Here is a 54,952-nt window from a genome sequence, read left to right on the forward strand (position 1 = left end):
TCCAAGCGCAGCAGATCACCCGCGAGGTGTCGGCCGCGGGCGGCAGCAGCACCTGGATCGAGCGCGCGGACGCGCACGATCTCGTCGACACCCCGACCCGGCTGCTCGGGCTGGCCACCCGGACCGCGCTCGACGCGGCGGAGCTTCCCCTCGCGCTGCGCCAGCTGCTCGGCCGCTGCACCATCCATTCGCTGCCCGCGGAGTCCCTCGGTGGCAGGCCGACGGGTGAGCCGGCGCCCGAGGAGGGGGTGCTGGACGAGACGGTGATCCGGCTGCGCGATCCGAACGGCGGCACGATCACGGTCGAGCGCGCCTATCTGCCGTTCACGCCCACCGAGTTCGCCCGGGCTCGCGCGCTCGTCGAGCTCGACGCCCGGCTCGGGCCGCGGATGCCGCGCAGCCAGGATGTGCTGACGCTCCCGGAGGGCAACGAGATCACCGTGCGCCGCGCCGACCGGAGCGATGTCGCCGCTGCCCGGGCGATGCACGATCGCTGCTCCGCACGCACCCTCGGCCTGCGCTACCACGGACCGGTCGGCGACGCGGACCGCTATCTGAACCATCTCCTCAGCCCGCGGTTCGGCCGCACCCTCGCCGTCGAGACGGCCTCGGGCCGCATCGTGGCCCTGGGCCATCTGCTCTGGGACGGCGACGAGACCGAGGTCGCGCTTCTGATCGAGGACGAGTGGCAGCGCCGTGGCATCGGCTCCGAACTGCTGGGCCGGCTGGTCGCGATGGCCGTCGAGGCGGGATGCGAGAGCGTGTACGCCGTGACGCAGGCGTCCAACACCGGCATGGTCGCGGCCATGCGCGGGCTCGGCCTCCCGCTCGACTACCAGATAGAGGAGGGCACGCTCGTGATCACCGCACGGCTGGACGCGACTCCGGTGCGCTCCCGGCTTCCGTACGAGCTGCCGCGCGCACTGCCTCACGAGCGGGCGCTTCCGCACGAACGGACCTGAGGGAACCACGCCGAGCGCTGAGCGCCTCGCACAGATCGGCCCACAGGTCCTCGACGTCCTCCAGCCCGACCGACATCCGCAGCAGCCGGTCGCTGACGCCCGCGGCACGCCGGTCTCCTTCGGCCACGATCCGGTGGCTGATGGAGGCCGGGTGCTGGATCAGCGTGTCGACGCTGCCGAGGCTGACGGCGGGGGTGATGAGCCGGACACCGGCGATCACGTCGCGCGGATCGCCGTACACCTCGAAGGAGACCATCGCACCGCCCACCGAGGGGTAGTGGACCCGGGCGATGCGCGGATCGGCGGCGAGCCGCCGGGCCAGATCAGCGGCGGTCGTCGACGCGGCACGGACCCGTACGGGAAGCGTGGACAGCCCGCGCAGCAGCAGATAGCCGGCCATCGGGTGCAGCACCCCACCGGTCGCGAAGCGCACCTGCCGCAGCGCGGCCGCGAACTCCTCGTCGCAGGCGACGACGCCGCCCATCACATCGCCGTGCCCGCCCAGGTACTTCGTCGCGCTGTGCAGCACGATCCGGGCGCCGTGCTCCACGGGCCGCTGCAGAACGGGTGTGGCGAAGGTGTTGTCGACGAGCAGCGGGACCGAGCCGCAGGAGTGGGCGAGCGCCTTGATGTCGGCCTCGGCCAGCGTCGGGTTGGCGGGGGTCTCGACCATCACGAGCCCGGTGTCGGGCCGGATCGCGTCGGCGACCCCGGCCGGATCGGTCCAGGTCACCTCGGTGCCGAGCAGGCCGCCCTCCAGGAGATGGTCACTGCATCCGTACAGCGGCCGGACCGCCACCACATGGCGCAGGCCCATCGAGGCCCTGACCAGCAGCACCGCGGTCAGGGCGGCCATGCCGCTGGCGAAGGCCACGGCGCTCTCGGTTCCCTCGAGCCTGGCCAGCGCGGTCTCGAAGCGGGCCGTCGTGGGGTTGTCGAGCCGGGCGTAGACGGGCGGCCCCTCCAGGCGCGCGCCGGTGGCCGCGAAGGTGTCGATACGTGCCGCCTCCGCCTCCACGTCGTGCGACGGGTAGGTGGTCGACAGATCGATCGGTACGGCGTGCAGGCCGAGCTCCACGAGATCTTCGCGGCCGGCGTGCACGGCTTCGGTGGCGAGCGCCCTGGTGGGGGTGTGGGTGGGGGCGGTCGAGGCGGCGTAGTCCATGGCGCGCACTCTGAACAACTACCGGGCAGTAGCGTCATCGCTCCGTGTTACGTTCGGGCCATGGCCGATTCTGTCGTTCTGGACCCGGTGGATCTCCACATACTGCGCGTTCTCCAGAACGACGCCCGGACCACCTACCGGGAGGTGGCCGCCGAGGTGGGCGTCGCTCCTTCGACCTGTCTGGACCGGGTGAGCCGGTTGCGCCGCAGTGGGGTGATCCTCGGACATCAGCTACGACTCGATCCGGCCAAACTCGGCAGGGGCCTGGAAGCCCTCCTCATGGTCCAGGTGCGCCCGCACAGGAGGGAGCTGATCGGACCGTTCGTGGACCGGATCCGGGCGCTGCCCGAGTCACGTGCGCTGTTCCATCTGACCGGACCCGACGACTATCTGGTGCATGTCGCCGTTGCTGACACGGCGGACCTCCAGCGACTGGTGCTCGACGAGTTCACCTCGCGGCGCGAAGTCGCCCGTGTGGAGACCCGTCTGATCTTCCAGCAGTGGGACTGCGGACCGCTCATGCCACCGGTCCAGGAGCCCACCAAGCATGCTCCTTTGTCAGCCGACTGAGACCGCCGGAGATCGAACGGTGATGACGGCGGGCCCTCACTCGTACCAGGATGAGCGTATGCCAGAGACATCGAGCAGCGCCCTGCCCCGCCAGGTCGCCGACGCCTACGTCGACGCACTCATCGACCTCGACCCGATCACCGGTACCTACCTCGGAGTTCCGGCGAGCGCGGGCCGCCTCCCCGACTTCTCCCCGGCCGGCCAGGAGGCCGTGGCCGAACTCGCCCGCGTGACGCTCGTGCGGCTCGACGAGGCGGAGAAACTGCCCGGTGCCCGCTCGGACGCGGAGCGGCGCTGCGGGCGTCTGCTGCGCGAGCGGCTCACCGCCGAACTGGCCGTGCACGAAGCCGAGGAGGGACTGCGCACCGTCAGCAATCTGCGCTCCCCTGCGCATGCCGTGCGCAACGTCTTCACCGTGATGCCGGCCGCGTCGAAGTCGGACTGGGCGGCGATCGCCGAGCGGCTGCGCGCCGTCCCGGACGCGCTGGACGGCTACCGCGCCTCGCTGGCGCTCGGCCTGGACCGCAAGCTGCCCGCCGGCCCGCGCGCCACGGCATCGTTCATCACCCAGCTCGACGAGTGGTCGGGCGCGACGGCGGCCGACGGAAGCGGTTGGTTCGAGGAGTTCGTCACGGCCGGTCCTGACGAGCTGCGCGCCGAACTCGGCAGCGCCGCCGGGGTCGCCACCGCGGCCCTCGCCGCCCTGCGCGACTGGATGCGCGAGGTGTACGCCCCCGCGCTGGAGGGCGCCCCCGACACGGTGGGCCGCGAGCGGTACGCCCGCTGGTCGCGCTATTTCAACGGCACGGAGCTCGACCTCGACGAGGCGTACGCGTACGGCTGGTCCGAGTACCACCGGCTGCTCGGGGAGATGAAGGCGGAGGCCGACAGGATCCTGCCCGGCTCGGGCCCCTGGGAGGCGCTGGCCCATCTCGACGAGCACGGCACGCACATCGAGGGCGTCGAGGAAGTCCGGGTGTGGCTGCAGAAGCTGATGGACGAGGCCATCGAGGCGCTCGACGGCACGCACTTCGAACTCGCCGAGCGGGTCCGTGTGGTGGAGTCCCGGATCGCGCCCGCGGGAGGAGCCGCGGCTCCGTACTACACCGGGCCGTCCGAGGACTTCTCGCGGCCCGGCAGGACGTGGCTGCCGACCATGGGCGAGACCCGTTTCCCCGTGTACGACCTGGTCTCCACCTGGTACCACGAGGGCGTGCCCGGTCACCATCTGCAGATCGCGCAGTGGGTCCATGTCGCCGACCAGCTCTCGCGCTACCAGGCGACCGTCGGAGGCGTCAGCGCCAACGCGGAGGGCTGGGCCCTGTACGCGGAGCGCCTCATGGACGAACTCGGCTTCCTGCCCGACGCGGAGCGCCGGCTCGGCTATCTGGACGCCCAGATGATGCGGGCCTGCCGGGTCATCGTCGACATCGGCATGCACCTGGAGCTGGAGATCCCCGCGGACTCGCCGTTCCACCCCGGTGAGCGGTGGACCCCGGATCTGGCGGAGGAGTTCTTCGGCCGGCACAGCGGACGGCCGGCGGACTTCGTCGAGAGCGAGCTGACCCGCTATCTCTCGATGCCGGCCCAGGCCATCGGCTACAAGCTGGGCGAGCGTGCCTGGCTGCTCGGCCGCGAGCGGGCCCGTGCGGCGCACGGTGACGCCTTCGACGCGAAGGCCTGGCACATGGCGGCGCTCTCGCAGGGGCCGCTGGGTCTGGACGATCTCGTGGACGAACTGTCGAAGCTCTGACGGTCATTGCTCCGGTGTGACGGTCCTGGTTGTACGGGCTGCCGGGCGGTGAGCCCGTACGACCGGGGCCGCCCGTGTGACGAGGCGCGGGGTCAGCAGCCGCAGTCGGTCCCGGCTCCGGTCGGGGCCGTCAGCGGGTCGGGCGCCTGGCGTTGCGTGCTTTCCCAGGTCTCGTACGCGAAGCCCTCGCGCACCCAGTACTCGAAGCCGCCGAGCATCTCCTTGACCTGGTAGCCGAGTTCGGCGAGAGCGAGGGCGGCTCGTGCGCCGCCGTTGCAGCCGGGGCCCCAGCAGTACGTGACGACCGGAACGGACCGGTCCAGCAGCCGCTCCGCCTGCTCGGGGACCAGGGCGGTGGGCAGATGGATCGCGCCGGGCACGTGCCCCTGGTCCCAGGCCTCGGTGGAGCGGGAGTCCAGCACGACGAATCCGGGGTCGCCGCCGGACTCCCGGGCGGCGAGAGCTGCCGCGACATCGGAGACGTCGGCGTGGAAGGCGAGACTCGCGGAGAAGTAGGCGGCGGCCGCCGCGGGAGAGGCCGGGGGCACCCGGAGGACGGGATTCGAGACGGTCTGCGGCGTTGTCATGACCAGGAATCTACGGTCGTTGATCGCCCTCCTGAAGTGACGATCCCCGGCACAACTCTTGATCGGCCGGGGAATCCCCTGCTAACTCTCGGGGATGACCGAATATTCACCGGACGCCACGGACTGGCGCATTCTCGATGCCCTGCAGAGCGAGGGACGGGCCAGCTTCGCCGAGCTGGCCAGAACCGTTTCGATGTCGCCGAGCGCCGTGACGGAACGCGTCCGCAGGCTCGAGGAGTCGGGAGTGATCTCGGGTTACACGGCCGTCGTGGACCGGGAGCGCCTCGGGCTGCCGATCCTCGCCTTCGTACGGCTGCGCTATCCGAACGGCAACTACAAGCCGTTCCACGATCTGCTCGGGACGACGCCCGAGATCCTCGAGGCGCACCATGTGACCGGCGACGACTGCTTCGTACTGAAGGTCGCCGCGCGGTCCATGAGTCATCTGGAGGAGGTGTCGGGGAGGATCGGGGCACTCGGTTCCGTGACGACGAGCATCGTGTACTCCTCGCCCCTGCCCCGGCGTGCGGTCAGCCGCTGAGCGCTGCCGCCCGCAGCCGCACCGCCGACCCGTTCCGTTCCTTGACGACTTCGAGCTGGGCGGGGATGCGGCGGCGCAGATCGCCGACGTGGCTGACGATGCCGACGCTGCGGTCCCGCTCCCGCAGGGAGTCGAGGACGTCGAGCACCTCGTCCAGGGTCTGGTCGTCGAGGCTGCCGAAGCCCTCGTCGATGAAGAGGGTGTCCAGGCGTACGCCGCCGGCCTCGTCGGTGACGACGTCCGCGAGGCCGAGGGCGAGGGCGAGGGAGGCGAAGAACGTCTCGCCGCCGGAGAGCGTCGCCGTGTCCCGTTCGCTGCCGGTCCACGCGTCGACGACGTGCAGGCCGAGGCCCGAGCGTTTGCCGCCCGTGCGGGTGTCGGAGTGCACGAGCGTGTAGCGGCCGGAGGACATGCGCCGCAGCCGTACGGTGGCGGCCGCGGCGACCTGTTCCAGCCGCGCGGCGAGGACGTAGGACTCCAGGCGCATCTTGCGCTCGTTGTCGGCGGACGTACCGGCGGCGAGGCCGGCGAGCCGGGCGACGCGGTCGTACTCGTCGCGCAGCGGACCGAGCCGGCGCACTTCGCCTTCGGCCAGGCGGGAGAGCCGGGCGAGCTCGGCGCAGCGCTCGCGGGCGGCGTCCAGGGCGGATACGGCGTCGCGCAGCGCGGACTCGGCGACGTCGTGGGCGTGCTGGGCGGAGTGCGGGTCCGCTGCCGGCCGCGCGCCGGCGGCGACGGTCTCCGGTTCGGCGAGCCGGTCGGCCACCGCGGCGGCCTCGGCCTGCCAGGCGTCGATCCGGCGCTGGAGGTCGCGCTGCTCCGCCTCCCCGAGCAGCGCGGCGCCCGCGGCCGCGGGCGTGTCGTACCCGGCGCGGAACGCCGCGTCGGAGAGCCGGTCGTCGGCCTCCTTCAACCGCTGGGCCGTGACGTCCGCCGCGCGTACGGCGTCGGCCGCCTCGGCGAGCAGTCCGATCCGGCGCTCCAGCAGCGCGGCACGCTCGGCGACGCTCCCCGCGTCCCCGACGACGCGGGCCACCTCGGCGTCCAGCACGGCCTGTTCCCGCTCGAGCGCCTCCCGCCGCGAGGTCCGCGCGACCCCGCGCCGCTGGGCCTCCTGCCGGGCCGCGAGCCGCTCCTCGTGCTCCCGCTCCGCCCGGACCAGCGCCTCGCGGGCATCGTGCGTGCCGGCGGCCAGCGCGTGCGCGTCGCGGTACTCGCGCTCCAGCCGCGCGACGACGGCCTCCAGGTCCTCGACGGCGGGGTCCTGGCCGTCCGGCGCGCGGTCGGGCCCGCCGCTGCCGGTGGGGGCGGTGGCGTTCGCGGTGGCCGTCGGCGGCTCCGCCGGGCCGTCGCTCGCGACGCGCTGCCCCGGGACACCGTCGGCGCGTGAGCCGGCGCCGCCGGTCGGGCCGGCTGTCGCCGCAGGCGCTGCCGCGCCGGCATCCGTCGTCCGCGCCTGTGCGCCGAGCCCTGGGGCCTGGTCCGGCCGTCGCCCGGCCGGATCGGGCACTGCCTCGTGCCCGTCGGCAGCGCCGCCGGTCGCACGCGCTGCCGCCCGCCCGCCGATCGTGGCATGGGCCGCCGCGTCCACCGTCCCGGCGCCGGTCTCCCCGCTGCCCTCCGCCGGGTGCCCGGCCGGGTGCTGCGCGGGGTCGGACTCGCGGGCCGTGTTCCTTGCCGCCGTGAACGCCTCACGGACGACGGCGAGTTGGCGTTCCGCGTCGGCGCGGGCCGTGTCCGCGCGGGTGTAGGTCTCGTACGCGGCGTCCTCGCTCGCCCGGTCGACATGGGCGTCGCCGGCCTCGGCCGGTGCGGGATGGTCCGCGGAGCCGCAGACGGCGCAGGGCTCGCCGGGGGTCAGTCCGGTGGCGAGTTCTGCGGCGATGCCGCGAAGTCGCCGTTCCTTCAGGTCGAGCCAGGTCTCATGGGCGGCATGGGCACGGTCGCGCGCGCCACGGAGGTCGTCCTCGGCGGCGCCGGCGAGCGCGTCGAGCCGGTCGCGTTCGCGGGCGGCGGAGACCCGCCGGCGCGCGGGTCCGAGCCGGCCGCTGAGGTGCTCGGCTCGGGTGGCGGCGTCCTGGGCGGCCTCGATGCGGTCCTTCAGGCCGCGGCGTACCGTCTCCCAGTCGGTCAGCCAGCCCTCCGCGTCCTGGAGCAGATCGTCGTCGTGGCGGGCCTGGCGGTCCAGGTCGGAGCGCTCGCGGGCGAGTTCGGCACCGCGGCGCTCGGCGCGGTGCGCGGCGTCGAGGCCACCGAGTTCCTGGCGAAGGTCGCGCTCCAGCGCGGAGAGCTGGTCCGCTCCGGCGTCCGCCAGGGACGGCGGCAGCAGGCCCTTGGCCCGCTGCCAGGCCGCGCTCGCCACCCGGTGCTCGCGGTCGGCGTCCTCGCGCAACCGGAGCGAGGGGCCGACCAGTTCCGCCTTACGGGCCTTGTCCAGCAGGTCCCTGGCCCGGTCCCGCTCGGGCCTGCGTGCCTCCAGCTCCCCGGAGCGCCGCAGCGCGTCGGCGTGGCGCTGCTGCAGCCCGGCCAGCTCGCGCTCGGCGTCAAGGGCGTGCCGTGCCGCGGCCTGACGGCTCTTCGCCGCGGACAGGGCGCAGTCGGCGATGTCGAGGGATTCCCGGGCACCGGCCCGGGCCACGGCGCCCCATTGCAGGACCGCGTCGGCGAGGCCGGGCTCCCCCGGCCGGTGGCCGGGGGCGGGCCAGTCACCGGCCGTGGCTCCCGCCGCCTGGCCCGTCCGGTGGGCGATGGCGAGCAGCGCCTCGTCGCCCTCCCGGACCTGCTGCTCCGCGGCGCGCCGGAGCTCGGCGAGCCGCTCCTCGACGAGCGCGAACCGCCGGGTGTCGAAGAGTCTGCCGAGGAGTTTGCCGCGCGCTTCCGCGTCGGCCCGCAGAAAGCGGGCGAAGTCGCCCTGCGGCAGCAGCACGACCTGGCAGAACTGGTCGCGGCTCATGCCGAGGAGCTGGGTGATCTCCTCGCCGATCTCCTGGTGGGAGCGGCTCAGGGCCTTCCACTCGCCGGTCCGGGGGTCGTACTCACGGAGCCAGCTCTGCGCCTTCTCCGTGGTGAAGCCGGTGCCCTTCTTCTTCGGGCGCGGCTGCGCGGGACGCCTGGTGATCTCCAACCGGCGTCCGCCCACGGTCAGTTCGAGACACACCTCGGTGTACGTCCCGGCCGGGGCGTGGTCGCTGCGCAGTGAGGTGCCCGGGCTCTGCCGCTCGCCGGGAACCGCCCCGTACAGCGCGTAGCAGACCGCGTCGAGGACGGATGTCTTGCCCGCCCCGGTCGGCCCGTGCAACAGGTACAGCCCGGCGGCGGACAGCGCGTCGAAGTCGATGCGCTGGCGTCCGCCGAAGGGCCCGAAGGCGGCGATCTCCAGTCGGTGCAGCCTCACCCGGCGACCTCGCGGACGGCATTGCCCACGCGTACGTCGTCGAACACGCTGCGCAGCACGGCCCGTTCGCGCTCGTCGGGGCCGGTCCCCCCGCGTACGTGGGTCACGAAGTCCTCCGCGATCTGGTGGTCGTCGCGGTCGCGCAGCCGCTCCGCGTACGAGGAGAGGGGGTCCTCGTCGGTCCGCTCGGGCGCGAAGACCAGGTTCAGGATGTGCGGGAAGCGCTCGGCGAGCCGGGCCATGGGTTCGGCGGGCCGGGCCGGGTCGGTGAGGGTCGCCTCGACCCAGGACTGCTCGTGGCGCGCCAGCGAGGGGTCCGCGAGGAGGTCTTCGAGCCTGCCCTGGATACGGGCCAGCGGGCGCGGCACCGGGCAGTCCAGCCGTTCCGCCGCGATCTCGCCGGCCGGCCCGAGTTCGACGAGCCACATGGTCTTGCGGTGCCGGGTCTCGGAGAACGAGTACGCGAGGGGGGAACCCGAGTAGCGCACGCGGTCGTTGATGGTCTGACAGCCGTGCAGATGTCCCAGGGCCGTGTAGTCGACTCCGTCGAAGACCCCGGCGGGGACGGCGGCGACACCGCCGACGGTGATGTCCCGTTCGCTGTCGCTCGGCTGCCCTCCCGCCACGAAGGCGTGCGCGAGGACGACGGACCGGGTGCCCGGCGCGCGCTGTGCGAGGTCCGCCCGTACGCGCTCCATCGCCGCGCCCAGTACGGCCTCGTGGCCGGCCGTCCTGGTCCGGAACTCGTCCCGTACCAGGGCGGGTTCCAGATACGGCAGTCCGTAGAGGGCGATGTCGCCGTGCTCGTCGGTGAGCACCACCGGACCGGCGCACCCGGCCGGGTCGGTACGCAGATGGATTCCGGCGAGCTCGATGAGACCGGAGGCGACGCCGAGGCGACGGGCCGAGTCGTGGTTTCCGGAGATCATCACGGTCGGCACACCCGCGGCGGCGAGCCGGTGCAGCACTTGGTCGAACAGCTCCACGGCGGCCAGCGGCGGTACGGCCCTGTCGTAGACGTCTCCGGCCACCAGCACCGCGTCCACGTCGTGCTCGCGTGCGGTGGTCACCAGGTGGTCGAGGAAGGCCGCCTGGGCGTCGAGCAGGCTCACGCGGTGGAACGACCGCCCGAGATGCCAGTCCGACGTGTGCAGAAATCTCAAGAAACGGCTCCGACCTGCGCTCTTCCCCTCCCCGGCCCGGGAGCCGGCGCCGGCGGGCAGGAGATCCCCGCCGCCGGGCACCCACCACGTTAGCGCCGGTGGGTGCCCGCTCCGTCACGGACCTCGGTTTTTCACCGGTGTCCGGGACGAGCGGGGCTAAGGAGGGGTGGTCGCAGAGGAGCCCTCGCGTGCGTTACAGCTTGCCGCCGATGTCGCAGGCCTGGCACGGCGGCCTGCCGCAGGTGCACTGCATGATCGCGTCGAGGACGTTGCGATCGTGGTAGAGGCACTCGTCCTTGCAGGTGTGCCGGGGGATGAAGCCCGCCTGGATCTCGCCGGGCCACGGTTCGTGGCCGTCCCGGCAGCGGGCGAAGCGCTCCGGGTCGGTCGCGTGAAGGTCGTGCATGGCCGTGCGCGCCTCGTCCTCCAGCTCCCGCACGCGTGTCACGAGGGACCTGAGCTCGGTGGCGATGCTGGAGTACCGGTCGGTACCGGTGCGTACGTGCGCGGCCCGCAGGGCCATCGCTGCGTTGCCCAAGAACCTGCCGGCATCCTGGAGGTCGGTCACGTGATGCATCTGAATGCCGGTCACGCCCCGGACCCATACGGCGTCCATGCTCACTGATCCACCTCTCCGGCGTACATCCTGGTTCTTCGCGAAGTGCCATGCCCTTCGGTATGCGTGGCACCTTTGCCCCCGCATTCGCGAAATAAAGGTAAATATGCACGCTAGAGCGAGCGGTTCCCCCAGTCCAGCGAGATCCGAGTGAACCGCCTCACAGCAGGACGGTGACCTGCCAGGACGTCGTCACCCTCGCGCCGTACGGGATGGCGTCATCCGGCCACCGTGTAGGAGCGGGCTCCCGTCCCGGCCAGTCCGCCGCCGTCGACGATCAGGTACTCCGAGCGGATGGGGCGCCCGTCGAACCAGCACTCCAGGATCTCCCGGACGCCCGCCGAGTAGCGGGCCTGCGCGGAGAGGGTCGAGCCCGACACATGGGGGGTCATCGCCTCGTGCGGCATGGTGCGCCAGGGGTGGTCGGGCGGTGGCGGCTGCGGATACCACACGTCACCGGCGTACCCGGCCAACTGGCCGCTGTTCAGGGCCCGTACGACGGCGTCCCGGTCGACGATCAGCGCGCGCGCCGTGTTGACGATGTAGGCGCCGCGCTTCATCGCTCCGAGGAGTTCGTCGTCGAAGAGGTTCTGCGTCTGGGGGTGGAGAGGGGTGTGGATCGACAGCACGTCGACCACGGAGGCCAGCGAGCGGACGTCGGGATGCCAGGTCAGCCCCAGCTCCTCCTCGACATCGCTGGGCAGTCGGTGCACGTCGCAGTAGTGCAGGGTGACGGCGAACGGCTTGAGCCGGCGCAGCACCGCCTGGCCGATCCGGCCCGAGCCGAGGACTCCCACCTGCATGCCCTCGAGGTCGTAGGCGCGCGAGACGCTGTCGGCGATGTTCCAGCCCTGCTTCGTGGTCACCCAGTCGTGGGCGGGCACGAAGTCGTGCACCAGGGTGAGGATCTGCATGACGGCGTGCTCGGACACGCTGATGCTGTTGCTGAACGTCACTTCGGCCACGGTCATGCCGTGCGCGATGGCGCTGGGCAGGTCCACATGGTCGGACCCGATGCCCGCGGTGACCGCCATCTTGAGCCGGGGGGCCCGGCCGATCCGTTCGGCGGTCAGGTAGGCCGGCCAGAAGGGCTGCGAGATCACCACGTCGGTGTCGGGGAGTTCGCGCTCCAGGACGGAGTCCGGCCCTTCCTTGTCGGAGGTGACGACATAGGTGTGGCCGCGGTCCTCCAGGAAGCGGCGCAGCCCCAGCTCTCCCGAGACGCAGCCGAGCAGCTCGCCCGGGGTGAAATCGATGGCTTCCGGGGTGGGCGTGGTCTGTCCGCCCGGATAGCCGGTGATGGTGGGAATCTCGTCGCGGGCGTAGGCGGGAGGATATCCGCCCACCGGATCGGGATAGAGCACCGAAAGGATCTTCGCCATGGCTGCCCTCCATCGATCGGGCCGCGGCTCCGGTGGCATCGGCGTCGGCTCCGGTGGAACCGTATTGATTCGAGCATACGTCGGAAGCCCGACGGTCAAGGAGGGGCCGCATCCGGGCACTTTGGCCCCGGTGGACCTTGACAAGTACGCCGCCAGGACGTCTCCTGAAAAATGAGCGAAAAGATGTGGCGCGCGCTCAACGGGGCGTGCCGCAGTCGCTGGGGGTCGATCAGCGTGCGCCCGCAATCCGGAGGCGGCTGATGGCAACCTATGAATATCTTTGCAGTCGTTGTGGTCCTTTCGATGTGCGGTTGGCGATCGGAACGGCACCCAGCGTTTACAGCTGCTCTGTTTGCGCAGGCTCCGCGAGACGCGTGTATTCCTCGCCCGGCCTGACGCGGACCTCGCCCGAGGCCGCCTCCCTTCATGTCCGGGAGGATCAGTCCCGCGAGGATCCGGACGTAGTCTCCGCGATACCGCCACGCGCCACGAGGGCTCCCAGGCCCCCGCACCCGGCGCTCTCGCGTTTGCCGCGGCCCTGAAGGCGGTGGTCGCCGAATCTGAGGTCTCAAGCGGGTTCCGGCGCCGGACCGACCGGTGCCGCTACCCGGGCCAGTACGCGGAACGACGCGGGCCGAAAGGCGCCGACCGGCACACCGGACAGCACATCGGCGAACCGCTTCCCGCGGAATTCCGCTCCCCACGCGGACTTAGGAGGTGCGTCCCGTGGGCAACGTGGGACTGCTCTTCGTCGGTGCGGTGCTCTTCATCAACGGGTTGCTGCTTCTGGGGAAGGTCGACGCCCGGGCGGCAGCGGTGTTCAACCTCTTTGTCGGAGCGCTGCAGGTACTGACGCCCACCTATCTCATCTTCACCGCGGGCGGTGACCCCGACAAGATTCTGGCGGCTTCCGGCATCTATCTGTTCGGTTTCACCTACCTGTACGTAGGGATAAACCTGCTGGGCAACATAGACTCCACCGGCGTCGGCTATTACTCGCTGTTCGTGTCGATTACCGCCCTGGGATATTCGTTCGCGAATTTCCATCTGCTCAAGGATTACCCGTTCGGAGTCATCTGGCTCTACTGGGCATTCCTGTGGTTCCTGTTCTTCCTGCTACTCGGCCTCAAGATGCGGAGCCTCACCACATATGTCGGCTGGGTGACGGCGATCCAGGGCTGGGTCACCGGCGTGATTCCCGCGGCGCTGCTGCTGTCGGGCTACTGGAAGCACACCACGGAGATCGCCATCGCACTCGGGATCTTCGCCGTGGTGTTCGTGGTGCTGTGGCCGCTCACCCGGAAATCCAGGCAGCCGACGAGCGAACCCGCGGCGGCCGGAAGCGCCGGCACATCATCCTGATCCGAATCAGAACTGAGAGGCTGTCATGCCCGACATCGTCTTCCATGTGGACCACAGCAAGTCCATGCGGGACCAGGACGTTCCCGGACACAACCGGTGGCACCCGGACATCCCCACTGTCACCATGGTGAAGCCCGGAGCCGAGTTCCGTATGGAATGCCGCGACTGGACCGACTGCCAGGTCGGCAACAACGACTCCGCCAACGACGTACGCGACATCGACCTGACCATCCCGCACATGCTCAGCGGCCCCGTCGGCGTGGAGGGCGCCGAACCCGGCGACCTGCTCGTCGTCGACATACTCGACCTGGGTCCCGTTCCCCAGCAGAGCGGGGACGCGGCGGGCCAGGGCTGGGGCTACACCGGCATCTTCGCCAAGGCCAACGGCGGCGGCTTCCTGACGGACTACTTCCCGGACGCCTACAAGGCGATATGGGACTTCCACGGCCAGCAGGCGGTCTCCCGCCACCTCCCCGGGATCCGCTTCACGGGGATCACGCACCCCGGACTCTTCGGGACCGCACCGTCCGCCGAGCTGCTCGCCCGGTGGAACACCCGGGAGAAGGCACTGATCGACACCGACCCGAACCGGGTCCCCCCGCTGGCCGTACCACCGGACGGCACCAACGCGCTCGCCGGCACGGCAACCGGCGACCTCGCACGGCGCATAGGCGAGGAAGGCGCACGCACCGTGCCCGCCCGCGAGAACGGAGGCAACCACGACATCAAGAACTTCACACGGGGATCGCGGGTCTTCTACCCCGTGCACGTCAAGGACGCCAAGCTCTCGGGCGGCGACCTGCACTTCAGCCAGGGCGACGGAGAGATCACCTTCTGCGGTGCCATCGAGATGGGCGGCTTCATCGACTTCCACGTCGAACTGATCAAGGGCGGCATGGAGACGTACGGCATCTCCACCAACCCCGTGTTCATGCCGGGCAACGTCGAGCCGCGGTACACGGAGTTCCTCACCTTCATCGGAATCTCCGTCGACCACGACACGGACACGAACTACTACCTGGACGCGACCCTCGCCTACCGTCGCGCCTGCCTCAACGCCGTCGAGTACTTCAAGAAGTTCGGCTACAGCGGTGAACAGGCCTACCTGCTGCTCGGCTCCTCCCCCATCGAAGGACGTATCAGCGGCATCGTCGACATCCCCAACGCCTGCTGCTCGCTGTACGTGCCCACGGCCATGTTCGACTTCGACGTGCGTCCCTCCCCGGCCGGCCCGACGAGGGCGGACCGCGGCCAGGCGGCGCTCACCAGCATCTGAACGCACACCAACGGCCCCGGGCGGGCACCTGGCAGCCACGGTCCGAGGGTGCGGTACGGCTCCGCGGTCTCCCCGCCCGCGGGGCCGTACCGCGTCGCGCGGACCCCCACGGACGCCGCCCGAACGCCCCAACCGGACGCCGCTCAGACGTCGCCGTACGCCTCCCCGCCCAGCTCCAGCTCCGCCGTCCCCGCGGTGGTGTCCGCGAGCCATGCCCGGAAGGCGCCGACATCGGCGTCAGGCAGCCCGACCTCGATCGTGACCGCCTCGGCGTAGCGCACGTCCCGCACCGCCCGCCCGGTCGCGCGCAGATCGTTCTCCAGCCGGCCCGCCCGCTGGTGGTCCACGGTCACCGTGGCCAGCCGGAAGCGCTGCCGCGTGACGGTGCCCAGAGCGTCGAGTGCCTCGCCGACCGCGCCGCCGTAGGCGCGGATGAGCCCGCCCGCGCCCAGCTTGACCCCGCCGTAGTAGCGCGTCACGACGGCCACGGCGTAGCGGATCTCACGGCGCATCAGCATCTGCAGCATCGGCACCCCCGCGGTGCCGCCGGGCTCGCCGTCGTCGCTCGCCTTCTGGACAGCGGCATCGGCGCCGATGACGTACGCGAAGCAGTTGTGGGTGGCGGTCGGGTGCTGTCTGCGGATGCGCGCGACGAAGTCCTGGGCCTCCTGCTCGGTCGCGGCGGGCGCGAGCGCGCAGATGAAGCGCGATCGGTTGATCTCGGTCTCGTGCACGCCCTCACGGGCCACCGTCCGGTACTGCTCCTGCATCCGGCCAGCCTATGCCGCGGCCGGGAATGGTCCGCGCGGGCCATGGGTTGTGGCGGATATGTACGCAGACGAAGAGACGATCCGGCGAATCCTCACCCGCAGCGGTGACACATGGGCCGTGGTGGGGCTGTCGAACAACGAGTCCCGTGCCGCCCATGGGGTCGCCCGGGTTCTCCAGGCCTACGGCAAGCGCATCGTGCCGGTGCACCCGAAGGCCGAGACGGTCCACGGTGAGAAGGGGTACGCCTCGCTGGCCGACGTTCCCTTCCACGTCGACGTCGTCGATGTCTTCGTCAACAGCGAACTCGCGGGCGAGGTCGCCGACGAAGCCGTCGCCAAGGGCGCCAAGGCGGTCTGGTTCCAGCTCGGGGTGATCGACGAAGCGGCGTACGACCGCACGCGGGCGGCGGGGGTCGACATGGTGATGGACCGCTGTCCCGCGATCGAGTTCCCCACGCTGCGCTAGCGACCCGAGGCCTCCTGCTCAGTTCAGCCGGTGCCGAGCCCCTCCAGCACCACCGCACCCGGCAGCCCGGCGAAGACCTTGCCGGGCACGATCAGCTTTCCGCGGCGCCGTCCGCTGCCGATGAGCACCCACTCGGTGTCGACGACCGCGGAGTCGACCAGCAGGGGCCAGTCCGCGGGGAGCCCGATCGGGGTGATGCCTCCGTACTCCATGGCCGTCTCGCCCGTGGCGAGGTCCATGGGGGCGAACGAGGCCTTGCGGGCGCCGAGTTGCTTGCGTACGACGCCGTTGACGTCGACCCGGGTCCGGGAGAGGACCAGGCATGCGGCGAGGGTCGACTCGCCACCGCGCTTGCCCGCCACCACGACGCAGTTGGCGGAGGAGTCGAGGAGGTCGGCGCCGTGGTGCTCGACGAAGACCGCGGTGTCGGCGATCGCCGGGTCGGTGTCGACGTACAGCAGCTGCTCGGCCGGGACGTCGCCGTGCCAGGACCGCACGGCATCGGCGACCGGCGGGGTGAGGAGGTCCAGGCAGTCGGGAGCGGGCCGGGCCTCGTCGAAGTTTCCGATGGGTGCGCGCATACGAAGCACGCTAACAGCGGACGGTACCGGTGCGAGGAGGCGTCTCAGCGGACGGGCGGAATGGAGACGGCCATGGTCATCTCGACGCTCTCCGTGCCCGCGTTGCGGTAGGTGTGCGGCACATTGGCCTCGTAGGTCGCGGAGGTTCCGGCCGGCACGGCGTACGGCTTTCCGTCGACGACTAGGGTGAGTTCGCCCGCGGTGACATGGAGGAGTTCGACGGTCCCGTCCGGATGCGGATCGGAGGCGCTCTCCTCGCCCGGCATCAGCGTCCAGGACCACAGTTCGAGTGGACCGCGGGCTTCGGTGCCGACGAGCAGCGTGGTCGAACTGCCGCCCGGGGTGGACCACATGCGGACGGCCTGCTCCTGGGGCACGAGCTGGACCTGGGGGCTCGTCTCGTAGTCGAGGAGCGTGGTGATGCTGACGCCGAGGGCGTCGGCCAGCTTCACCGTCGTGCCGACGCTCGGGTTGGTACGCGCCTGCTCGATCTGGATGATCATGCCGCGACTGACGCCCGAGCGGGCGGCGAGGGCGTCGAGCGTGAAGCCCCGCTCACCACGCCAGCGCTTGAGATTGCGGGCGAGCGACTGCGTGAGCTGGTCGAGGTCCGACACGTTCCGTCCAATATACTCAATGGAATAGTTCAACACATTGCACTACGGTGTGGTGCACCCGATCGTTCACCGAACTGTACTGCGAGGCACCCATGACAGCGCTGTTCGCCCTGGCCACCAGCCTCCTGTGGGGGCTGGCCGACTTCGGCGGCGGGCTGCTCACACGACGCGTGCCGGCGCTGACGGTCGTCGTGGTCTCGCAGACGATCGCCGTGGTCGTGCTCGGCGCGATCGTGGTCGCGACCGGCGGCTGGAGCGAGACCGGCCCCCAGCTCTGGTACGCGGTGGCGGCCGGCGTCGTCGGCCCGGTCGCGATGCTGAGCTTCTACAAGGCTCTGGCGCTCGGACCGATGGGCGTCGTCTCCCCGCTCGGCTCCCTCGGCGTGATCGTGCCGGTCTCGGTGGGGCTGCTCCTCGGTGAGCGGCCGGGGGTGCTGCAGTTCGCGGGCATCGGCGTGGCCGTGGTCGGTGTACTGCTGGCGGGCGGCCCCGAGTTGCGCGGCGCCCCGGTGCAGCGGCAGGCGGTCCTGCTCACGCTGCTCGCGGCCTTCGGCTTCGGGTCCGTGATGGCGCTCATCGCCGAGGCGTCGACCACGCTCACCGGGCTCTTCCTGGCGCTGTTCGTGCAGCGCGTCACCAACGTGACGGTGGGCGGCGCTGCGCTGTACGTCTCGGTGAAGCGGGGTGGCCGGGCGCTGCCCGAGGACGGCGGCCTGCGGACGGTCCGCGCCTCGCTGCCGGCCCTCGCCTTCGTGGGACTGGCGGATGTCGCGGCGAACGGTACGTACGCGATCGCCGCGCAGCACGGCCCGGTCGCGGTCGCCGCGGTGCTCGCCTCGCTCTACCCCGTGGTGACGGCGCTCGCGGCCCGGGGCGTGCTCAAGGAGCGCCTGCGCGCCGTACAGGCCGCCGGTGCCGGACTCGCCCTCGTCGGCACGGTTCTGCTGGCGACGGGCTGATTCGGCCGAACGGCTGATCAGCGCTCTTCGAGCTCCGCGAGAGCGACGAGCTGCTCCGGGGTCACACCCTCCGGGATCGGCACCGGCGCGGGCGTCCGCAGCGGCGGCTGCCAGCCCGTCTCCGGGTCCCAGCTCCGTACGATCCTGGCGGGCGCGCCGGCGACCACCGCGTGGTCGGGCACCTCGCCGCGGACGACCGCACCCGCCGCCACGACCACATTGCGGCCGAGCCGGGCCCCGGGCAGGATCACCGCGCCCGTGCCCAGCCAGCACCCCGGCCCGATCTCCACGGGCTCGGCGCGCGGCCACTGCTTGCCGACGGGCGTGTGCGGGTCGTCGTAGCTGTGGTTGGTCGAGGTGATGTAGACGTAGGGGCCGCAGTAGGTGTCGGAGCCGATGGTCACCGTCGTGTCGGCGATGACATGGCTGCCGCGGCCCAGGACCACACCGTTGCCGAGGGTGAGGATGGGGTCGGGCCCGAGGTCGAGACCCGGCATCATGCCCGCGGTCAGCGTCACCTGTTCGCCGATGATGCAGTGGTCACCGAGCTCGATCCACGCCTCGCCGAACACGGTTCCCTGCGGGAACGCCAGCCGCGTCCCGGGGCCGATCCTGCGGAAGCGCAGCTCCCCGGGCCGCTCCGCGGTGACCGCTCCAGCTTCCTGTACCCAGCGCATCCCGCGGTGTACGGCACGCGCGAGCACCCGCCGCCGCCAGGCGCTCAGTGAGGAGAACGTGTTCCTTTTTTCCGGCACCCGGACACGCTAGTCGGCCGGGCGGCAGGTCTCCCGGCAGCCGTGCTGTGATCTTCGCCCCACGTCGGGCCCGCCACGCGTGGAATTGCGGTCGTCGAGGCACACGGCAGTCTGGGGTGGGAGACCGGCACACGCGCGACGAGGGGAAGGGCAGAGGGTGGCAGAAGCCCGCGAACCACTCCGCGATCTCGTACGACGCCACCGGGAACCGGCCGTCGTCCAGACGGTGCGTTCCACCGCGGCCGCGGTGATCTCCTACGTCGTCGCCCTCCAGCTGAGCAGCGAGCCCGCACCGCTCACCGCACCGCTGACCGCGCTCCTCGTCGTCCAGGTCACCCTCTACTCGACGCTGACCACCGGCATCCGGCGGGTGAACTCCGTCGTGGCGGGCGTGCTGATCGCGATCGGCTTCAGCGCCCTGGTGGGACTCAGCTGGTGGAGTCTCGGGCTGGTGATCCTCGCGTCGCTGGTGATCGGCCGGTTCGTGAAGGTCGGCGAGTTCGTGCCAGAGGTGGCCATCAGCGCCATGCTCGTCCTGGGCGTGACACAGGTGACGGCGACGGCCTGGGACCGCGTGCTGGAGACGCTGATCGGCGCCGTGGTGGGACTGCTGTTCAACATCCTCTTCGTTCCGCCCGTATGGGTGGGCGACGCGAGCGCGGCGATCACGGACCTCGCCTCCCGGATGCGGGGGCTGATGGCGCACATCGCGGACGAGCTGGGCGACCACACACCGGTGGCCCAGGCCGCGGCCCGGCTGCACGAGGCGCGGCGTCTCGACCACGACATCGTCGAGGTGGACGCGGCACTGCGCCAGGCGGAGGACAGCCTGCGGTTGAATCCCCGGGTCAAGGAGCCGTTGCTGTCGCGGCTCGTGCTGCGTACGGGGCTGGACGCGCTGGAGATCTGTGCGGTGATCCTGCGGGTGTCCTGCCGTACGCTCACCGACCTCGCCAAGACCCGGTCGGCGGGAACGCTGTTCCCGCCTCCGGTGACCGCAGGGCTGCAGGAACTGTTCGGGCATCTGTCCGACGCGATCGGGGCCTTCGCCGAGCTGATCACCGCCCAGGCCTCGGCGAACGGCGCGGAGGCCGAGGCCCGGCTGTCACAGGAGCTGGCCGCCGGCCGCGCCAGCCGCAACCGGGTCGCCGCGCTGCTGCTGGCCGGCGTGCGCGAGAACACGGAGCACTGGCAGCTCCATGGCGCACTCCTGGCGGAGGCCGACCGCATCCTGGACGAACTGGACGTCGAGAAGCGCTCCGAACGGCTGATCGAGGAACTCGACCGGCACGCCCGGGAGCGGCCCACGGGCGGCCAGTGGCTCGACGACCTGAAGCGCCGGATCCGCGGGAGCGTACGGCGGGGCGGCAGCGCGTGACGTGACGCCGGGCGGGCGCCAGCGGGGATACGACGCCGGGCCGGTGGCAGCGCGTGTGGTGGACACCGGGCGGGCGGCGGTGGGTGACGTGACGCCGACCGGGTGGCAGCGGGTGCGATCACACCGGCCGGGCGTGCCGGGGCGGCCGCACCGCGCGGTGTGCGGGTGCGGCCGCCCGGGTCACGAGCGGCGTCTGCGAGCAGACGCACAGGCGACTTACCGCTGGGGCCGCTTCATCCGCTCGGCGGCGTCCTGCGTGGCCTCCCGGGCCTTGCCCGCCATCTGCTCGCCACGGCCCTCCGCCTGCATCTCACGGTCGCCCATGGCCTTGCCGGCGGTTTCCTTCATCTTGCCCTTGGCCTGCTTCGCCTTGGCCTTTGCCTTGCCCATGACGGTGGTCCCTTCACTGTGGGGGGTGGACTGGCGTATCCACCTTGCGCCGATCACCCAGCGTCTGCAATCGGTGACGAAGCGCACACGGTCAGACGGGTGGCCGTCAGTCGGGCGGCTCGGGCAGCGGGCGGGTGCCCGGCTCCGGCTCGGGATCCGAGGGCTGCGCGGGCTCCGGCTCGGGCGGCTGCGGGTCACGCGGCACGGGATCGGGGCCGCTGGGTACCGGCGCGGGCCCGTCAGGGGCTGGTTCGTTCGGGGTGGTCATGGCTGAGCCTTCCGGGTCGGCCTGCGTTCCTCCACGCGCTGCGACTACCCGCGGCACCGGATGTCATCCCCGGAGCGGGCGGTCAGCCCTCGGCCGCCGCCCGGTGGCTCTTCGCCAGCTCCAGGTACATCGCGGCGTTGAGCTTGATGCCCTCGCGCTCCTCGTCGGTCAGCTCGCGCCTGACCTTGGCGGGGACACCGGCGACCAGGGAGCCCGGCGGCACCCGCATGCCCTGCGGGACGAGGGCCTGCGCCGCCACGAGCGAACCGGCGCCGATGTGGGCGCCGTTGAGGACGGTCGCCCCCATGCCGACGAGCACGTCGTCCTCGACGGTGCAGCCGTGGAGGACGGCGTTGTGGCCGACGGAGACGCGCTCGCCGACGGTCACGGGGAATCCGGGGTCGACGTGCACGGTGCAGTTGTCCTGGATGTTGCTGTCGGCGCCGAGGACGATCGGACCGCAGTCGGCGCGCAGCACGGTGTGGTACCAGACGCTCGCACCGGCCGCCATGGTGACCTCGCCGATCACGACGGACGTGGGCGCGGTGAACGCCTCCGGAGCGATGCGCGGCTCCTTCCCGCCCACTCCTGAGATCAGTGCCCGCTCGCGCTCCGCCATCGTCTTCTCCTCGTCCCTGCTCCTGGGCCGCGTCCCTACTTCTGGGCCGCGCCGACCTGCACCGTAGGCGATGCCTCGGCGGAGACGTCCGCGGGGGCGGGCGTCTCGGCGCCGGTCGCGCACTCCGAGCGCTCGGCGGCCTTCTTGGCCCGGTTCTTCAGGATGAGCATCGACGTGAGACCGACGAGCACGGCCAGGACGAGCCCCAGCCAGGAGAAGCGCTTGAGCCAGGCCTCGGCGACGACACCGACCGAGTAGATGACGGCGGTCGTACCGCCCGCCCACAGGATGCCGCCGAAGACGTTGGCGATGAGGAACTTCCAGTACGGCATGCGCAGTACGCCCGCCAGCGGACCGGCGAAGATGCGCAGCAGCGCCACGAAGCGGCCGAAGAAGACGGCCCACATGCCCCACTTCTGGAAGGACCGCTCGGCGAGCGCGATGTTGGCCGCGCTGAAGTGCTTGGGGAACTTCCCGCCGCACCAGGTCAGCAGCGGCCGGCCGCCCCTGCGCCCGATGGCGTATCCGATCGAGTCGCCGATGATCGCGCCGGCGGTGGCGCAGGCGCCGAGCACCCAGGGGTTGATGTCGCCGTGCTGGGAGGCGAGAAGCGCGGAGCTGACGAGGACGATCTCGCCCGGCAGCGGGATACCGAGGCTCTCCAGCCCGATGACCACCCCCACCAGGACGTAGACGGCCATGGCCGGCACGGTCTCGAGCCACTCCTGGACGTGCAACGCTGGATCCTCCCGTTTGTCGGCGGCCCTGGCCCGTGGTCATTGGGCGCGGACATGCCCGTGTGCGATCGGGCTGGGCTGCCCGGCGCGCTGCCTGCGGCGCACGCCGGGCAGCCTACCTCGGAGGCAACAGTGCCCCTCGCGTCCGAAGCCGGACGCGAGGGGCACTCTCACGGTGTCTCACATGGCGTGGATGTCAGCTGTTCGGACGCAGCGTCCAGACGACGGTCATCTCGCCCGTCACCGCGTCGTCCGCGTCACGGGTGATCGCGACGGTGACCGGGAACTCGGGGCGCCCGCCGGCGTCCAGTTCCGCGACGACCTCCTCGGCGGGGCGGCCGAGGGTCGCGGTCGCGGTGACCACGCCCATCGCGAGCTTCTTGTAGCCGATCTCGGCCCGGACCGCGAGCGGCACGGCGCGGGACAGCTGGTCGCCGAAGGCGGCGAGCACGATCGCGCCACTGGCGGACTCGGCGAGGGTGAACATCGCGCCGGCGTGCGGTCCGCCGACGTGGTTGTGGTAGTCGGGCTGGTCCGGCATACGGACCACGGCGCGCTCGGCCGTGGTCTCCAGGAACTCCAGGTTGAGGGTCCTGGCCATGGGGACCGTGGCGGCGAGCAGCTCGCCGACGGACTTCTGGTCTGCACTCATGACACGGGATGTTACCCACGAGTAGCGGAACTTCGCCATCCCCTCACGGGGGCGGGCGTGCCACCGAACACCCCGCACCTCTATGGTTACTGGCCATGTGGCCAGGACAGCAGCCGCCCGGGGGCGAGCAGAACCCGCAGGACCAGAACCCGTACACGCAGCCGGGATACCAGCAGCCGAATCCCTACCAGCAGCCGGGATACCAGCAGCCGGGACACCAGCAACAGCCCGGCTATCCGCAGCAGCCCGGGTATCCGCAGCAGGGTCACCAGCAGCCGAACCCGTACCAGCAGCCGACCGTGCCGCAGTACTCCACTCCCGGTCCGCCGCACCCGGGCGGGCCCGGCCCGTCCCAGGACAAGAAGAAGACGGTCCTCGTCGCGATCATCGCGGCTACCGCCGTCGTCGCCGCGGCCGTCATCACGGGCGTCGTCGTGCTGAAGGACGACGACAAGGGCAAGGACGTCGCGGACCACAAGAAGCCGTCGACGTCGCCGACGGAGCCGGCCGAGGCCCCGTCCCCCACCGACAACCCGCGCGACGGCTCCAACGGGGCCAAGCCGACGATCGCGGGCTGGAAGGTCGTCACCAACCCCAAGCACGGCACGCAGTTCGACGTGCCCGCGGACTGGGAGGTGGCGAGCGCCGGCGTCGCCACCGGGTTCGAGGACGAGAAGAAGGGCGACGGTTCGCCCGCGGTCATGATGACCGCCCCGGCCTACTTCAAGAGCAAGTGGTGCTCGGTCGACTCCGACCTGGACGGCAAGGCCGAGGACTCGGGTCTGGGCGCGACCGGGACCAAGGGCGGCCAGGGCGCCAAGGACACGGCCGAGGCCGCTTACAACGAGGCGGGCAACTGGTCCTGGGCCGCCTACGCGCAGACCGAGCCCAAGGGCACGGTCAAGGTCACCAAGGCGCAGCCCTACACGACGAAGTCGGGGCTGAGCGGCCATGTCGCGACGGCCACCGCCGTCGGAGTCCAGAAGAAGGACAAGTGCGACACCGACGGCAAGTCGATCGCCTTCTCCTTCAAGAACACCAAGGGCAACTTCGCCTCCTGGGTCCTCTACGCCAACAAGGGCATCGCGGGCGAGATCCCGGACGCGACGATTCAGAAGATCCTCGGCACCGTGCGGCTGGCCGACGCCCCGGCGTCCTGAATCCGGTTTGGCAAGGAGGGGCGGCGCCAGCGATAGTCCCCGGGTGACTTCTCGTACGCCGCTCCTCCACCGCCGCCCCGAATGGGCCGGCCGCAACTACTCACTGCTGACCGCCTCCGCGATCGTCACCAATCTGGGAACCCACGGTGCGCTGATCGCGGCGGCGTTCGCCGTGTTGGAGTCGGGCGGCGACGGCGGCGACGTGGGTCTGGTCGCCGCGGCCCGCACCCTGCCGCTCGTCCTCTTCCTGCTGATCGGCGGCGCGATCGCGGACCGGTTGCCGCGACACCGGGTGATGGTCGCCGCCAACGCGCTCAACTGCGTCTCGCAGGCGGCCTTCGCCGTACTGGTGCTGGCCGGGGAACCGCAGCTGTGGCAGATGATGCTGCTCACCGCGCTCTGCGGCACCGGGCAGGCGTTCTTCAACCCGGCCGCCGAGGGCATGCTGATGTCCAGCGTCACCGGCGAGCAGGCGAGCAAGGCGTTCGCGCTCTTCCGGATGGCGATGCACGGAGCGGGGATCGGCGGCGCGGCGCTCGGCGGCGCGATGATCGCCGCGGTCGGGCCGGGGTGGGTGCTGGCCATCGACGCCGCCGCCTTCGCGGTCGCGGGCGCGCTCCGCGCGTTCCTCGACGTCGGCCACATACCGGCGAGGAAGCCCGGCGGCGGACTCCTGGCCGATCTGCGCGACGGCTGGCAGGAGGTCATCGGCCGCCCCTGGCTGTGGTCGATCGTGGCGCAGTTCTCGGTCGTGGTCGCGGTCGTCGGCGCGGCCGATGCGGTGTACGGGCCGCTGGTCGCCGAGGAGTCGCTGGGCGGGGCACGGCCGTGGGGACTCGCGCTGGCGGCGTTCGGAGCGGGCACTCTGGGCGGTGCGCTGCTGATGATGCGGTGGAAGCCGCGGCGCATGCTGCTCGCGGGCACGCTGTGCGTGTTCCCGCTGGCACTGCCCTCGGCGGCGCTCGCCGTGCCGGTGTCGATCGGCGCGCTGATGGTGGTCATGTTCGTGAGCGGCGTCGCCATCGAGGTGTTCGGCGTCGCCTGGATGACCACGCTGCACCAGGAGATCCCCGAGGAGAAGCTGTCCCGGGTCTCCGCGTACGACTGGTTCGGGTCGACGGCGATGCTGCCGCTCTCGACCGCCCTGGCCGGCCCCGCGGAGAGCGTGTTCGGCCGCCAGACGGCACTGTGGGGTTGTGCTGCGCTCATCGTGGTCGTCACGGCGCTGGTGCTGCTGGTCCCGGACGTACGGAACCTGACGCGACGTACGAAGCGGATAGCCGGTCACCGCACCACACCCACCGCGGCCGCAGCGACCGTGGCCGGAACCGGCTCCGCGACAGCGACCGGGACCGACCTCCACACCCGGGAATCGCTCTAGGGATGCCCTGGGGCACTGCACCGGGAACCCGACCGACGAACGGAGTGACCGTGACGCACGACGAACGCACCGAGGCCGAGCTGCGGCATCTGCGCCGCTGTGTCGAGCTCGCCGCCGAGGCGGTGGAAGCGGGTGATCATCCCTTCGGTTCCGTGCTGGTCGCGGCGGACGGCGGCGTGCTCGCCGAGGACCGCAACCGTGAGGTGACGACGGGCGACCCGACGCGCCATCCGGAGTTCGCGCTGGCCCGCTGGGCGGCCGAGAACATGACCGCAAAGGCCCGGGCGGCGGCGACGGTGTTCACCTCGGGCGAGCACTGCGCGATGTGCGCGGCGGCGCACGGCTGGGTCGGGCTGGGGCGCATCGTGTACGTGAGCTCCTCCGAGCAGACGACGGCCTGGCTCGGCGAGCTGGGTGTTCCGCCGTCCGCCGTGCGAACGCTGCCGGTCGGTGAGATCGTCCCGGGCCTGCCCGTGGAGGGGCCGGTCCCCGCTCTCGCCGAGCAGGTACGCGAGTTGCACCGGCGCTTCCGCGGCCGGACGCGCGAGGCGTGACCGGTGGCCCGACCGGTGTCGCGGCAGGCGCCTCAGCCGATGCTGAAGGCCCCGTCCGGCGGTTCCGGTGAGGCGACCGCGTTCTCGTCCCGTACGGCCGTGGCGTCACCGATGAATCGGCGCAGGGCCTCGCCGTGCTCGACGCGGGCCGGGAACGCGTCGGACGCGGTACGGCGGGCGAGGGCGTGGGTGTCGATCCCGGTGTGCGAAGCAATCAGTACGGCGTTGCCGAAGCGGCGGCCGCGCAGCACCCCGGGTTCGGCGATGAGCGCCAGCTCAGGGAACACGGTGGCGAACGTGGCCAGTTGGGATCGGAGGAAGGCGAAGGGAGCACCGTCGGCGAGGTTCGCCGCGTAGATCCCGCCGGAGCGCAGGACGCGGTTCACGGCCCTGGCGTACTCGCGGGAGGTGAGATGCGCGGGCACCCGCGAGCCGCCGAACACATCGGCGATCACCACATCCGCGCAGTCCGCCGGCGCCTCCTCCAGCCACCGCCGCGCGTCGGCCCCGTGCACGGAGATTCCCGGTCCTGGCGGCAGCGGTAGCCGCTCGGTGACCAGCGCCAGCAGCCCGCGGTCGGCCTCGACCACGTCCTGCCGTGAGCCCGGACGGGTGACCGCGACGTATCTGGGCAGGGTCAGCGCCCCGCCGCCGAGGTGCAGTACGTCCAGTGGCGCGCCCTCGTCGCCCACGCAGTCCAGGACGTGCGCGAGGCGTCGCGCGTACTCGAATTCGAGGTGCGTCGGATCGTCGAGGTCGACGTACGACTGCGGCGCCCCGTCCACGGTCAGCAGCCAGGCGCGCGCCCGGTCGATGTCGGGCATGAGCTTGGCGGTGCCGTGGTCGACGGCGCGGATGACGGGAAGGGGCTCGTCCACCCGGCCATTGTGCGCCCAGGATGCGACCGCTTTCGAACGCCGGGGCCCGCTGTCGAACACCGGGGTTCCGCTCCTGCGCCGGCACGGTCCGGACGCCGGGTGGTCGAGGTCAGCCCGGCAGGATCGCCCGTACGGCCTGGGCGTGCGCCACCGCCTGGGCACGGCCCGCCCGGGCGGAGGGCGCCCGGCGCGAAGGATCCAGCACATTGCGCCCGAACGCCCGGCGGGCCGCCCGGTCCGGGGTGATCAGGACCACGTGCGCCCCCGCCGCGGTGAGCCTGGCCGCCTGCACGCGCGCCGAGGGTACGGGCCCGCCGCCGACCGAGATCGGCGCGACGATGACGACCGTGTCGTAGCCGACCGCGAGGTCCGCGTTCGTGGACGAGCGCACTCCGCCGTCGATGAAACGCCGTCCGCCGATGGTGACGGGCGGCCAGACGCCGGGCACGGCGCAACTCGCGCCGACCGCGTCGAGCAGCGGGACACCGCTCTCCTCGTCGAAGGCCCGGAACTCGCCGGTGAGGGCGTCCACCGCGGTGACGACGAGCCGCCGCGCACGCGGCCAGTCGTGCGTGAGCAGCCGGGCGGCGAAGACGGCCCGCCGTACCTCCTCCGGCTCGGTACGGGTGGACAGCGCGAGCCGCCCCATGCGCGCGCCGTACGCCTCGGCGTCGCGCGAGCGCAGCACCCCCCAGAGGTAGCGGGCGAGGACGGTGGGCCCCATGCCGGCGGGCACCTCGCCCTCCGGATCGGCGAGCTGACGCTCATACAGCTCCGGAAGGGTGAGCAGGCCGGAGGTGAGCTGGGCTCCGACGACCGAGCCCGCCGAGGTCCCGACGATCAGATCGGCGCCGGTCGGGTCGGCGCCGGCCTCGGCGAGGCCGTGCAGGATGCCGACCTCCCAGCCGATCCCGGCCAGCCCGCCCCCGCCGAGTACCAGTGCCGTCCGACGGCTCTTCGTCGGCTCGTCCCTCACCACGTCCTTGTGCGCGTCAGTGTCCGCCATGGCAGCAGTGTGACGTGTACGGGGCGGGCCCGCTCCCCCGCGGACGGCGGGAAGCGGGCCCTCGGCTCAGACCAGCGCGGTGACGGTGCCCGCGCCCACCGTGCGGCCGCCCTCGCGGATCGCGAAGCCCAGGCCGGGCTCCAGCGGAGTGTCGCGGCCGAGCTCGACGGTCATGGTGACCGTGTCGCCGGGACGCGCGACCGCCGCCTCGCCGAGGTCGACGTCCCCGACGACATCCGCGGTGCGGATGTAGAACTGCGGCCGGTAGCCGGTGCCGATCGGCGTCGTACGGCCGCCCTCACGGCCGGACAGGACGTACACCTGGGCGGTGAAACGGCGGCTGGGCGTGACGCTGCCGGGCGCCGTGACCACATGGCCGCGCCGCACCGCGTCACGCGGCACCCCGCGCAGCAGCAGCGCCACGTTGTCGCCGGCCTCGGCGGACTCCATCGGCTTGCCGAAGGTCTCCAGGCCGGTGACGACGGTGGTGACGTCGGCCCCGAGCACCTCCACCTGGTCGCCGACGCGCACGGTGCCGCGCTCGACAGCGCCCGTGACGACCGTGCCGCGCCCGGTGATGGTGAGCACGTTCTCCACCGGGAGCAGGAACGGCGCGTCCGTGTAGCGGACCGGCATCGGCACATAGGTGTCGACGGCGTCGAGCAGCGCCTCCACGGCGGCCGTCCAGCGCGGGTCACCCTCCAGGGCCTTGAGCCCGGAGACCCTGACGACCGGCACCGCGTCACCGCCGTAGCCGTGCGCCGTGAGCAGCTCGCGCACCTCGAGCTCGACGAGGTCGGTCAGCTCGGGGTCGTCCGCGTCGGCCTTGTTGAGGGCGACGACGATGTGGTCGACGCCGACCTGACGGGCCAGCAGGACGTGCTCGGCGGTCTGCGGCATGATCCCGTCGAGCGCGGAGACGACGAGGATCGCGCCGTCGAGCTGGGCGGCACCGGTGACCATGTTCTTCACGTAGTCGGCGTGGCCGGGCATGTCGACGTGCGCGTAGTGCCGGGTGTCGGTCTCGTACTCGACGTGCGCGATGTTGATGGTGATGCCCCGGGCGGCCTCCTCCGGCGCCCGGTCGATCCGGTCGAACGGCACGAAGGTGCCGGTCCCGCGCTCGCTGAGGACCTTGGTGATGGCGGCCGTCAGCGTGGTCTTGCCGTGGTCGACGTGGCCCATGGTGCCGATGTTGAGGTGCGGCTTGGTGCGCACGTATGCCGTCTTGGGCATGGCTGTCGCAGTTCCTTCCCGGAACTCGAAGAGTGAACTCCCTGCGGAGGGGGACCCCTTGGCCGGACCGACCCTCCCCCTGCGGGGTCCGCCGGACAATCCGGGAAGGGTCAGCTTCGGGCGCCGTCGAGGGGCGCCGCTGTGGCCGCTGCGGCTGCGAAGGCAGCCGCGGCGACTGCCGTGACGGCTGCCGCGACGGCTGCTGCGAGGAGGACGGCAGCCTTCGGCGCGTCCGCGACTGCGGACGGCGCTGCGGGGAAGGCGTACCGGAACATGCGTCGATGATCGCCGACCGTGCGGGCGGCCGTCGAATGGTTTTCCCGTGGGCGGGAGTTACCGGTCACCCGCGCGGATCACCGGTGCGATCACCGGCTCCCGGCCGGCGTCACAGGTTCTTGAGGGCTTCGCGCACCGAGAGCGGCGCCAGCCGGTCACGGGAGGTGGCGACGAAGGCCCGTACGGCGTCCGGGTCGGTCTTGGCGTACTCGCGCAGGCTCCAGCCGATCGCCTTGCGGATGAAGAAGTCGGAGTGCCCGGACTGACGCAGGCAGTACCGGAAGAGCCGTTCCGCGTCCGTCGCCTGCTTGTAGCCGAGCTGGTGGAGCAGGGCCGTGCGGGCGATCCAGAGGTTGTCGTCCTCGATCCACTCGTCCATCGCGGCGACGAGTTCCGCGTCGGCGGCGACGAGCGGGCCGACGACATGGGCGGCGAGCAGGTCCACCGTGTCCCACCACGAGACCGTGGCGATCAGGTGGCGGGCGACCAGCAGGAAGTCCGAGGAGCAGCGCCCGGCGTGGCGCCGCAGATAGTCGACGGCGAAGTAGTGGTACTCGCGCTCGGGCAGCTCCCAGCAGCGCAGGGCTATCGCCGCGCAGTCGGCCTCGGCGGGCCTCGGGGTGCCGTCGAGGACCGTACGGGACAGGCGACGCCGTTCGGGGGTGCGGATGCCGAGGAAGGGTGCGACGTCCTTCATGTAGGCGGCGGCCTCGCGCGCCCGGACCGGGTCGGCTCCCGTGGCGTACACGACGGTGAGCCGTTCGAGCACCGTGTCGGCGAGCGCGCTGCGCGGTACGGGGAGGGTCATGCGCCACACATTACGGCGATCATACGACCGCGTCGGTTAGTCTCCCCGGATGCTCGACCCCGTCCCCGGGCCGCGCGACGGCCTCGCCCTCCGCTGCGGCCGCGTCCTCCTCTCACCCTGGTCACGGCTTGCGCTGCTGGTGCTGCTGCTGGCGTGCGCGGCCTCCGCGGTCGTGGCGTACGAACCGCAGCAGCTGCTGGTGACGGGCTGGCCGCCGCAGGTGAGCGGCGGGGCGGCGGTGGCCCTCTTCGCCGCCGCGTACGGGCTGTGCACGGCGGCGTTCGTGCCACGCCCCCTGCTGAATCTGGCGGCCGGTGCGCTGTTCGGCTCGCAGGCCGGTCTGGCGGCGGCGATCGCGGGCACCGTGCTGGGCGCGGGCATCTCGTTCACTCTCGGGCGGCTCCTCGGTCAGGACGCCCTGAGGCCCCTGCTGCGGGGACGCTGGCTCACGGCGGCGGACGGCCAGCTGAGCCGGCACGGTTTCCGCTCGGTGCTGGTCCTGAGGCTGCTCCCCGGTATCCCGTTCGCCGCCAGCAACTACTGCGCCGCCGTGTCGCGGATGGGCTACCTGCCCTTCCTCCTGGCGACCGGCATCGGGTCCGTCCCGAACACCGCGGCCTACGTGGTGGCGGGCAGCAGCGCGGCTTCGCCCACGTCACCCGTCTTCCTGATCGCCGCGGGCTTCATCGTCGCGTCGACCCTGGTCGGAGCGCTCGTCGCCTGGCGCAAACGGCACCGGCTGCGCTCGGTGTGAACCCGCTGCCCGTCCACCGGCGGGCCAGTAGGTTGGGAATCCCAACCCTCACCTCCTAAGCTGGAGCCATGAAGACCCCCCGGCCGTGCTCCATCGCCGGCACCCTCGCTCTCGTCGGAGAGAAGTACGCCCTGCTCGTTCTTCGCGAGGTCTTCCTCGGCGTCCGCCGCTTCGACCGGATCGCCCGCAACACCGGCGCACCGCGCGACATCCTCACCGCCCGGCTGCGCCGCCTCGTCGAGGCAGGAGTGCTGGAGAAGGTCCCCTACAGCGAGCGTCCGATGCGCTACGAGTACGTCCCGACGGAGGCCGGCCGGGAGCTGTACCCGGTCCTGGTGACGCTGATGGCCTGGGGCGACCGGCATCTGCCCGGGCACCCGCCGACGGTGCTGGAGCACGCGTGCGGCGAGGAACTGCGGCCGGTCGTCGTCTGCACGGCCTGCGGCGCGGAGGCCACCCCGGACACCCTGACGCCGCACGTGCACGCGCCGGGCTGGACGGTGTCCGGCCCGGCGGCGGAGTCCGTGGGCTGACTCCAGGGGTCTGGACCACTGACCGCCGTCCGCCTAACGTCAGGCCGGTGTCCCGACGAAGCGCGCGGGAAGGGCGGACCATGGGTGGCGGGCAGCAGACCGGGGCGGGGAATCCGCCGGGCGGCGGCACGGAGCACCGGCTGGCCGCGCTCGGCGTGCCCGCCGCCGACGAACGCCTCTACCGGTTCCTGCTCGCCCGGCCCGGCGCGACCGTCGCCGAACTCTCCGCGGCCACCGGCTGGGACGCAGCCCGGGTCCGGCGCAGGGCGCGCTCGCTCGAGAAGCGGGGCATGCTCACCCGCGTCCCCAGCCGTCCGGTGCGCTTCGCCCCGGCGCCCCCGGACGTCGTGACCGAGGTGCTGGCCCTGCAGCGACAGGAGGAGATAGAGCGCGCTCGGCTTGCGGCGGCCCCGCTCGCCGAGGAGTTCCGCAACGGACAGCGCGTCGGCACGGGTCCGCCGGTGCAGGTGCTGAGCGGACGGGACGCGATCGCTCAACGCTTCTTCCAGACGCAGCAGTCCACCAAGGACGAGGTGCTCATCCTCGACCGGCCCCCGTATGTCGCCCAGCCGGCCGAGCAGCAGATCTCCGTACAGGGCGAGCTCATGCGCCGCGGGGTGCGCTACCGCACCATCTACGACCACAGCTCGCTGGATTCGCCAGGACAGCTCGGCCTGTGCCGGGAGCTGGCGCTGCTGGGCGAGGACAGCAGGGTCGTCGACGAGGTGCCGCTCAAGCTGGTGATCGCCGACCGGCGGACCGCACTCGTGCCGTTCGTGCTGCCGACCGAGCGCGAGGTGATGGTGCTGCAGCGCTCCGCGCTGCTCGACGCGCTCGTGGTGCTGTTCGAGATGCTGTGGCAGCGGGCGGTACCGCTGTGGCCGGCCGACAGACGGACGCCCCCGGAGCATCCCTTGTCCGCCGAGGACGAGCGGCTCCTCGCCCTGTCCGCCTCGGGCCTGACCGATCAGGCCATCGCCCGCCGTCTCGGAGTCGCGCAGCGCACGGTGGAGCGCCGTATGCGCAGGATCATGGATCTTCTCGGCGCCCGGACGCGGTTCCAGGCCGGACTGCAGGCGGCTCACCAGGGCCTGGTCGGCGGCCCGCCGCCGTCCCCGCTTCGTTAGTGCGCGTTCCGGCCCTGAGTGCGCGTTCGCGGCCCCGAGGCCGGGAACGCGCCCCCGGCCTTTTGCCCGCCGGGAGCGCGGAGTTCCCGTACGAGCAGCCCGCCGGACGGCCGGACACCGGCGGGCGCTACGCTGCCACGCGGTGGGCGCATGATCGCGGCCCGTCCCGTACCTTCCGACGTTCCGACCTGACCAGCACTTGGATGGCTTAGCTTTCATGTCGTGGTTCGAATCATTCATCCTCGGGCTCGTCCAGGGGCTGACGGAGTTCCTGCCCATCTCCTCCAGCGCGCATCTGCGTCTCACGGCGGCGTTCGCGGGGTGGCACGACCCCGGTGCCGCCTTCACCGCGATCACCCAGATCGGCACCGAGGCGGCCGTGCTGATCTACTTCCGCAAGGACATCGCGCGCATCGTCTCCGCCTGGTTCCGCTCGCTGACGAACAAGGCGATGCGCGGCGACCACGACGCGCAGATGGGCTGGCTGGTCATCGTCGGCTCCATTCCGATCGGCGTGCTCGGGGTGACGCTCAAGGACCAGATCGAGGGCCCGTTCCGTGACCTGCGGCTGACCGCCACCATGCTCATCGTCATGGGCATCGTCCTCGGCGTCGCCGACCGTCTCGCCGCACGCGACGAGATCGGCGGGAAGCACCGCGTGGTCCGGGAGCGCAAGTCCCTGAAGGACCTGAGCATCAAGGACGGTCTGATCTACGGCGTCTGCCAGGCGATGGCACTGATCCCGGGCGTCTCGCGCTCGGGAGCCACCATCAGCGGCGGTCTGCTGATGGGCTACACCCGTGAGGCGGCGGCCCGTTACTCGTTCCTGCTGGCGATCCCGGCCGTGCTCGCCTCGGGGCTCTTCGAGCTCAAGGACGCGAGTGAGGGCGGCCATGTGTCGTGGGGCCCGACCGCCTTCGCGACAGTCATCGCGTTCGGCGTCGGCTACGCGGTGATCGCCTGGTTCATGAAGTTCATCTCGACCAAGAGCTTCATGCCGTTCGTCATCTACCGGATCCTGCTCGGCATCCTGATCTTCGTACTCGTCGGCACGGACGTGCTGAGCCCGCATGCGGGAGAGTCCGGCAGCTGACCTCCGGTCGGCGTTCCCCCGGCCGGCCCATGACGGACCCGGGCCCCGGCGCGCAACGGCGCGGCGGGGCCGGACCGGGCCGGGTCCCCCACATACGCTCACGCCGTGTTCAACGTGACGGCGGTCCTGAAACGGCTGGTCATCGGCCCCGCGCTGCGCAGCGAGGAGCTGGGCGGGACCCTGCTTCCGAAACGGCTGGCGCTGCCGATCTTCGCCTCCGACCCGCTCTCCTCGGTGGCGTACGCCACCCAGGAGATCCTCCTGGTCCTCACCCTCGGCGGCCTGGCCTATCTGCACTTCACCCCGTGGATCGCGGCCGCGGTCGTGTTCCTGATGACCGTCGTCGTGCTCTCGTACCGCCAGGTGGTGCACGCCTATCCGAGCGGCGGCGGCTCGTACGAGGTCGCCTCCACCAATCTGGGCCCCTCCGCCGGTCTCGTGGTCGCCGCCGCGCTGCTGGTCGACTACGTCATGACCGTCGCGGTGTCGGTGGCCTCCGGGGTGGACAACATCATCTCGGCGATCCCGGAACTCGCCGAGTACCGCGTGCTGATGGCGCTGGTCTTCGTCGGCCTGCTGACCGCGATGAACCTCCGCGGCGTGCGCGAGTCCGGCCGGGCCTTCGCCGCACCGACGTATCTGTTCATCGCCGGCGTACTGATCATGTGCGGCACGGGACTGCTCCGCTATCTGCTCGGGGACGCCCCGGTGGCCGAGACCGCCCAGTACGGCATCGAGCCGGATCCCACGGACGCCGACCTCGTCGGTCTCGCGCTGGTGATGCTGGTCCTGCGGGCCTTCTCCAGCGGCTGTACGGCACTGACCGGCGTGGAGGCGATCTCCAACGGGGTACCGGCCTTCCGCAAGCCGAAGTCGCGGAACGCCGCCGCCACCATGGCCGCCATGGGCCTCATCGCCGTGACCATGTTCGTCGGGGTCACGGCGCTCGCGATCATCGCGAAGGTGCACATCGCCGAGGACCCCTGCCGGCTGTCGGGCCTTGCCGACTGCGCGAACTACACGCAGCGCACCGTCATCGCACAGCTGGCCGCCTCCGTCTTCGGCGGCAGCTCCAGCTTCGGCTTCTACTACGTCCAGGCCGCCACGGCGCTCGTCCTGATCCTCGCCGCCAACACCGCCTACAACGGCTTCCCGTTGCTCGCCTCGATCCTCGCCCAGCACCGCTATCTGCCCCGCCAGCTGCACAACCGCGGTGACCGGCTGGCGTTCTCCAACGGCATCCTGGCTCTCGCGGTCGTCGCCGGGCTGCTGCTGTGGGCGTACAAGGCGAACGTCACGAGCCTCATCCACCTGTACATCCTGGGTGTGTTCACCTCCTTCACGCTCTCCCAGACCGGAATGGTCCGGCACTGGAACCGGGAGCTGCGCACGGAGACCGATCCCGTCCTGCGCCGCCGCCACACCGTCGCCCGGGTCATCAACGCGACCGGCGCGCTCATCACGGCCCTGGTCCTGGTGATCGTGCTGCTCACCAAGTTCACCCAGGGCGCCTGGCTGGCGGTGCTCGCCGCCGCCGTGCTGTGGGTGAACATGCGGGCCATCCGCCGGCACTACGACACCACGGCGGCCGAACTGGCGACCACCGACCCGCGCCGCGACCTGGCGCCTCCCTCCCGGGTCCTGGGCATCGTGCTGGTCTCCACCCTGCACAAGCCCACGCTGCGGGCCCTGGCGTACGCGCGTGCCCTGCGGCCGGACCGGCTGGAGGCGCTGACCGTCGCCGTCGACAGGGACGCCTCGGCGGAACTGCAGCGGAAGTGGGAGGAGTACGGGATCGAGGTGCCGCTGAAGATCCTCGACTCCCCCTATCGGGAGATCACCGCCTCGGTCCTCGTGTACGTGCGTTCCGTCCGGCGCGAGAGCCCTCGCGACGTGGTCGCCGTCTTCATCCCCGAGTACGTCGTGGGCCACTGGTGGGAGAACTTCCTGCACAACCAGTCGGCGCTGTGGCTGAAGAGCCGGCTACGGTTCACCCCCGGGGTCATGGTGACGAGCGTCCCCTGGCAGCTCAGCTCCTCCGCCCATGCGGACCATCCGGCGGCCCGCGCCCCCGGCGCGGTCCGCCGCGGCGAACCGGCCTCGTACTCGCGGCGCTGACCCTGCGTGGACCCTTGGCGTGGCGCGCCCGCTGACCCACACTTGGCCGATGACGCAGCGCGTGGATCTCGCGACCGTGATGGACCGGCTGGCCATCGATGAAGTGATCACCGGTTACGCGGTGGCCGTGGACGACGCCGACTGGACGGGGTACCGGGCCCTCTTCACCCCTGACGGACGCGCCGACTACCGCGGCGCCGGCGGCATCGCGGGGCCGGCCGAGGAGGTGGCCGGCTGGCTGGCGGAGACGATGCGGCTGTTCCCCGTACGCCAGCATCTGATCGTGAACCGGCGGGTGCATCTGCAGGACCTCGGCGGGTACCCGGGCGACCGGGCCGAGGCGCAGGCCGACTACGTGAACCCGATGCGGCTGGAGTCGGGCGAGGACTTCGTGTCCGGCGGGCGGTACGCGTTCGCGCTGGCGCGTGCGGAGGGTGGCTGGCGACTGCGCTCGGTGACGGTGCTGGAGAAGTGGCGGCAGGCCGCGTTCCTGTCGACTGCCGCTGAATGATCGACGTCGCCTGTCCCGGGCCGCGCGGCTCCTTCACACTGGAGACAGACACTGCTCTCGGGGAGGCGCCGCATGCGGATTCCGGTGGGCCGGCGGGAGCGGCCGACCAGGCTGTCGTCGTCCCCGTGGTGGCGTGGCGCGGCCGCGGTGACGGCGGGCGCGCTGCCCGCGCTCGCCTTCCCCGATCCCGGGCTGTGGTGGTTCGCGTACCTCGCGCTCGTGCCGTGGCTGCTGCTGATCCGTACGGCTCCCACGGGCCGGCGGGCCGCCCTCGACGGCTGGCTCGGCGGAACCGGATTCATGATCGCCGTGCATCACTGGCTGCTGCCGAACCTCCATGTCTTCCTCGTCGTCGTGGCGGCGCTGCTCGCGCTGCTCTGGGCGCCCTGGGGGTGGCTGGTCCGTTCGCTGCTGGGCGGAACGCCGTCGGCGGCGCGCGCGACCGCCGCGCTCGCCGCTGTGCCGTCGGGCTGGCTGATGGTCGAACTCGTCAGGTCCTGGGAGGGGTTGGGCGGCCCGTGGGGGCTGCTCGGCGCGAGCCAGTGGCAGGTCTCCCCGGCGCTGCGGCTCGCCTCGGTGGGTGGGGTGTGGCTGGTCAGCCTGCTGGTCGTCGCGGTGAACACGGCGGTGACCGTCCTGCTGGCCGTGCCCTCGGCGCGTGTCCCCGCGGTCGCGGGCGGCTGCGCGTGTGCGGTGGCCGCAGGTGCGGTGTGGCTGTGGTCGCCGCGGCCGGAGCGGGCGGGCCAGGTGGTCCGGGTCGCCGTCGTCCAGCCCGGAGTCATCAACGGCGTCGGCGGTGCCGAGCGGCGCTTCGCGCGCGGTGAGGAGCTGACCCGGCAGCTGGCGGGGCAGCGGCCAGACCTCGTGGTGTGGGGCGAGAGCAGCGTCGGCGCGGATCTGGTGACGCGGCCGGATCTCGCGGCACGGCTCGCCGCCCTGTCGCGTGAGGTGGGCGCCGACGTCCTGGTCAACGTGGACGCCCGGCGCTCGGACCGGCCCGGGATCTTCAAGAGCAGCGTCCTCGTGGGGCCGGACGGTCCGACCGGGGACCGCTACGACAAGATGCGGCTGGTGCCGTTCGGCGAGTACGTACCGGCGCGTGCCGTGCTCGGCTGGGCCACGTCGGTCGGCAAGGCCGCGGGCGAGGACCGGATGCGCGGCAGCCGCCAGGTGGTCATGGTGCTGCCCGGCGGGAAGGACCGTGCCGGGCTGCGGATGGGTCCGCTGGTGTGCTTCGAGTCCGCGTTCCCCGACATGAGCAGGCGGCTCGCCCGGGACGGCGCCCAGCTTCTCGTGGCGCAGTCCGCGACCTCGACGTTCCAGCACAGCTGGGCGCCCGCGCAGCACGCCTCGCTGGCGGCGCTGCGGGCGGCGGAGACGGGCCGGCCGATGGTGCACGCCACGCTGACGGGTGTGAGCGCGGTGTACGGGCCGGAGGGTGAGCGGGTCGGCGGCCGGCTCGGTACGGACGCGAGTACCGCGGCCGTCTACGACATCCCGCTCGCCCAGGGCACGACGCCGTACGTACGGTTCGGCGACTGGGCGGTGTACGGCGCGCTGGCGGTGCTGGCCGTGCTGTGCGCGGCCGAGGGGCTGCGCGCCCTCAGGAGGCCTGCTCCAGGGCCTCCCGCACCACCCGCTCACACAGTTCATGGGTCGCCAGTGCGTCCTGGGCGCTGAGGAACTTGTCGGCACGTACGGCGTCGAGGAAGGCGAGCACGGCCTGTTCGACGCCGCGCTGGCGTGCCACCGGTACCCAGTCGCCGCGCCGCCGTACGCTCGGCTGGCCCTTGTGGTCGATGACCTCCGCGAGGTTGACGACCTCCCGCTTGGTGTCCTGTCCGGACACTTCGAGGATCTCCTCGGTGGAGCCGTTCAGCCGGTTCATCATGCCGATGGCGGTGAATCCGTCGCCGGACAGCTGGAGCACGACGTGGTGCATGAGACCGTCGCGGACCCGGGCCCGTACATCGGTGTGCTCGACCGGACCGGGGAGCAGGAAGCGCAGGGTGTCCACGACGTGGATGAAGTCGTCGAGGACGAGGGTGCGGGGGTCCTCGGGGAGTCCGACCCGGTTCTTGCGCATGAGGATCAGCTCGCGCGGGTGCTCCAGGCACTGCGCGTAACCGGGGGCGAAGCGGCGGTTGAAGCCGACGGCGAGGCTGGTGCCCGTCCGCTCGGACAGCTCCACCAGGCGCTGGGAGTCGGCGAGTTCGTAGGCGATCGGCTTGTCGACGTACGTCGGGACGCCGGCCTCCAGCAGCCGGGCGACCAGCTCGGGGTGGACGGTGGTGGGGGCGTGCACGAAGGCGGCGTCCAGGCCCTGGGCGAGCAGCGAGTCCAGCGTGGTGTGGCAGCGGTCGCCCGGGATGTGGTGAGCCGCGGCGACCCGGTCCAGCGTGGCTGTCGTCCGGGTGTGCAGATGCAGCTCGACGCCCGGCCGGGTGGTGAGCACCGGCAGATAGGCCTTCTGCGCGATGTCTCCCAGCCCGATGCAGCCGACCTTCACGTGGGCCTCCCTTTCGTGTCGTCGCGGCGTCGTCGTCTGCGCCGTTCCGGCAGCATACGTGTGCCGGCGCGGGCGCCGGTCGGCGATGCCGTCGAAGCCGCGCAGCACGAGGCCGGGTCCGAGCCGGGAGAGGCTTGCGACGAGGGCGGTGCGGACGGCGACGGCCGCCGACCGAACTGAGGAAGGACTTCGGCGAACTGCTCCGCGGCCTGCCCGGTCCGTGAATCGCCTGGCGGCAAGGAGCACGCGTCGCCGAGGATGTGAGGCATGACCACAACCGAACGGACCCACCCGCCCACCACCGCCGGCGAGCGGGAGACGCTGGAGAGCTGGCTCGACTTCCACCGCGAGACCCTCGCCCAGAAGTGCGCCGGGCTCGACGACGAACAGCTGAGGCAGGCATCGGCCCCGCCGTCGGAGCTCAGTCTGCTCGGGCTGGTACGGCACATGGCCGACGTCGAGCGGATCTGGTTCCGCCTGGTCCTCGCGGCGGAACACGCCCCACCGCTCTACTTCAGCGAGGACGACCCCGACGGGGAGTTCCATCTGTCCGCCGACGACACCTGGGAGGCCGCGAACAGCGCGTGGCAGGCCGAGATCGCACACGCCCGCGAGCTGTCCGCGCCGAGGTCCCTGGACGACCTGTCCGCCGCGAAGCGTCACGACCGGCAGTTCAATCTGCGCTGGATCTACGTCCACATGATCGAGGAGTACGCCCGGCACAACGGGCACGCCGATCTGCTCAGGGAGCGCATCGACGGCGCGACGGGCGTCTGACCCACCCTCCGGGCCCGCGTCACTGCTCGGACAGCCGCCGGTCCAGCCGGTCGATCGCCGCGCGCACCCCGTCCCCGTAACCGTCGTCCCCGAGAGCGCCCGAGGCCGCCCGCGCACGATCCAGATGGACGCGCGCGGCCTCGGGCCGCTGGAGCTTCACATAGTCCGCGGCGAGATTCAGATGCAGCGACGGATACAGACCGCGCACGGCCACAGCGGCGTCGTGCTGCGCCAGCCGCTCGTCCGTCAGCGCCTCCGCCGCCGCCAGCGCCCGCAGGTCCCAGGCGAGCTCGTCGCCGGGGTCGTCCTGGGTGTCCGCCAGATAGTGGGCGAGGGTGCAGCGGTGCAGGGGATCACCGTCCTCCCCGATCTGCGCCCACAGCTCGGCGAAACGGTTGCGTGCCTCCTCACGGTCGCCGCCGTGGAGCAGCATGATCGCCTGCCCGATCCTGGTCATGAGCGCGTCCTCGGACGCCTCCTGCTGCTCCACCACTACGGCCCTCCCGGCTGTGACCTGCGTCGGCCCGACGCTAACCGTCGTGGGCGGCATTCCGGCACAGGCTCGGGCACGGGCCCGAACCTGTCAGCCAGGTGCGCCACATCGTCAGCCCAGGTCGGGGATGCGCCAGTCGACGGCGTCATGCCCCTGAGCCGCCACCGCCTCGTTGATCCGGGTGAACGGACGGGAGCCGAAGAACTTCTTCGCGGACAGCGGAGAGGGGTGGGCGCCCTTCACCACGACATGCCGCGTCTCGTCGATCAGCGGCAGCTTCTTCTGGGCGTAATTGCCCCACAGGACGAAGACCGCCGGGTCGGGCCGCGACGCCACGGCGCTGATCACCGCGTCGGTGAACTTCTCCCAGCCCTTGTTCTTGTGGGAATTGGCCTCGCCCGACCGAACCGTCAGCACCGCGTTGAGCAGGAGGACACCCTGCTGGGCCCACGGCATCAGATAGCCGTTGTCCGGCACCGGAAGGCCCAGCTCCTCCTGCATCTCCTTGTAGATGTTCCGCAGGGAGGGCGGGGTCTTGACGCCGGGACGCACCGAGAAGCAGAGCCCGTGGCCCTGCCCCTCACCGTGGTACGGATCCTGGCCGAGGACCAGCACCTTCACCCGGTCGTAGGGCGTGGCGTCCAGCGCCGCGAAGACCTCCTCGCGGGGCGGGTACACCGGCCCCCTGGCGCGCTCGTCCTCGACGAAGTCGACGAGCTCCTTGAAGTACGGCTTCTGGAGCTCTTCGCCGAGGACGCCACGCCAGGACTCGGGCAGCATGTCGGTGTCGGTCACGTCAACAACCTCCGGTGTGCGATCAGTTCTCGACCACAGAACCTACCTGCGGCCACTGACAATCACTCCGGCCGGCCGCCGCACGCGGAGGCGGCCGCCGCTACCAGCTGGTCTGCCGGTGCAGCTCCCACATCTGCATGACCGTCTGGGGGTCCAGGGCCCGCTCGCCGCCCGCGATCTCCTCGCTCGACGCGACGTAGAGCTTGCCCTGCCACAGCGGCAGCAGCCGCACGTCGTCCACGAGGATCGACTGCGCCCGCTGGAACTCCTTCGACACCGCCCCGCGGTCGCTCTTCTGCCGCGTCTGCGGCAGCAGCTGCTGGGTGATCTCCGGGCTTTCGTACGGGGTGCCCAGCACGTTGTTCTTGCCGACGAAGGGCGCGATGAAGTTGTCCGGGTCGGGGAAGTCCGGGAACCAGCCTCGACCGAAGACGGGGTACTGGCCGTTCTTGTACCCCTCCTGGAACTCCTTCCAGGGCTTGCCATGGAGCGTGACCTTGAACAGGCCCGACTCCTCCAGCTGACGCTTCAGCTCCGCGAACTCCGGAGCCGTCGACGAGCCGTAGCGGTCGGTCGTGTACCAGAACGTCAGCTGGACGGGGGTGTCGATCCCCGCGTCCTTGAGAATGTCGCTCGCCTTGGGGACGTCCGGCTCGCCGTACTTGTCGAAGAAGCCGGTCGTGTGGCCGGCGATGCCCTTGGGGACCATCGAGTACAGCGGCTCGGCGGTTCCCTGGTACACCTTGGCGACCAGCGCGCCGCGGTCGACGACCTGGGCGATCGCCTGCCGGACCGGGAGCTTGCGGACGGACGGGTCCTTCGGGTTGAACACCAGGTAGCGGATGTCGGCGCCGGTGGTCTCGACGAGCTGGAGGCCCTCGTTCGACTTCTTCTTCGCCTGGAGGTCGACGACCTCCTCGGCGGTGAGACCGCGGTAGGTGGCGTCGATCTCCTTCCGCTTGAGCGCCGACACCATCGCTTCGGAATCCTTGAAGTAGCGGATGGTGACGCCGTCGTTCTTGCGGTCGGCGAAGCCGTTGTACCGGGTGTTCTTCTTCAGCTCCGCCTGCTGGCCCTCCTGGTACGACTGGAGGGTGTACGGGCCGGAGCCGGTGATCTTGCCGTCCTCACGGAGCTTGGCCGCCGGGTACTCGGCCGGGTCGACGAGGGACATGGCCGGCGTGGCGAGTATGAACGGGAAGGTGGCGTCCGGCTTGGTCAGATGGAAGGTGACGGTCCGGTCGTCCTCCTTCTCGACATCGCGGAGCGACCCGAGCAGCCCGTTGGGACCGCCGACGACATTGATCTTCTGGATACGGTCGATCGAGTGCTTGACAGCGGCCGCGTCCAGGGGATGACCGTTGGAGAATGTCAGACCTTCACGAAGTTTGCACTGGAAAGCCGTATTGGTAGGGTCGGTGAACTTGCACCCCTCCGCCGCATCCGGCTGCGGGCTGGTGCTTCCGGTGGGGAAGCTCAGAAGGGTCTGGAAGACATTCCGGTACAGCTCCCAGGAGCCGTCCCACGCGGCGGCCGGATCGAGTGTGCTGGGTGCACTCGTCGTACCGACCACTATCTGCTGCGCCCCATCGACGTCGTCGTCCGAAAACAGACTGCATCCCGCCACCAGGGATATGGACGCAAGGGCTGCAGCCGCCTGCAGCATCGTCCGGTTGAACACGTGCACGCTCCTCGTTCAGCCATGGGTCGGCGAACCATACCGCAGTGCCCCACCGGATCAACGCGGAGGTCCGGTGGGGCACTTGAGTAAATCCTGAGCCATTCAGGCACAAACCGGCTCAGTGGACTCCGGCATTCAGGAAGATACCGCCGTCGACGACAAGTGTCTGCCCCGTGATCCAGTCGGACTGGTCGGAGGTGAGAAACGCGGCCGTTCCTCCGATGTCCGACGGAACGCCGAGCCGGCCCAGCGGATAGGCGGCCGCCGCCTCGGCCTCGCGGCCCTCGTAGAGCGCCTCGGCGAATTTGGTCTTGATCACGGCGGGCGCGATCGCGTTGACCCGGACGACCGGCGCGAATTCGTGCGCCAGCTGCAGGGTCAGGTTGACCATCGCGGCCTTGCTCATGCCGTACGCCCCGATGAAGGGCGACGCGGAGACGCCGGCGACGGACGCGATGTTCACGATCGCACCGCCGTTGTCCTTCTGCCAGGCCTTCCAGGTCTGCTGGGCGAAGCCGAGCGCCGAGATCACGTTCGTCTCGTAGACCTTGCGGGCCACATTGAGGTCCAGCTCGGCCATGGGGCCGAAGACCGGGTTGGTGCCGGCGTTGTTGACGAGGAAGTCGACGCGGCCGAACGCCTCCATGGCGCGCTCGACGGCGATCGCCTGATGCGCCTCGTCGTGGGCCTTGCCCGCGACGGCGATCACCCGGTCGGCGCCGAGGGTCTCGACGGCCTCCTTGAGCGCCTCCTCGCCGCGTCCGGTGATGCAGACCCGGTCGCCGCGCGCCACGAACGCCTGCGCGACGCCGTAGCCGATGCCGCGGCTGCCACCCGTCACCAGGGCCACCTTGCCCGACAGCGGGGGAAGCTCCTGCTCCTGTGCGGTCATGTCAGTCCCCTCCTGATCAGTTGAGCGGGCCGCCGGCCACGTACATGACCTGGCCGGAGATGAAGCCCGCGTCGTCCCCCGTGAAGAAGGCGATGGCGCCCGCGACGTCCTCGGGCCTGCCGACCCGCTGCACCGGGATCTGGGTGGCGGCGGCGGCCTGGAACTCCTCGAAGCCCATGCCGACACGGGCGGCGGTCTGCGCGGTCATCTCGGTGACGATGAAGCCGGGCGCGACGGCGTTGGCGGTGACGCCGAACTTGCCGAGTTCCTTGGCGAGGGTCTTGGTGAAGCCCTGCAGGCCCGCCTTGACGGCGGAGTAGTTGGCCTGGCCGCGATTGCCGAGGGCGGAGCTGGAGGAGAGCGAGACGATCCGGCCGAAGCCCGCGTCCACCATGTGCTTCTGACAGGCCTTGGCCATCAGGAACGCGCCCTTGAGGTGCACGTTCATCACGATGTCCCAGTCGGACTCGCTCATCTTGAAGAGCAGGTTGTCGCGGAGCACGCCCGCGTTGTTGACGAGGATCGTCGGCGCGCCGAGCTCGGCGGCGACACGCGCCACGGCGGCCTCGACCTGGGCGGAGTCCGAGACGTCGCAGCCGACGGCGATGGCCTGTCCGCCGGCCGAGGTGATCTTCTCGACGGTGTCCTTGCAGGCCGCCTCGTCGAGGTCGAGTACGGCGACGGCACGGCCCTCGGCCGCCAGACGCAGGGCGGTGGCGGCACCGATGCCGCGCGCCGCTCCCGTCACGATCGCGACGCGCTGCTCTGTGGTGGACATGGTTGGTTCTCCTCGTCCTCGGATCCCTTGGATACGGCTCGCCCGGCACCGCCCGTCGGCTCCACCCCGCAAGGGGTGAGCGACCGCTTAGTACCTTCAGCAGACGAGACGCTAGAAGCCCTGGCACCCGGTGTCAACGTGCACCCGTCCTTCTGAGGCCCGGTTCACCTCCGGGGCGCTCGCCCCGGAGGTGAGCGCCCCGTCGGTGCGCCCCTGTCAGCGCACCAACAGGTCGAGCAGCCGCTCGACCTCGGCCTCCGGATCGGCGGTCAGTCCAGTGTGCACGGGACCGGGCTGGACGACCGTGGAGCGCGGGGCGATCAGCCAGCGGAAACGCCGGCCCGCGTCGTCCCTGGCCGCCTGGCCGGCATCGTCGCCACCCCGGCACACACCCTCCACCGCGTGGAGCGCCGCCCGTACGCCGGTGATGTCGGCCCCCGGATCCAGCACCCTCAGCTTCGCCTCGTCCAGATGGGTACGGGCGGCCACGAAGGACCTGGCGCGGCAGTAGACCACCACGCCCGCGTTGAAGCACTCACCGCGCTCGACGCGCGGGACGACCCGCAGCAGGGCGTACTCGAAGACGTCGCGGTCGCTCACTGGGCCCCGCCCTTCTTGGTCGGGTGCGGCCAGGGGGCGAGGTGGTCGGTCAGCCAGCCGGGCGCCTGCGAGGGCCGGGGCCGGGAGGGCGCGCTCAGCGTGATCCGTTCGTGGATGTTCGCCGCACGCGGCAGCAGGGCCTCCACATAGGCCCGGCGCAGCGCGTCCGTGGAGTCGAAGCCGGGCTCGTCGACGAGCCACTCGTCCGGGACGTCCGCGGCGACCTCGGTCAGCAGGTCTTCGGTGACGAGCGGCGCCAGCTCGGCGGCGGCCGCGGCGATGTCGGGCCGGAACGGCGCCAGGGCGTGGTCGGAGGCGTCGTACGGCTTCGCGGCCGACGCCTGCGCACCGGGCCAGTTGTGGTGCCAGATCATGGTGGCGCCGTGGTCGATCAGCCACAGGTCGCCGTGCCAGACGAGCATGTTGGGGTTGCGCCAGGACCGGTCGACGTTGTTGATGAGCGCGTCGAACCAGACCACCCGGCCCGCCTCCGCGGAGTCCACCTCGTACGCGAGCGGGTCGAAGCCGAGCGAGCCGGGCAGGAAGTCCATGCCGAGGTTGAGGCCGCCGCTGGCCTTGAGCAGCTCCTGCACCTCCTGGTCGGGCTCCGAGAGCCCGATGACGGGGTCGAGCTGGATCTGTACGAGATCGGGGACCCGAAGTCCCAGCCGCCGCCCGAGCTGCCCGCAGATGACCTCGGCGACCAGCGTCTTCCGGCCCTGCCCCGCCCCGGTGAACTTCATGACGTACGTACCGAGATCGTCGGCCTCGACGATGCCCGGGAGCGAGCCGCCTTCACGCAGGGGCGTGACGTAGCGGGTCGCTGTGACCTCTGTCAGCATTTCCCCAGGTTATACGGGTGGCCTCCCTGCCAATCCACGGACAAGCCAAGCACCGTCTGCTTTCGGGAATGGATTCCCCTGCCACCACCCGAGCTGCCCCGAGCATGGGCCGGGAGAGATGAGTCCCGGGAGCAGCGGGCCGGAGCAGTAAGCCCGGACACCCGCACCGGCACGGCGCACAGGCCCCTCCCCGGGCGAGTGAGGCATGCGGCAGCCGACCACAGAAGTCTGTCGCTGTGAACGGGGCACGCGAGCGGGGACTACTGGGGCACAGGGCCCGACCCGATCAACTCCATCGTCCAGCCCTGGCCGTTGAAGTGGATGTTGACGACGAGTGCCTCACCTGTACGGCCGTCGGGCAATCCGATGACCGTGGGCGAGTCGACAGCCATTCGGGGCGTGAACCCTACGGGCGCCTCCTCCTGTCTGAACGTCGTGGCTCCTGCCCAGGCGGGACCGCCTTCGCCGGGCGGGCTCTCCGCTAGTTGCACGCGATCAAAAGGCACCCCGCCGATGACAGCGGGCCCGGTGTACGCGAACCGTGGAACTATCACGCTGACGACCCCTCGGGACAGGACTGCGGCGCCACTTCACGGCAGACCGCCGTTTGCAGTCCCTGCCGTGTACCCCGCGCCAGGGAGGTCACTCGGCGTGCCTGCTACGGGTGTGAGTAGTTGCGGTACAGATCTGCACAGTCCGCTACTTCGGTCGGTTCCTGGGTGACGCACGCCGTTCGGGCAGTCCCGGGCGTGTGACGCAGGGACCGCAGCACTCAGTGCAGCCTAGTCGTCGAGCATGTCGGTGGTGTTGTACTGGTCGTGCCTGATCCGGAAGGCTTTCAACTCTTCGCGGCTGTGCTGTGAGTACTCGGCCACCTTCTCGAAGTACTCCTCCCTGGGAGCTCCCGGTGTGAAGAGCAACAGAAACGAGACCGGGTCGTCGCTGTCGTTCTGGAAGGCGTGGAGCCCGCCGGGCGGGACGTAGAGAAAGTCTCCCTCGCCTCCTGTGACCCAGCGTTCGCCGTTGTAGAGCCGGACCTCGCCGGACAGGACGTAGAAGGACTCGGAGATCGTACGGTGGAAGTGTTCCGTGGCGCCGTTGGTCTTCGGCTCCATGTCGATCTTGTACAGACCGAACTCGCCGTCGGTGTTCTCCTGCTTGGCCACGTAGCTGATGTCGGTGGCACCCGAGCCGGTGTCGGGCTGTGGGGGTGCAGGTCGGAACAGGGCGCTGACCTGGCCCCTTTCGCCGAGGTAGCGGGGCTTCGGATAGGACATGGCGACTTCCTGATTCCGTGAGCAGGTGAGCCGGGCCGACTCCGACCTATGGCTCCACGTCGAGACGCACGAGCGCACCGATCTCCACCAACTGGTCCGGTAGTGCCAGGTCAGAGACACCCATGACCGTGCTGGTGGGCCGGTGCTCCCCGAAGTACTCGGCGTGAAGGCGTGCCGTCGTGTCGAAGTTCTCCCGCAGGTTCATCACCAGCACCGTGCTCTCCACGATGTGGCTGCGCTCGGCCCCGAAGTGCTTGAGCACCAGGTCCAGATTGGCCAGCGTGGTTCTGACCTGCAACTCGAAGTCGCCTGCACCTACGAAGTTGCCGTCACGGTCATGGGACACCTGCCCAGCCACGTACACCACGTCACCGACCTGGATTGCCTGGCTGTATCCGTAGAGCGACTCCCACGGCATACCAAAACCGAATCTCTTCGCCTGAACAGCCATGACTCACTCCCTCGTGAGACGACGCATGGCGCTGCCGGTTACGGACAGTCCTCTTTCGAGGAAGACGTTATGCCGTGGTTATCTTCTGCGCACCGAGGAAGCCTGGGACATGCCGCAGCCGGGGCCGGATCACCATCCTTCCGGAGCATCACAGGGGACTCCACGACGCCGTCGTCAGCTGAGAACGGCGCTCTCCAGGCAGTCACTTCGAGTGACTGCCTGGAGAGCGACAGACGGACATGACCATCGCGCCTCGCGCGCCCGTGACATCTCGTCGGCGCCTACCGGGCCGCGCTGGGCGGAGCCGCTCTACGCCGACGGGCTACGGGCAGCCGTCCTCCGCATCACCACCCGTTGTCGTCGTCGTCGTAGTCGTCGTCGTCATCGTCATCGTCGTCGTAACCACCGCCGTGGTCGTAGCCGTTGGACGAGTAGCTGGACCCGTGGTCCCATGAGGCCCAGCTCTGCGCACTGGCGACGCCGGCGCTCGCGAAGGCGAGGGCGATCGTGGCAAACAGAACGGCGAGCAGACGGCCGACCCTGGACACACTCGTATGCATGATGCTCCCCTTTCCGGGGACGAAGATCTTCTCGCAGGCCCGGAAGCCGCAGAACTCAACGCGCTGCACGAGAGCTTGCGCGAGAGATTGATTCGCGGCCCATGTCTGGTGCTCTGTACCCCAAACCCGAGACTGCCGCTTGGCCGTTCGGGCCGCGATCTCGATCGGTCGCGATTCCCGACTGGCTCCGAGACGGCCGCGCATCCATCCGAATGGCGGCGCATGCGCAAGTCGTCCCTATTTGCACCAACGCGACCCCAGCCTAAGCGCGAGGCCGGAATGAAGTCAAACAGTAAATATTAGGCAAATCGGACACCTGTCGACTCGGGGCACCGTCCACCCACGGTCTCTGTCCCTCCGCGTCACCGCAGGCCTCGTGCGTCTACCCGAAGCCGACTGCCCCGGCCGCCCCGCGTTCCACAGTGCCGTCAGGGCTCGGAGGCATCGTCCTGCAGCTCTGCCGGGCAGCCGACTCCCGCACCGCCAGGAGCCCATCGCCCGAGCGGCGCAGCGTCGCCGACGACGAATGCCTCGGCCGGGGTGCCACGCTCGAGTCCCGGGCCTACGAGGGCCAGGGCGGCGGCTTCCTCTCCCTCGACGGGCATCTCAACTACGAGGTGGAGAAGGCCCATCGAGATCTGGTGGTGGATCTGCGCCCCGTCGGGGGCGCGGACTCGGTCATCGCCGTCCACGACGCCTTCGCCGACTCCGTCTCGCACCGGTACGAGTGGCAGCTGGCGCCCGAGCCCGGCCTCGAGATCGCCTTCGGCGACACCGAGTCGGGCTCGCGCACCTTCCTGTTCAGGAAGGGCGATGCCTGGCTGAAGGGCTGGGTGCTGAACCCGGAGGGCGCGGAACTGTCCACCGACAAGGACGCGTTCAAGGTGACGCGCACCGGGACGGAGGCCGACTTCCGCATCGTCCTCGCGGTCGGCAAGGGAACCCCTCCCACGGCGGCGGCCGACGGAAGCACCCTCAGCCTCGGTTCCACCACGTACGACCTCGACAGCCTCGGGGACCACCGCCCGGCCGGGACACGAGAGAGCAGCGCACCGGTGCGTGACGTGCAGTGACCGCAGGGCGCTCGACTCAAGGGGATCCGGTCGCCGACACGCGCCGGAGTGCGACGGCGCGGCGGTGGTGCGCGCGCCGCACGCTGCCGAGTACCCATCAGTCCGTCGGCAGTGTGTGCGCATCTGTGCGGTTGAGCGCTCGTCCATTGACCGCCTGGTGGTGGTGACCCAACATCTCCACCGGGCCGGAGCGCTCTCCGGCTGCCCACGGCCGCGGTGGGCATCAACGGTGGCGCCGGGCGGAGCAGCGTTCCGTTCTCCGGTTGTACGTCCGCGTATCAGACAGGGACCGCCGTCCATTTTCCCGGGACGGCTGTCCTTGGGGCACCCCTCGACTCCCCTCACCCGGAGAGGTCATCACTCCATGACAGAACTCAATCGCCGCAGGTTCCTGCAGATCGCCGGGGGTACCGCCGCTGCCGCGATGCTGAACGAGAGCATCGCGCGGGCCGCCGCCATCCGGGCCGAGGTGTCCAGCGGCACGATCCAGGACGTCGAGCACATCGTCGTCCTCATGCAGGAGAACCGGTCGTTCGACCAGTACTTCGGGGCGATGAAGGGCGTACGGGGCTTCGGAGACCCGCGGCCGGTCCTCCAGGACAACGGCAAGTCGGTCTTCTACCAGTCCAACGGAACGAAGGACATCCTCCCCTTCAACCCGCAGGTCAGCAATCTGGGCCTGCAGTTCGTCGAGGGGCTCAACCACGACTGGGCCGGGGGCCACCAGGCGTACAACAACGGCAAGTACGACAAGTGGGTGCCGGCCAAGACCGCCACGACCATGGCGTACATGAGCCGGAAGGACATCCCGTTCCACTACGCCCTCGCCGACGCCTTCACCGTGTGCGACGCCTACCACTGCTCCTTCATCGGCGCCACGGACCCGAACCGCTACTACATGTGGTCCGGCCATACCGGCAACGACGGCACCGGAGGCGGCCCGGTCCTCGACAACAAGGAGGCCGGGTACGGCTGGAAGACGTACCCCGAGCGCCTGGAGGCCGCCGGAGTGTCGTGGAAGGTCTACCAGGACATAGGCGACGGCCTCGACGCCGCCGGCTCCTGGGGCTGGATCAACGACGCCTTCCGCGGCAACTACGGCGACAACTCGCTGCTGTACTTCAACAGTTACCGCAATGCCCAACCCGGCAGCCCGCTGTACGAGAAGGCTCGCACCGGCACCGACGTCAAGGCGGGCGGCGGCTACTTCGACCGCCTGCGCGCCGACGTGGCGAGCGGCAGTCTGCCGCAGGTCTCCTGGATCGCCGCACCGGAGGCCTTCAGCGAGCACCCGAACTGGCCCGTGAACTTCGGCGCCTGGTACATCTCCCAGGTCCTGAACGCGCTGACCTCCAACCCCGCGGTATGGGCGAAGACGGCGCTCTTCATCACCTACGACGAGAACGACGGCTTCTTCGACCACGTGGTTCCCCCGTACCCGCCGGCATCCGCCGCGTGGGGCCTGTCGACGGCGGACGTCTCGAAGGACCTGTACCCCGGTGGCAGCGGCTTCGCGGCCGGACCCTACGGCCTCGGCCCGCGCGTCCCGATGATCGTGGTCTCCCCGTGGAGCAAGGGCGGCTACGTCTGCTCCGAGACCTTCGACCACACCTCGATCATCCGCTTCATGGAGAAGCGCTTCGGGGTGCAGGAGCCCAACATCTCCCCGTGGCGCCGCGCGGTGTGCGGCGACCTGACCTCGGCCTTCGACTTCAGCCGTGCGGACGCCTCCCCCGCCGCCCTCCCGTCGACCGCCGGCTACGTCCCGCCGGACCACGACCGCCACCCGTCCTACCATCCGGTGACGCCGGCCACGGGCACCCTGCCGAAGCAGGAAGCCGGCTCCAAGCCGACCCGGCCCCTCGGCTACAGCCCCTACGCCGACGGGACGCGCAACGTCACCACGGGCAAGTTCACCCTGACCTTCTCCAGCGGGCCCGCCCTCGGCGCCCACTTCCACATCACCTCGGGCAACCGCACGGACGGCCCCTGGCCCTACACCGTCGAGGCGGGCAAGACGCTCTCCGACACCTGGAGCACCAGCGCCGCCACCGGCAACCAGATCAACCTCACCTTGTGGGGCCCCAACGGCTTCCTGCGCACCTGGAAAGGCCCCACGACGCAGGCCGGGCCCGAAGTCACGGCCCGCCACGTCGTCTCCAACGGCAACCTGGCCCTGACCCTGACCAACCCCGGCACGGCCGCGGTCAACCTCACCGTGTCCAACGCCTACGGCGGCACCGCCCAGACCGTCAAGGTCAACCCCGGCGCCACCGTCTCCCACACGGTGAACCTGCTCTCCACGGGCCGCTGGTACGACGTGAAGGTCGTCTCCGACGCGGACACGACCTTCCTGCGCCGCTTCGCCGGCCATGTGGAAACGGGGGCTCCGGGCGTCTCCGACCCGGCGATCAAGACCGTCTGACCGGGTGGGTCCCTCAGGGGACGAGGCAGCCGCGTTCGCCCGCCCGTCGGCCCTCGACGCCCCGCTCTGCAAGCGGCGCGACGCGGTGGAACAGCGCCCCTTCGCGATCCTGCTGGGCACGCAGGGCCTGATCGCATTCCCGACCGGACTCACGCACGGTCGTGCGCATGTGTGGCACCACACCACGCCGCGCTACTTGTGCGGGTCCCGGAAGCGGCCGAACGCCTTCGTGAGGGCGCTCAGCGGCGAGCCGTCCGCCTTGGCCTGCCCCGGCACGGCGGGCCGGGGCACGCCGTCGCCTCCGGTCACCTCGGCCAGCGCGGCCTGCGCCGCCTCGGCCGCCTCTCGGTACAGGTCACGGGAGTTCGTCATGGCGTCGAGCGCCTCGGCGTACTTGGTGACCATCCCCCGGGCGTGGACCAGCTCCTCGTCCGGGGTGAGCAGGTGCCAGCCCTGGCGCAGCCTCGTCAGGGCCCGCTCGGCGTCGGCCGGCAGCGGCCGCGGCAGTACGGCGAACTCCTTCACCCTGTCGATGAGTTCGGTCGGTTCCGAGCCGTCCAGGAAGACACTGCGCACCGTGAAGCGGTCCGCGTCATAATCCGGACCCTGCGGCGCCGTGGGCAGGACGACGGCGCCGCCGCGCGGCATCCGCACGCTCAGCTCCCGCTTCATCGCGTAGTCGACGATCTGCGCCTGCTCGGGCGTACCCCGGTGCTCGACCACCCTGTGCCGCAGGCTCGGCGGCAGGAACGCCGAGATCGGCTGCTGCCCCCTCACGTCCGGCGTCATCGCCTCGTGCACCACGACATGGATGAACCAGCTGTCCCGGGCGCAGTCGCGCAGCCGCCGGCGCAGCTCGTCGTCGTCCTTCGGCAGGTGGTTCGTCGTCCGCAGGCGCACGCCCGGCACCGTGTCGTGATCCCACGCGACCCGGTCGCTGTCGGGCCAGAACATGGTGGCGGGCGAGGGCCAGTGCGCGGCCCACGCCCGCTCCGCCTTCGCGGCGAGGACCCAGGTGACGCCCTCACTGTCCTTGCGGCGGGCCTCGGGGTCGTACGTGGTCAGCTGTGCGCGCACCATGACGTCGTCGTCCACGCGCCAGCGGGCCTCGAAGAGGCGGCGGGCCGCCGGGCCGGGGTCCGCGGACTCGTCCCGCGGGTACAGGACGGTGGAACGGGCCGCCTCGACGGGGTCGAGGTCCCGGAAGTCGTCGAGCACCCCGGCCGACGCGAGAGCGATCAGGTTGCGCCGGACGTCCTGCTCGGGCTCGGGCCCGAGGTGGCGCCCGCGCCCCAGCCACACGGTGTCGGGGACGGTGGTCGAGGAGCTGCTGTTCTTGGCCATGGAGTCGTTCTGTGGGTGATCGGAGCCCGACCAGTATGGTCCATGGGCCTGGCGAGGGAAGCAGTACCCCGTCAACGGTCGACCACTCCCGACGGGCCGTACGCGGAGTTCGATGGGATGCCTTGGAACGATCCTGCACGAGCCCGGCCGGTGAAGCGCCGCGCCACGCCTTCGGCTCAGGAAGTTCACTGCAGTCGGAAGCCGGTGCACTCGGTGAGTCCGCGAGTGCCGCGGCCCGCGTTGACGGCGGTCATGAAGAGGCCGACGTCCTGTGTCCCTGCCGCGCCCGGCACCGAGCACCGTCCGACGGGGCAGGAATTCCGGTCGTGGTCGTTCGGTCATGAGCAGCCTTCTCCTTCGACTCGTGCGGGAGGCGGGAGGCGGGAGGCGGGAGGCGGGACAGGCTTCACCGTGGACCCGCCCAGGAGAACGCGGCGGCAAGGGTGGTGCGGCCCACGGCTGACGAATGATCAGCTTGCCTGTGACGAGCCGGAATCAGGTGCGTCACGCGAAGGCTCGCCACCGGGACACCCCGCCGACGGCATCGGGTGCCGGAGCGGATTAGTGCAGAGGGAGCATGGCTCCGGCCACTCCGCCCCGTCAAGGAGGTAAGCGAAGTCTCTTGAATAACCCCACGAGTCACATGCCACGGTGACCATAGGCGTCCGTTGACGCTCCGTGGTGGTTATGCAAGTCTCCTTCTTCGATGGGGCTTTGAGACGGGCTGATGGAGGTCGTGCACGTGGCCAGTGCGATCCGGGGGAAGGACCTGGCCGGTCTGCGGAAGATCAACGCCGCCGTGGTGCTCCGCGCGCTGCACGCCCGCAGCCCGCAGACGCTCAGCCAGCTGACCGCGGTCACGGGTCTGTCCCGGCCCACGGTCGAGGGCCTGGTGGAGACACTGTCCGCCCTCGGGTGGGTGGCCGGGACCGAGGAGAGCCCTTCGGGAAGGGCCGGCGGCAGGCCTGCCCGCTCCTTCCGGTTCCGGGCCGAGGCGGGCGTGGTCGTCGGAGTGGACATCGGCCTGCACAAGATCGTGCTACAGCTGTCCGACCTGGCGGGCGGCACCCTCGCCCGTGCACGGGAGGACACCGATCCGGAGATGACGGGGTGGGCGCGCCTGGAGTTCCTGCGCGCACGCCTGGCGAGCTTTCTGTCCGAACACGCCGTGAGCGCCGACCGGTTGCTGGCGATCGCCGTCGGCGTTCCCGGCATGGTCGACGCGACGGGCAGGGTCAGGTCACAGGTGATCCCGGACTGGAACGACGTCGACCTCGCCCGGCGGCTCGCGGACGCGTTCCCCTGCAGGATCCTTGTGGAGAACGATGCCAATCTGGCCGTCGTCGCCGAGCACTGGCGGGGCTCCGCCGCGTTGGTGGACGACATCGTCTGCATCCTCGCCGGCCGCCGGATCGCCGCCGGGCTTCTGCTGTCGGGGCGCCTGCACCGAGGGCGGCGTGGCGGCGCGGGCGAGATGAGCACGCTCCCCCACCTCGGTCTGGGGCCGGCTCACAAGTCCCTGAACTGGAACGGTGAGCGCCGGCCCGGCGAATCGGATATCGAGGCGCTCACCCGCGCGGTCGCGGACAAGGATCCGGAGGCCCTTTCGGCCATCGACGACTTCGCACGGCGGCTGGCTCCGGCGATCGCGGCTCTGATTCTGGCGGTCGACCCGGACCTCGTGGTTCTCGCCGGCGGGATCAGCCCGCTGGCCAACGCCATGATCCCCTCACTGACCGAGCAGCTCGGCCACATCACCCAGCACGTGCCGCGCGTGACCGTCAGCGTGCTCGGCGACGACGTGGTGGCCTGCGGCGCCGCACGCATCGCCCTGGACGCCGTGAACGGTGAGCTCCTGGACGACCCGGGATCCCTGCGTCCCCTGCACTGATGCACGGCCTGTCCCTGCCAGGGGCCGCAGGCGACACGTACGTCTTCACCCTCCCTTCTCGACGCGCTGCGACAGAAAGAGCGACGGATGTCCGACGCAACAACACTGCTGGTGGTCGGCGCGGGTGACCGCGGAACCGGTCACGCCCGCTACGCCCTGCGCCATC

58 protein-coding genes (2 of these 58 cut by a window edge) are annotated in these 54,952 nt (G+C 70.9%); 25 read left to right on the forward strand and 33 right to left on the reverse strand.

Translation table 11 applies throughout. The features are described from left to right. Nucleotides 1-962, forward strand: the 3' portion of a protein-coding gene (locus OG766_RS04535) for a GNAT family N-acetyltransferase (protein ID WP_266376120.1). The gene continues 544 nt to the left of window position 1, outside the view; 962 of the gene's 1,506 nt are visible here — the last part of the coding sequence; its start codon lies off the left edge, out of view; the stop codon is at nucleotides 960-962. Here OG766_RS04535 and OG766_RS04540 read toward each other — a convergent pair. Then, on the reverse strand, nucleotides 862-2,127 hold the full coding sequence (locus tag OG766_RS04540) for a trans-sulfuration enzyme family protein (RefSeq protein WP_266376118.1): 1,266 nt from the start codon (nucleotides 2,125-2,127) through the stop codon (nucleotides 862-864). The two genes, OG766_RS04535 and OG766_RS04540, sit on opposite strands and share 101 nt — an antisense overlap. A 60-nt stretch (nucleotides 2,128-2,187) precedes the next feature. On the opposite strand from OG766_RS04540, the gene OG766_RS04545 reads away from it, so the two are divergent. After that, complete coding sequence (locus OG766_RS04545; RefSeq protein ID WP_266376116.1) at nucleotides 2,188-2,697, forward strand: Lrp/AsnC family transcriptional regulator; 510 nt, start codon at nucleotides 2,188-2,190, stop codon at nucleotides 2,695-2,697. Between the two features lie 58 nt (nucleotides 2,698-2,755). Next, complete coding sequence (locus OG766_RS04550) at nucleotides 2,756-4,450, forward strand: DUF885 domain-containing protein (RefSeq protein WP_266376114.1); 1,695 nt, start codon at nucleotides 2,756-2,758, stop codon at nucleotides 4,448-4,450. Nucleotides 4,451-4,542: 92 nt separating this feature from the next. On the opposite strand, the gene OG766_RS04555 is transcribed toward OG766_RS04550, so the two are convergent. Then, nucleotides 4,543-5,037, reverse strand: a complete 495-nt coding sequence (locus tag OG766_RS04555) for a rhodanese-like domain-containing protein (RefSeq protein WP_266376112.1) — start codon at nucleotides 5,035-5,037, stop codon at nucleotides 4,543-4,545. 94 nt (nucleotides 5,038-5,131) lie between these two features. On the opposite strand from OG766_RS04555, the gene OG766_RS04560 reads away from it, so the two are divergent. Further along, nucleotides 5,132-5,578 (forward strand): Lrp/AsnC family transcriptional regulator, encoded by a 447-nt coding sequence (locus tag OG766_RS04560; protein ID WP_266376110.1) that lies wholly within the window; start codon nucleotides 5,132-5,134, stop codon nucleotides 5,576-5,578. Here OG766_RS04560 and OG766_RS04565 read toward each other — a convergent pair. The 4 genes from OG766_RS04565 to OG766_RS04580 form a co-directional block, all read right to left on the reverse strand. After that, nucleotides 5,568-8,972 carry an AAA family ATPase gene (locus tag OG766_RS04565; protein ID WP_266376108.1) on the reverse strand — a complete coding sequence of 1,135 codons (3,405 nt, stop codon included), beginning with the start codon at nucleotides 8,970-8,972 and terminating at the stop codon, nucleotides 5,568-5,570. The genes OG766_RS04560 and OG766_RS04565 overlap by 11 nt on opposite strands. Next, complete coding sequence (locus OG766_RS04570; RefSeq protein WP_266376106.1) at nucleotides 8,969-10,135, reverse strand: exonuclease SbcCD subunit D; 1,167 nt, start codon at nucleotides 10,133-10,135, stop codon at nucleotides 8,969-8,971. The genes OG766_RS04565 and OG766_RS04570 overlap by 4 nt, the downstream gene beginning before the upstream one ends. A gap of 193 nt (nucleotides 10,136-10,328) precedes the next feature. Beyond that, nucleotides 10,329-10,751, reverse strand: coding sequence for a hypothetical protein (locus tag OG766_RS04575; RefSeq protein WP_266376104.1), 423 nt, complete (start codon nucleotides 10,749-10,751; stop codon nucleotides 10,329-10,331). Between the two features lie 218 nt (nucleotides 10,752-10,969). Continuing rightward, a complete protein-coding gene (locus OG766_RS04580) occupies nucleotides 10,970-12,133 on the reverse strand; it encodes an NAD-dependent formate dehydrogenase (RefSeq protein ID WP_266376102.1) in 1,164 nt (387 codons plus the stop codon). 260 nt (nucleotides 12,134-12,393) lie between these two features. Here OG766_RS04580 and OG766_RS36700 point away from each other — a divergent pair, with 260 nt between their 5' ends. The 3 genes from OG766_RS36700 to fmdA all read left to right on the forward strand — a co-directional run bounded on the left by OG766_RS36700 (nucleotide 12,394) and on the right by fmdA (nucleotide 14,771). After that, entirely contained in the window at nucleotides 12,394-12,675 is a 282-nt protein-coding gene (locus OG766_RS36700; protein ID WP_353961726.1) for an FmdB family zinc ribbon protein, read from the forward strand. A 184-nt stretch (nucleotides 12,676-12,859) separates the two neighbouring features. Next, nucleotides 12,860-13,495: an AmiS/UreI family transporter gene (locus OG766_RS04585; protein WP_266376100.1), complete on the forward strand. Its 636-nt coding sequence runs from the start codon at nucleotides 12,860-12,862 to the stop codon at nucleotides 13,493-13,495. A 25-nt stretch (nucleotides 13,496-13,520) separates the two neighbouring features. Beyond that, nucleotides 13,521-14,771, forward strand: a complete 1,251-nt coding sequence (gene fmdA, locus OG766_RS04590) for a formamidase (protein WP_266376098.1) — start codon at nucleotides 13,521-13,523, stop codon at nucleotides 14,769-14,771. A gap of 143 nt (nucleotides 14,772-14,914) precedes the next feature. Here the strand turns inward: fmdA and OG766_RS04595 are convergent, their stop codons facing one another. Beyond that, on the reverse strand, nucleotides 14,915-15,541 hold the full coding sequence (locus OG766_RS04595; RefSeq protein WP_266376096.1) for a YigZ family protein: 627 nt from the start codon (nucleotides 15,539-15,541) through the stop codon (nucleotides 14,915-14,917). Nucleotides 15,542-15,599: 58 nt separating this feature from the next. Between OG766_RS04595 and OG766_RS04600 the strand changes: the two genes are divergently transcribed. Then, nucleotides 15,600-16,007, forward strand: a complete 408-nt coding sequence (locus OG766_RS04600) for a CoA-binding protein (RefSeq protein ID WP_266376094.1) — start codon at nucleotides 15,600-15,602, stop codon at nucleotides 16,005-16,007. Nucleotides 16,008-16,030: 23 nt separating this feature from the next. Here the strand turns inward: OG766_RS04600 and OG766_RS04605 are convergent, their stop codons facing one another. Next, nucleotides 16,031-16,588: a YbaK/EbsC family protein gene (locus OG766_RS04605; RefSeq protein ID WP_266376092.1), complete on the reverse strand. Its 558-nt coding sequence runs from the start codon at nucleotides 16,586-16,588 to the stop codon at nucleotides 16,031-16,033. Nucleotides 16,589-16,632: 44 nt separating this feature from the next. Further along, nucleotides 16,633-17,205: a helix-turn-helix domain-containing protein gene (locus tag OG766_RS04610; RefSeq protein ID WP_266376090.1), complete on the reverse strand. Its 573-nt coding sequence runs from the start codon at nucleotides 17,203-17,205 to the stop codon at nucleotides 16,633-16,635. Between the two features lie 92 nt (nucleotides 17,206-17,297). Here OG766_RS04610 and OG766_RS04615 point away from each other — a divergent pair, with 92 nt between their 5' ends. Further along, on the forward strand, nucleotides 17,298-18,164 hold the full coding sequence (locus OG766_RS04615; RefSeq protein WP_266376088.1) for a DMT family transporter: 867 nt from the start codon (nucleotides 17,298-17,300) through the stop codon (nucleotides 18,162-18,164). 17 nt (nucleotides 18,165-18,181) lie between these two features. Here OG766_RS04615 and OG766_RS04620 read toward each other — a convergent pair whose 3' ends face one another. Beyond that, on the reverse strand, nucleotides 18,182-18,919 hold the full coding sequence (locus OG766_RS04620; RefSeq protein ID WP_266376086.1) for an acyltransferase: 738 nt from the start codon (nucleotides 18,917-18,919) through the stop codon (nucleotides 18,182-18,184). Between the two features lie 157 nt (nucleotides 18,920-19,076). Between OG766_RS04620 and OG766_RS04625 the strand changes: the two genes are divergently transcribed. Beyond that, complete coding sequence (locus OG766_RS04625; RefSeq protein ID WP_266376084.1) at nucleotides 19,077-20,297, forward strand: aromatic acid exporter family protein; 1,221 nt, start codon at nucleotides 19,077-19,079, stop codon at nucleotides 20,295-20,297. A gap of 216 nt (nucleotides 20,298-20,513) precedes the next feature. On the opposite strand, the gene OG766_RS04630 is transcribed toward OG766_RS04625, so the two are convergent. From OG766_RS04630 to OG766_RS04650, 5 genes are all read right to left on the reverse strand, one after another. Next, on the reverse strand, nucleotides 20,514-20,687 hold the full coding sequence (locus OG766_RS04630) for a CsbD family protein (protein WP_266376082.1): 174 nt from the start codon (nucleotides 20,685-20,687) through the stop codon (nucleotides 20,514-20,516). Between the two features lie 106 nt (nucleotides 20,688-20,793). Next, a complete protein-coding gene (locus OG766_RS04635) occupies nucleotides 20,794-20,955 on the reverse strand; it encodes a hypothetical protein (RefSeq protein WP_266376080.1) in 162 nt (53 codons plus the stop codon). Between the two features lie 82 nt (nucleotides 20,956-21,037). After that, nucleotides 21,038-21,574, reverse strand: a complete 537-nt coding sequence (locus OG766_RS04640; RefSeq protein WP_266376078.1) for a gamma carbonic anhydrase family protein — start codon at nucleotides 21,572-21,574, stop codon at nucleotides 21,038-21,040. 35 nt (nucleotides 21,575-21,609) lie between these two features. Continuing rightward, nucleotides 21,610-22,311, reverse strand: coding sequence for a DedA family protein (locus OG766_RS04645; protein WP_266376076.1), 702 nt, complete (start codon nucleotides 22,309-22,311; stop codon nucleotides 21,610-21,612). Nucleotides 22,312-22,507: 196 nt separating this feature from the next. Beyond that, complete coding sequence (locus tag OG766_RS04650; protein ID WP_266376074.1) at nucleotides 22,508-22,963, reverse strand: DUF4442 domain-containing protein; 456 nt, start codon at nucleotides 22,961-22,963, stop codon at nucleotides 22,508-22,510. 95 nt (nucleotides 22,964-23,058) lie between these two features. Between OG766_RS04650 and OG766_RS04655 the strand changes: the two genes are divergently transcribed. The 3 genes from OG766_RS04655 to OG766_RS04665 are packed head-to-tail and all read left to right on the forward strand — an operon-like array spanning nucleotide 23,059 to nucleotide 26,058. After that, nucleotides 23,059-24,123 (forward strand): hypothetical protein, encoded by a 1,065-nt coding sequence (locus OG766_RS04655; protein ID WP_266376072.1) that lies wholly within the window; start codon nucleotides 23,059-23,061, stop codon nucleotides 24,121-24,123. A gap of 43 nt (nucleotides 24,124-24,166) precedes the next feature. Further along, nucleotides 24,167-25,504 (forward strand): MFS transporter, encoded by a 1,338-nt coding sequence (locus OG766_RS04660; RefSeq protein ID WP_266376071.1) that lies wholly within the window; start codon nucleotides 24,167-24,169, stop codon nucleotides 25,502-25,504. A gap of 50 nt (nucleotides 25,505-25,554) precedes the next feature. Further along, nucleotides 25,555-26,058: a nucleoside deaminase gene (locus OG766_RS04665; RefSeq protein ID WP_328724622.1), complete on the forward strand. Its 504-nt coding sequence runs from the start codon at nucleotides 25,555-25,557 to the stop codon at nucleotides 26,056-26,058. Between the two features lie 32 nt (nucleotides 26,059-26,090). Here the strand turns inward: OG766_RS04665 and OG766_RS04670 are convergent, their stop codons facing one another. The 4 genes from OG766_RS04670 to OG766_RS04685 form a co-directional block, all read right to left on the reverse strand. Further along, nucleotides 26,091-26,936, reverse strand: coding sequence for a spermidine synthase (locus OG766_RS04670; RefSeq protein ID WP_328724623.1), 846 nt, complete (start codon nucleotides 26,934-26,936; stop codon nucleotides 26,091-26,093). A gap of 109 nt (nucleotides 26,937-27,045) precedes the next feature. Beyond that, nucleotides 27,046-27,942, reverse strand: coding sequence for a patatin-like phospholipase family protein (locus tag OG766_RS04675; protein ID WP_328724624.1), 897 nt, complete (start codon nucleotides 27,940-27,942; stop codon nucleotides 27,046-27,048). A 66-nt stretch (nucleotides 27,943-28,008) separates the two neighbouring features. Beyond that, entirely contained in the window at nucleotides 28,009-29,178 is a 1,170-nt protein-coding gene (tuf, locus tag OG766_RS04680) for an elongation factor Tu (protein ID WP_328724625.1), read from the reverse strand. A 385-nt stretch (nucleotides 29,179-29,563) separates the two neighbouring features. Then, nucleotides 29,564-30,262, reverse strand: coding sequence for a DNA alkylation repair protein (locus OG766_RS04685; protein WP_328724626.1), 699 nt, complete (start codon nucleotides 30,260-30,262; stop codon nucleotides 29,564-29,566). A gap of 49 nt (nucleotides 30,263-30,311) precedes the next feature. Here OG766_RS04685 and OG766_RS04690 point away from each other — a divergent pair, with 49 nt between their 5' ends. From OG766_RS04690 to lnt, 7 genes are all read left to right on the forward strand, one after another. Further along, entirely contained in the window at nucleotides 30,312-31,016 is a 705-nt protein-coding gene (locus tag OG766_RS04690) for a TVP38/TMEM64 family protein (protein ID WP_266376065.1), read from the forward strand. Nucleotides 31,017-31,084: 68 nt separating this feature from the next. After that, nucleotides 31,085-31,549: a winged helix-turn-helix transcriptional regulator gene (locus OG766_RS04695; RefSeq protein WP_328724627.1), complete on the forward strand. Its 465-nt coding sequence runs from the start codon at nucleotides 31,085-31,087 to the stop codon at nucleotides 31,547-31,549. Nucleotides 31,550-31,596: 47 nt separating this feature from the next. Further along, entirely contained in the window at nucleotides 31,597-32,676 is a 1,080-nt protein-coding gene (locus OG766_RS04700; RefSeq protein WP_266376061.1) for a helix-turn-helix domain-containing protein, read from the forward strand. Between the two features lie 217 nt (nucleotides 32,677-32,893). Next, on the forward strand, nucleotides 32,894-33,769 hold the full coding sequence (locus OG766_RS04705; RefSeq protein WP_266376059.1) for an undecaprenyl-diphosphate phosphatase: 876 nt from the start codon (nucleotides 32,894-32,896) through the stop codon (nucleotides 33,767-33,769). Nucleotides 33,770-33,874: 105 nt separating this feature from the next. Further along, complete coding sequence (locus tag OG766_RS04710) at nucleotides 33,875-35,887, forward strand: APC family permease (RefSeq protein ID WP_328724628.1); 2,013 nt, start codon at nucleotides 33,875-33,877, stop codon at nucleotides 35,885-35,887. 49 nt (nucleotides 35,888-35,936) lie between these two features. Next, the gene (locus OG766_RS04715; RefSeq protein ID WP_266376055.1) at nucleotides 35,937-36,398 is read left to right on the forward strand and encodes a nuclear transport factor 2 family protein; all 462 of its coding nucleotides are present in this window, start codon (nucleotides 35,937-35,939) and stop codon (nucleotides 36,396-36,398) included. Nucleotides 36,399-36,470: 72 nt separating this feature from the next. Beyond that, entirely contained in the window at nucleotides 36,471-38,078 is a 1,608-nt protein-coding gene (lnt, locus tag OG766_RS04720) for an apolipoprotein N-acyltransferase (RefSeq protein ID WP_266376053.1), read from the forward strand. Here the strand turns inward: lnt and OG766_RS04725 are convergent. Continuing rightward, nucleotides 38,002-38,907: a Gfo/Idh/MocA family protein gene (locus OG766_RS04725; protein ID WP_328724629.1), complete on the reverse strand. Its 906-nt coding sequence runs from the start codon at nucleotides 38,905-38,907 to the stop codon at nucleotides 38,002-38,004. The genes lnt and OG766_RS04725 overlap by 77 nt on opposite strands. Nucleotides 38,908-39,174: 267 nt before the next feature. On the opposite strand from OG766_RS04725, the gene OG766_RS04730 reads away from it, so the two are divergent. Further along, nucleotides 39,175-39,684 carry a DinB family protein gene (locus OG766_RS04730; RefSeq protein WP_328724630.1) on the forward strand — a complete coding sequence of 170 codons (510 nt, stop codon included), beginning with the start codon at nucleotides 39,175-39,177 and terminating at the stop codon, nucleotides 39,682-39,684. Between the two features lie 19 nt (nucleotides 39,685-39,703). On the opposite strand, the gene OG766_RS04735 is transcribed toward OG766_RS04730, so the two are convergent. The 11 genes from OG766_RS04735 to OG766_RS04785 form a co-directional block, all read right to left on the reverse strand. Next, nucleotides 39,704-40,177, reverse strand: coding sequence for a hypothetical protein (locus tag OG766_RS04735; RefSeq protein WP_266376047.1), 474 nt, complete (start codon nucleotides 40,175-40,177; stop codon nucleotides 39,704-39,706). A gap of 111 nt (nucleotides 40,178-40,288) precedes the next feature. Beyond that, nucleotides 40,289-40,972 (reverse strand): uracil-DNA glycosylase, encoded by a 684-nt coding sequence (ung, locus tag OG766_RS04740; protein WP_328724631.1) that lies wholly within the window; start codon nucleotides 40,970-40,972, stop codon nucleotides 40,289-40,291. Between the two features lie 100 nt (nucleotides 40,973-41,072). Next, nucleotides 41,073-42,653, reverse strand: coding sequence for an ABC transporter substrate-binding protein (locus OG766_RS04745; protein WP_266376045.1), 1,581 nt, complete (start codon nucleotides 42,651-42,653; stop codon nucleotides 41,073-41,075). Nucleotides 42,654-42,771: 118 nt separating this feature from the next. After that, nucleotides 42,772-43,545, reverse strand: a complete 774-nt coding sequence (locus tag OG766_RS04750; protein WP_266376044.1) for an SDR family oxidoreductase — start codon at nucleotides 43,543-43,545, stop codon at nucleotides 42,772-42,774. 16 nt (nucleotides 43,546-43,561) lie between these two features. After that, on the reverse strand, nucleotides 43,562-44,323 hold the full coding sequence (gene fabG, locus OG766_RS04755) for a 3-oxoacyl-ACP reductase FabG (protein WP_266376042.1): 762 nt from the start codon (nucleotides 44,321-44,323) through the stop codon (nucleotides 43,562-43,564). 216 nt (nucleotides 44,324-44,539) lie between these two features. Beyond that, entirely contained in the window at nucleotides 44,540-44,923 is a 384-nt protein-coding gene (locus OG766_RS04760) for a DUF3037 domain-containing protein (RefSeq protein ID WP_266376040.1), read from the reverse strand. Further along, a complete protein-coding gene (locus tag OG766_RS04765) occupies nucleotides 44,920-45,765 on the reverse strand; it encodes a HipA family kinase (protein ID WP_266376039.1) in 846 nt (281 codons plus the stop codon). Before OG766_RS04765 ends, OG766_RS04760 begins: the two co-directional genes overlap by 4 nt. Before the next feature lie 260 nt (nucleotides 45,766-46,025). Beyond that, nucleotides 46,026-46,157, reverse strand: a complete 132-nt coding sequence (locus tag OG766_RS04770; protein ID WP_328724632.1) for a hypothetical protein — start codon at nucleotides 46,155-46,157, stop codon at nucleotides 46,026-46,028. A 390-nt stretch (nucleotides 46,158-46,547) separates the two neighbouring features. After that, complete coding sequence (locus tag OG766_RS04775) at nucleotides 46,548-47,042, reverse strand: cupin domain-containing protein (RefSeq protein WP_266376036.1); 495 nt, start codon at nucleotides 47,040-47,042, stop codon at nucleotides 46,548-46,550. Nucleotides 47,043-47,088: 46 nt separating this feature from the next. Then, nucleotides 47,089-47,493: a RidA family protein gene (locus tag OG766_RS04780; RefSeq protein ID WP_266376035.1), complete on the reverse strand. Its 405-nt coding sequence runs from the start codon at nucleotides 47,491-47,493 to the stop codon at nucleotides 47,089-47,091. Nucleotides 47,494-47,837: 344 nt separating this feature from the next. Further along, nucleotides 47,838-48,053, reverse strand: a complete 216-nt coding sequence (locus OG766_RS04785) for a hypothetical protein (RefSeq protein WP_328724633.1) — start codon at nucleotides 48,051-48,053, stop codon at nucleotides 47,838-47,840. 422 nt (nucleotides 48,054-48,475) lie between these two features. On the opposite strand from OG766_RS04785, the gene OG766_RS04790 reads away from it, so the two are divergent. Then, nucleotides 48,476-49,126 carry a hypothetical protein gene (locus OG766_RS04790; protein ID WP_328724634.1) on the forward strand — a complete coding sequence of 217 codons (651 nt, stop codon included), beginning with the start codon at nucleotides 48,476-48,478 and terminating at the stop codon, nucleotides 49,124-49,126. A 364-nt stretch (nucleotides 49,127-49,490) separates the two neighbouring features. Beyond that, a complete protein-coding gene (locus tag OG766_RS04795) occupies nucleotides 49,491-51,551 on the forward strand; it encodes a phosphocholine-specific phospholipase C (protein WP_266376032.1) in 2,061 nt (686 codons plus the stop codon). Nucleotides 51,552-51,564: 13 nt separating this feature from the next. Here the strand turns inward: OG766_RS04795 and OG766_RS04800 are convergent, their stop codons facing one another. Then, the gene (locus OG766_RS04800) at nucleotides 51,565-51,720 is read right to left on the reverse strand and encodes a hypothetical protein (RefSeq protein ID WP_266376030.1); all 156 of its coding nucleotides are present in this window, start codon (nucleotides 51,718-51,720) and stop codon (nucleotides 51,565-51,567) included. A gap of 23 nt (nucleotides 51,721-51,743) precedes the next feature. After that, on the reverse strand, nucleotides 51,744-52,895 hold the full coding sequence (locus OG766_RS04805) for a hypothetical protein (RefSeq protein WP_266376028.1): 1,152 nt from the start codon (nucleotides 52,893-52,895) through the stop codon (nucleotides 51,744-51,746). Between the two features lie 742 nt (nucleotides 52,896-53,637). On the opposite strand from OG766_RS04805, the gene OG766_RS04810 reads away from it, so the two are divergent. Both OG766_RS04810 and OG766_RS04815 read left to right on the forward strand, forming a co-directional pair. Then, entirely contained in the window at nucleotides 53,638-54,786 is a 1,149-nt protein-coding gene (locus OG766_RS04810; RefSeq protein ID WP_328724635.1) for an ROK family transcriptional regulator, read from the forward strand. Nucleotides 54,787-54,873: 87 nt separating this feature from the next. Beyond that, on the forward strand, nucleotides 54,874-54,952 hold the beginning of the coding sequence (locus tag OG766_RS04815) for a Gfo/Idh/MocA family protein (RefSeq protein ID WP_266376024.1). 1,184 nt of this gene lie beyond the right edge of the window; only the first 79 of its 1,263 coding nucleotides appear in the window; it begins with the start codon at nucleotides 54,874-54,876; the stop codon falls past the right edge of the window.

This window comes from Streptomyces sp. NBC_00259 (assembly GCF_036181745.1).
Taxonomy (GTDB): Bacteria; Actinomycetota; Actinomycetes; order Streptomycetales; family Streptomycetaceae; genus Streptomyces; species Streptomyces pratisoli.

What these genes read in the sequence shown, in the direction of transcription:
- OG766_RS04540 (WP_266376118.1), bottom strand. Translation starts at nt 2,127, where the DNA reads ATGGACTACGCCGCCTCGACCGCCCCCACCCACACCCCCACCAGGGCG.
- OG766_RS04545 (WP_266376116.1), top strand. Translation starts at nt 2,188, where the DNA reads ATGGCCGATTCTGTCGTTCTGGACCCGGTGGATCTCCACATACTGCGC.
- OG766_RS04550 (WP_266376114.1), top strand. Translation starts at nt 2,756, where the DNA reads ATGCCAGAGACATCGAGCAGCGCCCTGCCCCGCCAGGTCGCCGACGCC.
- OG766_RS04555 (WP_266376112.1), bottom strand. Translation starts at nt 5,037, where the DNA reads ATGACAACGCCGCAGACCGTCTCGAATCCCGTCCTCCGGGTGCCCCCG.
- OG766_RS04560 (WP_266376110.1), top strand. Translation starts at nt 5,132, where the DNA reads ATGACCGAATATTCACCGGACGCCACGGACTGGCGCATTCTCGATGCC.
- OG766_RS04575 (WP_266376104.1), bottom strand. Translation starts at nt 10,751, where the DNA reads ATGGACGCCGTATGGGTCCGGGGCGTGACCGGCATTCAGATGCATCAC.
- OG766_RS04580 (WP_266376102.1), bottom strand. Translation starts at nt 12,133, where the DNA reads ATGGCGAAGATCCTTTCGGTGCTCTATCCCGATCCGGTGGGCGGATAT.
- OG766_RS36700 (WP_353961726.1), top strand. Translation starts at nt 12,394, where the DNA reads ATGGCAACCTATGAATATCTTTGCAGTCGTTGTGGTCCTTTCGATGTG.
- fmdA (WP_266376098.1), top strand. Translation starts at nt 13,521, where the DNA reads ATGCCCGACATCGTCTTCCATGTGGACCACAGCAAGTCCATGCGGGAC.
- OG766_RS04595 (WP_266376096.1), bottom strand. Translation starts at nt 15,541, where the DNA reads ATGCAGGAGCAGTACCGGACGGTGGCCCGTGAGGGCGTGCACGAGACC.
- OG766_RS04600 (WP_266376094.1), top strand. Translation starts at nt 15,600, where the DNA reads ATGTACGCAGACGAAGAGACGATCCGGCGAATCCTCACCCGCAGCGGT.
- OG766_RS04605 (WP_266376092.1), bottom strand. Translation starts at nt 16,588, where the DNA reads ATGCGCGCACCCATCGGAAACTTCGACGAGGCCCGGCCCGCTCCCGAC.
- OG766_RS04615 (WP_266376088.1), top strand. Translation starts at nt 17,298, where the DNA reads ATGACAGCGCTGTTCGCCCTGGCCACCAGCCTCCTGTGGGGGCTGGCC.
- OG766_RS04630 (WP_266376082.1), bottom strand. Translation starts at nt 20,687, where the DNA reads ATGGGCAAGGCAAAGGCCAAGGCGAAGCAGGCCAAGGGCAAGATGAAG.
- OG766_RS04635 (WP_266376080.1), bottom strand. Translation starts at nt 20,955, where the DNA reads ATGACCACCCCGAACGAACCAGCCCCTGACGGGCCCGCGCCGGTACCC.
- OG766_RS04640 (WP_266376078.1), bottom strand. Translation starts at nt 21,574, where the DNA reads ATGGCGGAGCGCGAGCGGGCACTGATCTCAGGAGTGGGCGGGAAGGAG.
- OG766_RS04650 (WP_266376074.1), bottom strand. Translation starts at nt 22,963, where the DNA reads ATGAGTGCAGACCAGAAGTCCGTCGGCGAGCTGCTCGCCGCCACGGTC.
- OG766_RS04655 (WP_266376072.1), top strand. Translation starts at nt 23,059, where the DNA reads ATGTGGCCAGGACAGCAGCCGCCCGGGGGCGAGCAGAACCCGCAGGAC.
- OG766_RS04675 (WP_328724624.1), bottom strand. Translation starts at nt 27,942, where the DNA reads ATGGCGGACACTGACGCGCACAAGGACGTGGTGAGGGACGAGCCGACG.
- tuf (WP_328724625.1), bottom strand. Translation starts at nt 29,178, where the DNA reads ATGCCCAAGACGGCATACGTGCGCACCAAGCCGCACCTCAACATCGGC.
- OG766_RS04685 (WP_328724626.1), bottom strand. Translation starts at nt 30,262, where the DNA reads ATGACCCTCCCCGTACCGCGCAGCGCGCTCGCCGACACGGTGCTCGAA.
- OG766_RS04690 (WP_266376065.1), top strand. Translation starts at nt 30,312, where the DNA reads ATGCTCGACCCCGTCCCCGGGCCGCGCGACGGCCTCGCCCTCCGCTGC.
- OG766_RS04695 (WP_328724627.1), top strand. Translation starts at nt 31,085, where the DNA reads ATGAAGACCCCCCGGCCGTGCTCCATCGCCGGCACCCTCGCTCTCGTC.
- OG766_RS04705 (WP_266376059.1), top strand. Translation starts at nt 32,894, where the DNA reads ATGTCGTGGTTCGAATCATTCATCCTCGGGCTCGTCCAGGGGCTGACG.
- OG766_RS04715 (WP_266376055.1), top strand. Translation starts at nt 35,937, where the DNA reads ATGACGCAGCGCGTGGATCTCGCGACCGTGATGGACCGGCTGGCCATC.
- lnt (WP_266376053.1), top strand. Translation starts at nt 36,471, where the DNA reads ATGCGGATTCCGGTGGGCCGGCGGGAGCGGCCGACCAGGCTGTCGTCG.
- OG766_RS04730 (WP_328724630.1), top strand. Translation starts at nt 39,175, where the DNA reads ATGACCACAACCGAACGGACCCACCCGCCCACCACCGCCGGCGAGCGG.
- OG766_RS04750 (WP_266376044.1), bottom strand. Translation starts at nt 43,545, where the DNA reads ATGACCGCACAGGAGCAGGAGCTTCCCCCGCTGTCGGGCAAGGTGGCC.
- fabG (WP_266376042.1), bottom strand. Translation starts at nt 44,323, where the DNA reads ATGTCCACCACAGAGCAGCGCGTCGCGATCGTGACGGGAGCGGCGCGC.
- OG766_RS04765 (WP_266376039.1), bottom strand. Translation starts at nt 45,765, where the DNA reads ATGCTGACAGAGGTCACAGCGACCCGCTACGTCACGCCCCTGCGTGAA.
- OG766_RS04770 (WP_328724632.1), bottom strand. Translation starts at nt 46,157, where the DNA reads ATGGCTGTCGACTCGCCCACGGTCATCGGATTGCCCGACGGCCGTACA.
- OG766_RS04775 (WP_266376036.1), bottom strand. Translation starts at nt 47,042, where the DNA reads ATGTCCTATCCGAAGCCCCGCTACCTCGGCGAAAGGGGCCAGGTCAGC.
- OG766_RS04780 (WP_266376035.1), bottom strand. Translation starts at nt 47,493, where the DNA reads ATGGCTGTTCAGGCGAAGAGATTCGGTTTTGGTATGCCGTGGGAGTCG.
- OG766_RS04785 (WP_328724633.1), bottom strand. Translation starts at nt 48,053, where the DNA reads ATGCATACGAGTGTGTCCAGGGTCGGCCGTCTGCTCGCCGTTCTGTTT.
- OG766_RS04795 (WP_266376032.1), top strand. Translation starts at nt 49,491, where the DNA reads ATGACAGAACTCAATCGCCGCAGGTTCCTGCAGATCGCCGGGGGTACC.
- OG766_RS04800 (WP_266376030.1), bottom strand. Translation starts at nt 51,720, where the DNA reads ATGCGCACGACCGTGCGTGAGTCCGGTCGGGAATGCGATCAGGCCCTG.
- OG766_RS04805 (WP_266376028.1), bottom strand. Translation starts at nt 52,895, where the DNA reads ATGGCCAAGAACAGCAGCTCCTCGACCACCGTCCCCGACACCGTGTGG.